This window comes from Thermoplasmata archaeon, assembly GCA_015063285.1.
Taxonomy (GTDB): Archaea; Thermoplasmatota; Thermoplasmata; order Methanomassiliicoccales; family Methanomethylophilaceae; genus Methanoprimaticola.
Genome location: SUST01000003.1, coordinates 115343 through 173013, shown reverse-complemented (window position 1 = coordinate 173013; position 57671 = coordinate 115343). Strand labels below are relative to the sequence as shown.

The 57671-nt window shown below is 49.6% G+C and carries 57 protein-coding genes, 1 tRNA gene and 1 pseudogene (2 of these 59 running past the window's edge); 25 read left to right on the top strand and 34 right to left on the bottom strand.

All coding sequences use genetic code 11. From position 1 onward, the window contains the following. The 4 genes in view from E7Z62_03445 to E7Z62_03430 are tightly spaced (at most 50 nt apart) and all read right to left on the bottom strand, a layout consistent with a single transcriptional unit that may run on beyond the window. On the bottom strand, nucleotides 1-494 hold the 5' portion of the coding sequence (locus E7Z62_03445) for a magnesium transporter CorA family protein (protein MBE6522166.1). The gene continues 457 nt to the left of window position 1, outside the view; 494 of the gene's 951 nt are visible here — the first part of the coding sequence; the start codon lies at nucleotides 492-494; its stop codon lies off the left edge, out of view. Nucleotides 495-503: 9 nt separating this feature from the next. Continuing rightward, a complete protein-coding gene (locus E7Z62_03440; protein MBE6522165.1) occupies nucleotides 504-2132 on the bottom strand; it encodes a metalloprotease in 1629 nt (542 codons plus the stop codon). 50 nt (nucleotides 2133-2182) lie between these two features. Continuing rightward, entirely contained in the window at nucleotides 2183-2824 is a 642-nt protein-coding gene (locus E7Z62_03435; GenBank protein MBE6522164.1) for a DUF115 domain-containing protein, read from the bottom strand. 4 nt (nucleotides 2825-2828) lie between these two features. Then, the gene (locus E7Z62_03430; GenBank protein MBE6522163.1) at nucleotides 2829-3935 is read right to left on the bottom strand and encodes a DUF373 family protein; all 1107 of its coding nucleotides are present in this window, start codon (nucleotides 3933-3935) and stop codon (nucleotides 2829-2831) included. 80 nt (nucleotides 3936-4015) lie between these two features. Here E7Z62_03430 and E7Z62_03425 point away from each other — a divergent pair, with 80 nt between their 5' ends. After that, nucleotides 4016-4660 carry a Zn-dependent hydrolase gene (locus E7Z62_03425; GenBank protein MBE6522162.1) on the top strand — a complete coding sequence of 215 codons (645 nt, stop codon included), beginning with the start codon at nucleotides 4016-4018 and terminating at the stop codon, nucleotides 4658-4660. A 1-nt stretch (nucleotide 4661) separates the two neighbouring features. Here E7Z62_03425 and E7Z62_03420 read toward each other — a convergent pair whose 3' ends face one another. From E7Z62_03420 to E7Z62_03400, 5 genes are read right to left on the bottom strand one after another with little or no spacing between them, the layout of a single operon-like run. After that, on the bottom strand, nucleotides 4662-5318 hold the full coding sequence (locus tag E7Z62_03420; protein MBE6522161.1) for a translation initiation factor IF-6: 657 nt from the start codon (nucleotides 5316-5318) through the stop codon (nucleotides 4662-4664). Nucleotides 5319-5331: 13 nt separating this feature from the next. Beyond that, nucleotides 5332-5595: a 50S ribosomal protein L31e gene (locus E7Z62_03415; protein ID MBE6522160.1), complete on the bottom strand. Its 264-nt coding sequence runs from the start codon at nucleotides 5593-5595 to the stop codon at nucleotides 5332-5334. Between the two features lie 5 nt (nucleotides 5596-5600). Continuing rightward, entirely contained in the window at nucleotides 5601-5756 is a 156-nt protein-coding gene (locus E7Z62_03410) for a 50S ribosomal protein L39e (GenBank protein MBE6522159.1), read from the bottom strand. A 2-nt stretch (nucleotides 5757-5758) separates the two neighbouring features. Next, the gene (locus E7Z62_03405) at nucleotides 5759-6088 is read right to left on the bottom strand and encodes a DNA-binding protein (GenBank protein MBE6522158.1); all 330 of its coding nucleotides are present in this window, start codon (nucleotides 6086-6088) and stop codon (nucleotides 5759-5761) included. Nucleotides 6089-6103: 15 nt separating this feature from the next. Then, a complete protein-coding gene (locus E7Z62_03400; protein MBE6522157.1) occupies nucleotides 6104-6532 on the bottom strand; it encodes a 30S ribosomal protein S19e in 429 nt (142 codons plus the stop codon). Between the two features lie 334 nt (nucleotides 6533-6866). On the opposite strand from E7Z62_03400, the gene E7Z62_03395 reads away from it, so the two are divergent. Genes E7Z62_03395 through E7Z62_03375 form a run of 5 tightly spaced genes read left to right on the top strand, consistent with a single transcriptional unit; the run spans nucleotide 6867 to nucleotide 11063 of the window. Then, nucleotides 6867-7478, top strand: a complete 612-nt coding sequence (locus E7Z62_03395; GenBank protein ID MBE6522156.1) for a DUF998 domain-containing protein — start codon at nucleotides 6867-6869, stop codon at nucleotides 7476-7478. Between the two features lie 54 nt (nucleotides 7479-7532). Then, a complete protein-coding gene (locus E7Z62_03390; GenBank protein MBE6522155.1) occupies nucleotides 7533-8537 on the top strand; it encodes a hypothetical protein in 1005 nt (334 codons plus the stop codon). Continuing rightward, nucleotides 8534-9859 (top strand): DUF2029 domain-containing protein, encoded by a 1326-nt coding sequence (locus E7Z62_03385; GenBank protein MBE6522154.1) that lies wholly within the window; start codon nucleotides 8534-8536, stop codon nucleotides 9857-9859. Before E7Z62_03390 ends, E7Z62_03385 begins: the two co-directional genes overlap by 4 nt. A 57-nt stretch (nucleotides 9860-9916) precedes the next feature. Continuing rightward, the gene (locus E7Z62_03380; GenBank protein MBE6522153.1) at nucleotides 9917-10516 is read left to right on the top strand and encodes a zinc-ribbon domain-containing protein; all 600 of its coding nucleotides are present in this window, start codon (nucleotides 9917-9919) and stop codon (nucleotides 10514-10516) included. A 4-nt stretch (nucleotides 10517-10520) separates the two neighbouring features. Then, nucleotides 10521-11063, top strand: coding sequence for a UbiX family flavin prenyltransferase (locus tag E7Z62_03375; protein ID MBE6522152.1), 543 nt, complete (start codon nucleotides 10521-10523; stop codon nucleotides 11061-11063). 28 nt (nucleotides 11064-11091) lie between these two features. Here the strand turns inward: E7Z62_03375 and leuS are convergent, their stop codons facing one another. After that, nucleotides 11092-13992 (bottom strand): leucine--tRNA ligase, encoded by a 2901-nt coding sequence (leuS, locus tag E7Z62_03370; GenBank protein ID MBE6522151.1) that lies wholly within the window; start codon nucleotides 13990-13992, stop codon nucleotides 11092-11094. A gap of 247 nt (nucleotides 13993-14239) precedes the next feature. On the opposite strand from leuS, the gene E7Z62_03365 reads away from it, so the two are divergent. After that, nucleotides 14240-14599 (top strand): hypothetical protein, encoded by a 360-nt coding sequence (locus E7Z62_03365; GenBank protein ID MBE6522150.1) that lies wholly within the window; start codon nucleotides 14240-14242, stop codon nucleotides 14597-14599. Between the two features lie 100 nt (nucleotides 14600-14699). Beyond that, on the top strand, nucleotides 14700-15395 hold the full coding sequence (locus tag E7Z62_03360) for a cell division protein FtsZ (GenBank protein ID MBE6522149.1): 696 nt from the start codon (nucleotides 14700-14702) through the stop codon (nucleotides 15393-15395). Nucleotides 15396-15517: 122 nt separating this feature from the next. On the opposite strand, the gene E7Z62_03355 is transcribed toward E7Z62_03360, so the two are convergent. From E7Z62_03355 to E7Z62_03335, 5 genes are all read right to left on the bottom strand, one after another. Next, the gene (locus E7Z62_03355; GenBank protein MBE6522148.1) at nucleotides 15518-16105 is read right to left on the bottom strand and encodes a 2-oxoacid:ferredoxin oxidoreductase subunit gamma; all 588 of its coding nucleotides are present in this window, start codon (nucleotides 16103-16105) and stop codon (nucleotides 15518-15520) included. Next, nucleotides 16102-17916 (bottom strand): indolepyruvate ferredoxin oxidoreductase subunit alpha, encoded by a 1815-nt coding sequence (gene iorA, locus E7Z62_03350; GenBank protein MBE6522147.1) that lies wholly within the window; start codon nucleotides 17914-17916, stop codon nucleotides 16102-16104. Before iorA ends, E7Z62_03355 begins: the two co-directional genes overlap by 4 nt. A gap of 138 nt (nucleotides 17917-18054) precedes the next feature. Beyond that, nucleotides 18055-19455 carry a hypothetical protein gene (locus tag E7Z62_03345; GenBank protein MBE6522146.1) on the bottom strand — a complete coding sequence of 467 codons (1401 nt, stop codon included), beginning with the start codon at nucleotides 19453-19455 and terminating at the stop codon, nucleotides 18055-18057. Nucleotides 19456-19463: 8 nt separating this feature from the next. Then, a complete protein-coding gene (locus tag E7Z62_03340; protein ID MBE6522145.1) occupies nucleotides 19464-20213 on the bottom strand; it encodes an ABC transporter ATP-binding protein in 750 nt (249 codons plus the stop codon). Nucleotides 20214-20299: 86 nt separating this feature from the next. After that, nucleotides 20300-21382, bottom strand: a complete 1083-nt coding sequence (locus tag E7Z62_03335; GenBank protein MBE6522144.1) for an iron ABC transporter permease — start codon at nucleotides 21380-21382, stop codon at nucleotides 20300-20302. 168 nt (nucleotides 21383-21550) lie between these two features. Between E7Z62_03335 and E7Z62_03330 the strand changes: the two genes are divergently transcribed. Both E7Z62_03330 and E7Z62_03325 read left to right on the top strand, forming a co-directional pair. Then, nucleotides 21551-21634, top strand: a tRNA-Leu gene (locus E7Z62_03330). A 34-nt stretch (nucleotides 21635-21668) separates the two neighbouring features. Then, nucleotides 21669-23288, top strand: a complete 1620-nt coding sequence (locus tag E7Z62_03325; protein ID MBE6522143.1) for a mechanosensitive ion channel — start codon at nucleotides 21669-21671, stop codon at nucleotides 23286-23288. A 69-nt stretch (nucleotides 23289-23357) separates the two neighbouring features. On the opposite strand, the gene carB is transcribed toward E7Z62_03325, so the two are convergent. Further along, nucleotides 23358-26573, bottom strand: coding sequence for a carbamoyl-phosphate synthase large subunit (gene carB, locus E7Z62_03320; protein ID MBE6522142.1), 3216 nt, complete (start codon nucleotides 26571-26573; stop codon nucleotides 23358-23360). Further along, on the bottom strand, nucleotides 26570-27646 hold the full coding sequence (locus tag E7Z62_03315; protein ID MBE6522141.1) for a carbamoyl phosphate synthase small subunit: 1077 nt from the start codon (nucleotides 27644-27646) through the stop codon (nucleotides 26570-26572). Before E7Z62_03315 ends, carB begins: the two co-directional genes overlap by 4 nt. 143 nt (nucleotides 27647-27789) lie before the next feature. Here E7Z62_03315 and E7Z62_03310 point away from each other — a divergent pair, with 143 nt between their 5' ends. Further along, nucleotides 27790-28827, top strand: a complete 1038-nt coding sequence (locus E7Z62_03310; GenBank protein MBE6522140.1) for an mRNA surveillance protein pelota — start codon at nucleotides 27790-27792, stop codon at nucleotides 28825-28827. 76 nt (nucleotides 28828-28903) lie between these two features. After that, entirely contained in the window at nucleotides 28904-29257 is a 354-nt protein-coding gene (locus E7Z62_03305; GenBank protein ID MBE6522139.1) for a hypothetical protein, read from the top strand. An 11-nt stretch (nucleotides 29258-29268) separates the two neighbouring features. Here E7Z62_03305 and E7Z62_03300 read toward each other — a convergent pair whose 3' ends face one another. The 4 genes from E7Z62_03300 to E7Z62_03285 form a co-directional block, all read right to left on the bottom strand. Further along, nucleotides 29269-30570, bottom strand: a complete 1302-nt coding sequence (locus E7Z62_03300; protein ID MBE6522138.1) for a phenylacetate--CoA ligase — start codon at nucleotides 30568-30570, stop codon at nucleotides 29269-29271. A 179-nt stretch (nucleotides 30571-30749) separates the two neighbouring features. Next, a complete protein-coding gene (locus tag E7Z62_03295; protein ID MBE6522137.1) occupies nucleotides 30750-31712 on the bottom strand; it encodes a translation elongation factor 1 alpha-related protein in 963 nt (320 codons plus the stop codon). 4 nt (nucleotides 31713-31716) lie between these two features. Then, the gene (locus tag E7Z62_03290; protein MBE6522136.1) at nucleotides 31717-32142 is read right to left on the bottom strand and encodes an amino acid-binding protein; all 426 of its coding nucleotides are present in this window, start codon (nucleotides 32140-32142) and stop codon (nucleotides 31717-31719) included. After that, nucleotides 32139-33443 carry a phenylacetate--CoA ligase gene (locus E7Z62_03285; GenBank protein ID MBE6522135.1) on the bottom strand — a complete coding sequence of 435 codons (1305 nt, stop codon included), beginning with the start codon at nucleotides 33441-33443 and terminating at the stop codon, nucleotides 32139-32141. The genes E7Z62_03290 and E7Z62_03285 overlap by 4 nt, the downstream gene beginning before the upstream one ends. Before the next feature lie 164 nt (nucleotides 33444-33607). Here E7Z62_03285 and E7Z62_03280 point away from each other — a divergent pair, with 164 nt between their 5' ends. Next, the gene (locus E7Z62_03280; protein ID MBE6522134.1) at nucleotides 33608-34993 is read left to right on the top strand and encodes a hypothetical protein; all 1386 of its coding nucleotides are present in this window, start codon (nucleotides 33608-33610) and stop codon (nucleotides 34991-34993) included. Between the two features lie 32 nt (nucleotides 34994-35025). On the opposite strand, the gene ppk1 is transcribed toward E7Z62_03280, so the two are convergent. Then, on the bottom strand, nucleotides 35026-37095 hold the full coding sequence (gene ppk1 / locus E7Z62_03275) for a polyphosphate kinase 1 (protein ID MBE6522133.1): 2070 nt from the start codon (nucleotides 37093-37095) through the stop codon (nucleotides 35026-35028). Nucleotides 37096-37215: 120 nt separating this feature from the next. Here ppk1 and E7Z62_03270 point away from each other — a divergent pair, with 120 nt between their 5' ends. Genes E7Z62_03270 through E7Z62_03255 form a run of 4 tightly spaced genes read left to right on the top strand, consistent with a single transcriptional unit; the run spans nucleotide 37216 to nucleotide 39320 of the window. Next, on the top strand, nucleotides 37216-37845 hold the full coding sequence (locus tag E7Z62_03270; GenBank protein MBE6522132.1) for a hypothetical protein: 630 nt from the start codon (nucleotides 37216-37218) through the stop codon (nucleotides 37843-37845). Next, nucleotides 37842-38408 carry a class I SAM-dependent methyltransferase gene (locus E7Z62_03265; GenBank protein ID MBE6522131.1) on the top strand — a complete coding sequence of 189 codons (567 nt, stop codon included), beginning with the start codon at nucleotides 37842-37844 and terminating at the stop codon, nucleotides 38406-38408. Before E7Z62_03270 ends, E7Z62_03265 begins: the two co-directional genes overlap by 4 nt. A 25-nt stretch (nucleotides 38409-38433) precedes the next feature. Beyond that, the gene (locus E7Z62_03260) at nucleotides 38434-38784 is read left to right on the top strand and encodes a zinc ribbon domain-containing protein (protein ID MBE6522130.1); all 351 of its coding nucleotides are present in this window, start codon (nucleotides 38434-38436) and stop codon (nucleotides 38782-38784) included. Further along, a complete protein-coding gene (locus tag E7Z62_03255) occupies nucleotides 38784-39320 on the top strand; it encodes a YkgJ family cysteine cluster protein (GenBank protein MBE6522129.1) in 537 nt (178 codons plus the stop codon). The genes E7Z62_03260 and E7Z62_03255 overlap by 1 nt, the downstream gene beginning before the upstream one ends. On the opposite strand, the gene E7Z62_03250 is transcribed toward E7Z62_03255, so the two are convergent. Genes E7Z62_03250 through E7Z62_03220 form a run of 7 tightly spaced genes read right to left on the bottom strand, consistent with a single transcriptional unit; the run spans nucleotide 39314 to nucleotide 47451 of the window. Then, nucleotides 39314-40993 (bottom strand): acetyl-CoA synthetase, encoded by a 1680-nt coding sequence (locus E7Z62_03250; protein ID MBE6522128.1) that lies wholly within the window; start codon nucleotides 40991-40993, stop codon nucleotides 39314-39316. The genes E7Z62_03255 and E7Z62_03250 overlap by 7 nt on opposite strands. After that, nucleotides 40990-41559 carry a helix-turn-helix domain-containing protein gene (locus E7Z62_03245; protein MBE6522127.1) on the bottom strand — a complete coding sequence of 190 codons (570 nt, stop codon included), beginning with the start codon at nucleotides 41557-41559 and terminating at the stop codon, nucleotides 40990-40992. The genes E7Z62_03250 and E7Z62_03245 overlap by 4 nt, the downstream gene beginning before the upstream one ends. Next, nucleotides 41560-42999, bottom strand: coding sequence for an MBL fold metallo-hydrolase (locus E7Z62_03240; protein MBE6522126.1), 1440 nt, complete (start codon nucleotides 42997-42999; stop codon nucleotides 41560-41562). It abuts the gene before it with no gap. Beyond that, on the bottom strand, nucleotides 42996-44636 hold the full coding sequence (locus tag E7Z62_03235; GenBank protein ID MBE6522125.1) for an acetyl-CoA synthetase: 1641 nt from the start codon (nucleotides 44634-44636) through the stop codon (nucleotides 42996-42998). Before E7Z62_03235 ends, E7Z62_03240 begins: the two co-directional genes overlap by 4 nt. Next, nucleotides 44633-45208, bottom strand: coding sequence for a cupin domain-containing protein (locus E7Z62_03230; protein ID MBE6522124.1), 576 nt, complete (start codon nucleotides 45206-45208; stop codon nucleotides 44633-44635). Before E7Z62_03230 ends, E7Z62_03235 begins: the two co-directional genes overlap by 4 nt. A 14-nt stretch (nucleotides 45209-45222) precedes the next feature. After that, complete coding sequence (locus E7Z62_03225; GenBank protein ID MBE6522123.1) at nucleotides 45223-46887, bottom strand: AMP-binding protein; 1665 nt, start codon at nucleotides 46885-46887, stop codon at nucleotides 45223-45225. A 9-nt stretch (nucleotides 46888-46896) separates the two neighbouring features. Continuing rightward, nucleotides 46897-47451: a helix-turn-helix transcriptional regulator gene (locus E7Z62_03220; protein ID MBE6522122.1), complete on the bottom strand. Its 555-nt coding sequence runs from the start codon at nucleotides 47449-47451 to the stop codon at nucleotides 46897-46899. 91 nt (nucleotides 47452-47542) lie between these two features. Here E7Z62_03220 and E7Z62_03215 point away from each other — a divergent pair. The 5 genes and pseudogenes from E7Z62_03215 to E7Z62_03195 all read left to right on the top strand — a co-directional run bounded on the left by E7Z62_03215 (nucleotide 47543) and on the right by E7Z62_03195 (nucleotide 50776). Then, nucleotides 47543-48217, top strand: a pseudogene (locus E7Z62_03215) (ParA family protein). A 1-nt stretch (nucleotide 48218) separates the two neighbouring features. Next, nucleotides 48219-48428: a 4Fe-4S dicluster domain-containing protein gene (locus E7Z62_03210; GenBank protein MBE6522121.1), complete on the top strand. Its 210-nt coding sequence runs from the start codon at nucleotides 48219-48221 to the stop codon at nucleotides 48426-48428. Nucleotide 48429: 1 nt separating this feature from the next. Continuing rightward, the gene (gene vorB / locus E7Z62_03205; protein ID MBE6522120.1) at nucleotides 48430-49491 is read left to right on the top strand and encodes a 3-methyl-2-oxobutanoate dehydrogenase subunit VorB; all 1062 of its coding nucleotides are present in this window, start codon (nucleotides 48430-48432) and stop codon (nucleotides 49489-49491) included. Beyond that, entirely contained in the window at nucleotides 49491-50246 is a 756-nt protein-coding gene (locus E7Z62_03200; GenBank protein ID MBE6522119.1) for a 2-oxoglutarate oxidoreductase, read from the top strand. The genes vorB and E7Z62_03200 overlap by 1 nt, the downstream gene beginning before the upstream one ends. Next, nucleotides 50243-50776 carry a 2-oxoacid:ferredoxin oxidoreductase subunit gamma gene (locus tag E7Z62_03195; protein ID MBE6522118.1) on the top strand — a complete coding sequence of 178 codons (534 nt, stop codon included), beginning with the start codon at nucleotides 50243-50245 and terminating at the stop codon, nucleotides 50774-50776. The genes E7Z62_03200 and E7Z62_03195 overlap by 4 nt, the downstream gene beginning before the upstream one ends. A gap of 48 nt (nucleotides 50777-50824) precedes the next feature. On the opposite strand, the gene E7Z62_03190 is transcribed toward E7Z62_03195, so the two are convergent. From E7Z62_03190 to E7Z62_03170, 5 genes are all read right to left on the bottom strand, one after another. After that, nucleotides 50825-51604, bottom strand: a complete 780-nt coding sequence (locus E7Z62_03190; GenBank protein ID MBE6522117.1) for an alpha/beta hydrolase — start codon at nucleotides 51602-51604, stop codon at nucleotides 50825-50827. Between the two features lie 138 nt (nucleotides 51605-51742). Further along, nucleotides 51743-52066, bottom strand: a complete 324-nt coding sequence (locus E7Z62_03185) for a hypothetical protein (protein MBE6522116.1) — start codon at nucleotides 52064-52066, stop codon at nucleotides 51743-51745. Next, nucleotides 52063-52452 (bottom strand): hypothetical protein, encoded by a 390-nt coding sequence (locus tag E7Z62_03180; GenBank protein ID MBE6522115.1) that lies wholly within the window; start codon nucleotides 52450-52452, stop codon nucleotides 52063-52065. The genes E7Z62_03185 and E7Z62_03180 overlap by 4 nt, the downstream gene beginning before the upstream one ends. Before the next feature lie 156 nt (nucleotides 52453-52608). Next, complete coding sequence (locus E7Z62_03175) at nucleotides 52609-52791, bottom strand: transcriptional regulator (GenBank protein MBE6522114.1); 183 nt, start codon at nucleotides 52789-52791, stop codon at nucleotides 52609-52611. Between the two features lie 75 nt (nucleotides 52792-52866). Then, a complete protein-coding gene (locus E7Z62_03170) occupies nucleotides 52867-54780 on the bottom strand; it encodes a peptidase (protein ID MBE6522113.1) in 1914 nt (637 codons plus the stop codon). Between the two features lie 82 nt (nucleotides 54781-54862). Between E7Z62_03170 and E7Z62_03165 the strand changes: the two genes are divergently transcribed. The 3 genes in view from E7Z62_03165 to E7Z62_03155 are tightly spaced (each overlapping or abutting the next) and all read left to right on the top strand, a layout consistent with a single transcriptional unit that may run on beyond the window. After that, the gene (locus E7Z62_03165) at nucleotides 54863-55366 is read left to right on the top strand and encodes a hypothetical protein (GenBank protein MBE6522112.1); all 504 of its coding nucleotides are present in this window, start codon (nucleotides 54863-54865) and stop codon (nucleotides 55364-55366) included. Continuing rightward, nucleotides 55279-57072, top strand: coding sequence for a type IV secretion system protein VirB11 (locus E7Z62_03160; protein MBE6522111.1), 1794 nt, complete (start codon nucleotides 55279-55281; stop codon nucleotides 57070-57072). The genes E7Z62_03165 and E7Z62_03160 overlap by 88 nt, the downstream gene beginning before the upstream one ends. After that, nucleotides 57072-57671, top strand: the beginning of a protein-coding gene (locus tag E7Z62_03155) for a hypothetical protein (GenBank protein MBE6522110.1). It continues 786 nt past the right edge of the window; the window shows 600 of its 1386 coding nt (coding positions 1-600); the start codon lies at nucleotides 57072-57074; its stop codon lies off the right edge, out of view. Before E7Z62_03160 ends, E7Z62_03155 begins: the two co-directional genes overlap by 1 nt.

Genomic DNA, 57671 nt, shown 5'->3' with positions numbered 1-57671 from the left:
ATGGATTCCTCGATCGCATTACGCTTGACCTCGATGTACTTCAGATCGGACTGATAGTTGATAGCGATCCTGAAGAGAATCTGGAGCAGGAAACGCGTCCTATTGGACACATTTACTGTGTTGATATTCTTGTTCATCGACGACAGGATGTTATTGATTGCGAAAAGAGGCTGCAGACAGACGGTAACTATTGCCTTGTCCGTCAATGTGATTGAGATAGGGAAGGTCGTGAACTCCTCATGCCCGTTCCTCCACTCCCTTGTAGGGGCATCGACTAGAACTATTGTGTACTTGTCGGAGACTTCGGTCCTGGAGCCTTCCTCGTCATCCAGTGCAGCGGTGAGGGCCTCTCTGTCGATACCGAGAGCCTTTTGCACCAAGTCTATCTCCTCGACCGTAGGATCAATCATGTTGATCCATACATCGTTCTTGATCTGGTCCGTCTTTGCGACCTTGCCGTTAAGCATCTCGTAGATATCGATCGTCTTCTTCACCCCTTCTTCTCATATTACGAACGCCAGAATGACCAGGAAGAACATCATGAGAGTTACGGCAGTGACACTGCTGGCGACACTGCCAGTCAGCTTCTTGCGCCTCTCAGCATCCTTGATTCCCAGTTTTTCCAACAACCAATTGATGCCTCCCTCAAATAAAAATCCTCCATCGAAGGGATAGGCGGGGAGAGCGTTAGAAATCGCCAGCAGGATATCCAACCAGAACAACCAGTAAAGGATCTTCACTACAACCCAAGTAATATCGCCAGCGGGCGCATCGTACCACCAGGTGATCGCGTTCGGTATGGGGTCGAGTCCGTTGATCGGCCCTGAGAGGTACCTAAGGAAACCCTCCACATAACTGAACGCATCCGTACAGTTGTAGAACGGATCGGTGGCGGTGGTCATCATGAGTTCAGGCGTCATCATCGTGAATCCTGAATTGGAAACCGAGATTCCGAGGTATCCCTGGGAACCGGATGATGTAAGAGTGACTTCCTCATGCACGACTGTTTCTATGTCGCTTCCGTCGGAAGATACCGTAACGGTGGTTACAACTGCCTTGTCCCCGCCTGAAGTCCCCTTCATGGTGTCGAGGAAATCATTGGTGTTGTGGATTATGGCCTCTCTAGTTGATCCGGACGAATCGGTGATTGTGATTGAATAAAGATATGTGAGAACCTCGAGACCAGCGCTCTTTGCTGGACTGTTGTTGGATACAGACTTTATGAGTGCGCCCATCTGCAGAGCACTTGAGGCTCTGGATTCCCCATCTTCCAGTACATATTGAAGTCTATACAAACTCGTTGGCAATAATTCAAGATCCTTACAATCCAGACAGACACTTCTGCCAGAGGTGTCAGCAGTCACAGTATGCCATTGTTCCTCCCCATAGAGCTGAATGCCTGTTATGAGGGCGGATGTCGGTACATCCGAATAGAATGCAGGAGAATCCTTGTCTATCGAATAAACACCAGGCAGGTCATCCTCATCCATATTCTGTCCAAAATCAGCGACTGTTATGGTGGAACAGATCAAAAGCATCAGGACGATAGAAATTGTTGCCACGACGGTGTTGACGGTAATTCCTGCCGCATAAACATCTAGCTGTGCCCTGCGGGAGAGCTTAGGAAGCTGTTCCTCGTTCGGCTCACAGAAAGCCCCCAGGGGGACCACTCCGTACAATAGTCCTGTGGAATCCACATCGCAATCGTTGACACGCGACTGGATCCCGTGACCCATCTCATGGACCACCATGGCGACGAAAAGCGCAAGGATTCCGTATGTCAGTGGAAGCATAGGGTTGAATCCGGGAATGGCAAGGGCGTATTGGATACCGATTCCTCCGGAACCTAACCTTGAAGGCAAGGCAATCACGGAAAGGATCAGCATATACATCATAAGGAAGAACAATACAGCGGAAGTCAGCCTAGACATGAAACCGAAGGCATACCAGAACCTGCGGTATTTGGCAATCTTGTCCATCGTTTTGATACCGAGCCTGGTCTTGATCATTATCGTAGGCCCGTATTTCACCAGATGATACTTCAGGGCCTTCTCGGGATTCCTCCAAACCCAGAACCATATCGGTACGTAAATGATGGTCAAAATTATGAGGGCCAATATTCCGGCATCCATGCTATTCCTCTTGGGCGAGTAGGCTTTCCTCCTATAATAAGAGAATCAAATCAGATGTCAAAAGATTCGATGATTCTTTTAGCCCATTGGAGCTTGCGTAACTTGATGGACGGATCTGATCCATCCTTTGCCATGGGATGATCGTAATCGAACCCTATCAGCCTTATCTCCCTGGCGTTGAAATGTTTAGCATAGCAATATGCACGGTCACCGTCTGTGAACCCGCCGTAATTGAACACCGTATACTCTGGGGCGGATTGCGTGGTGAGGACCACTGGACCAGTAAAAAGGCCGGCATATCTCATTATGAGTTCAGGGTTGTCCCCATGGGCATGTAGAAAAGATACTGCACCGCGTGAACTCGCCTCCAGCTGCGGTTCTATCTCCCCGTCGAGATCCGTGAATATCATATCGGGCAGTATCCTCCTGGCCAGCATCCTGCCGACAGCGGATCCGGAACAGAGGATCGTCCCATTGATGCCTACGGAATCCAAATCATCCTCCAAGCAGGGAGCATTTCCAACGACGGTGACTGCCCCTTCGACCAGATGGGAGAAATCATCCCCGGAATGGAGATCTGAATTGAGAGTGACTGCCTTCAGTATACGGACTGAACTCTCGTCTTCTGTACGATCGTATCCCATGTCTGCGAGGATCTGCTCATAAATAGGTTCCCACTCTTGGAAATCCATCGTATCATCCTGCGATGGCATTCTTCCTATATTGGCTCTTGAAGTAGCTGGACACCATGGAGATGATTATTCCAAGAATGATCTCGAGAACGCCCAGCATGGGGTCGTCTACCGGACCCACATAAAACAGAGCGAGATCTATTAGTCCGGTGATCATCACTCCGAAGCTGGCGACACTAAAGCAGTCGAAAATGTTGCTCAGACGTATCGCCATGGCCTCCTGATACTCATAGATGATCACCCCGAAGATGTAAATGGTGATGGCCATCATGCTGGGCCAGACGATCATGTTGATGTAGGAAAGCAATGCTATGAACCAAGAATCGTAGTATGTGTCCTTCATCTCGTAATAGCATACGATGCAGCTGATGATGAAAACACCGACAGCGAGAGTGGTCATAAGCATCATCGTGCTTCTGGCCAGGACGTTGTCCTTGAAGTAATGAGAGTATTTGTCCCACTTTTCCGAGAAATCGTATGCATAGAGCAACAACATGAGACCTACAATCATTGGGATGAGATCCCTAGAGATTGCGGTCAGCTCAGAAACATCCTGGGTGGTGAAGAATATGACCAAGTCCGGAATGAGGAAGAACAAGGAAGCTATGAAGATGATCGCTCCTATGGGTGCGATGAACCTCTTCCTCTTGTTGCGCTCAGAGAGCATCTTGGTCAGAACGTACAAAGAACCTTCGATGTTCGGAGCCTGTTTCACGAACACCTTCTTCACAGAATCCACATGGGCCCTGGAGGAGATGATGGGGTAGATGTATTCATCCTCAGCACCGTCTCCGATGAGAACGACGTTGTCCGGCTTCACCTCATTCAAAACAGCTTCGAGTTCCGAAACCAAAGCCAGATCCGATTTGTGACCAACCTTCTCATCTCCGCAGATGAGCGCGATAGTGGCATCGGATCCCTGTTCCTGCAGATCCATGCAGGTGCTGATTGCTGCATACAGAGCGTTCAGGTCAGAATCTTCCGGGTCAGCAATTCCCAGTGAATTAGCAGCGGTTATACAGTCCTGTATACCTATGACGGGGGTGGATACCTTTCCCTTGACGCCGAAATCGTCATCCCTGTCAACGGCTAAGACCAGAGTCCGCTTCATAGAGTCGTAATCAACTCACGCCTATAAATTGTCCTTGGCCATAGTTCGATTTTTTATCGGTAGTATGCAATGAGGGTTGCATGCGGATCAGATGGCACGGACATGCATGCTTCGAATTCTCCAACGGCGAGACCACAATCGTCGTAGACCCTCACGACGGAAGATCGTTAGGGATCAGACCGCCGGTCGCTTCAGCAAATACAGTCCTGATGACTCATGACCATTACGATCACAACGCATCCCGTGTAATCAAAGGCAACCACAAGGACCTAAAGTTCGCCTACGGCGACAATGTTGTTCACGGCAACATCAAGGTCACCGGCTTTCAGAGCTGGCATGACAACACCGAAGGATCTGAAAGAGGGGCCAACACCATCTACAAATTCGAAATGGAAGGCATATCGATCTGCCACTGCGGCGACCTTGGATGTATTCCGCCAAAGGATGTATTGGATGAGATCAAGGGAGTTGACTTCCTTTTCGTGCCCGTCGGCGAGGTATATACAATGGAGGTGCCTGAGATCAAGACCCTTATTGAACTCGTAAATCCGAGGATAATAGTTCCCATGCACTACATGGTCGGAGGTCTCTCATTCAGGCTCTCGCCGCTCGATAAGTTCCTAGATATTATCCCCGTCAATGCTACGGATTTCATCGGGAACGAGCTCGATATCTCCAAATCGGACCTTCCTGACGATAAGGAATGTTGGGTCTTCGACTGCTGAATCAGTAGAGAGCGAGACCCTCTTCGATCTTTCCCATCTCGATGGGGGTGGTGTCATCTCCTATGAGAGCACCTTTAGAATTGGCCAGAATGCCTGCGCCCAGCATGCGCGATCCGTGGTTGACGGTCGTCCTAATGCATTCGACTTTGAGAACGTCCTGAATCAGTTTCACATCTTCATCAGTGGCATCTGCGTGGCAGACGCATCCTATGTTGGTTGCTCTGCAAACTGACCCTACTGTATTCACGCCTGCTATGGATGACTGAACGCACTCTACTCCGAGAGCGTCAGAGATCACCTTGACAAGCGATTTTGAATACTGGGGGTTGACGATGGCACCTTTGTCGTTGGCAAGAATGTTGTTCCCAGCCGCGTTTAAGGGGTCTTCAATAGGCGTGCATTTGATGCACTTCCCGATGGTCTCGACCTCCCTCGGATCGGCAAGGCCAGAAACGACAGCGCCGTTGGAATTCATGACGACGAGTGACCCGATCACGAATGATCCGGCCACCGTCATCAATGTGGTTTCTACTTGCAATGCCTCCTCCACATCCTTAACGAACTCGGGGGCGGCATCTCCTGCGATGAATGCGAAACTCTCGTTTACAGCCGTGTATACCCCTATGTTGGGCGTTCCTGCATAACGAGAGTATCTCATCATCTTATTCACCTCACTCTGCGAGTGAGACTTCGACAAGACCGTCGTCGAACTTGACAGCTTTGACGGTGATCTTGTTTGGAGGGTTACGGATACCGTTGGCCCAGAGCTTCTCGTTGACGCTGGCGTCAATCCAGATCTGGTCCTGCTCGGCCTTCATGTGCCTGGCGATGTTCTCCCTAAGCTCCTTGACAGCACGGTTGGTCCTGCGTGTGCGGGGTGCCTGCTTTGTCTTCCTCAGGGGGACAACGATTGTTCTCTCGATTTCATCTGCCATGCGAATCACTCCTTAATCTTGCTCATGCGCCATGACCTTCTCTTAGGGTGGCGGAGGAACTGCCTGCTTGTCCTCATCATGACCCATGCGGGGACACGGCGGTTCTGCTTGACCTTCTTGTTCAGTCTTGCCTTCATTGCGGGGGCCTTTGTACTTGACATGATTATCTCCTCTCTATGGTGATCTCCCTCTTCTTGGGGGTGATCTGCCCTAGGATGTTTCTCAGCATCTCGTCATCGACGGGGACGGGAATCCTTCCGCTCTGGGCTAACTGGACCAACTGCATTTCTATCTGCTGACCCATCTGTGGGTTAGCGAGCTTTATGTTGTTGAGCCTGTCCCTGGCCTCGGGGGTCAGGATCTGCCTCATAGCGTTCTGCAACTGCATCTCGGCCTGCTGCCTCTGCTGCTCCTGCTGTTGCTGCTGCATAGCCTGCTGCTGGAGCTCCTGCATGCGCCTCTGCCTCAATGCCTCTAATTCCGGATCGTCCATTGCTGATACCTCCTTTCAGGCCTTCATCTCGTCGTAGACCTCTTTCGCAGTGTTGTCCAGAAGGGACTGACCTGCAGGGCTGATTGCGCGGCCCTCTTTGTCCTTGGATACCAGATAACCGGCGGCCTCGAGCTGCATCAGGCATTTCCTTGCGATGTTGCGGCTTCCCTTGACTGCCTGGTTAGGCATTGATCCCCTGTCAGCGTAACCACCGTACTCGGCGGCGAGCTTGGAGGATCCCATCGGTCCTTTGACGTACAACTTCCTCATGATGGAGGCGGCACGAGTGTACCACCAGTCATCCTGGGAAGGCGCTCTCTCTGTGTGCCTTCCGGTCTTCACATACTCGGCCCACTCGGGAGGAACGATCTTGTCGTTCTCCTTCAGCTTCTGGGCCGTCTTGAGTATGAGCTGCTCGGCAGGAACATCGTAGACAGTTACCATTTCATTACCTCGCTAATGTCCACATAGCGTGGACCTAACTGAGACTTTGGTATAGAGGTATTGTATATAAGCGTTGCTAAAATAATTATGTATAACAAGAGTTACTCGTACTCCGTACGTTCGGCACCTTGCCCCCGTACGGCCTGAGGATGAAACATCCTCCACGGCAGAATCCACAAACGAGATTCTGATATCCGTATTTGCCGAGATAATGCGATAGTATTTGAACTATTCTGCTAAAAATGCATCAACAGGATGGATATCGAACAACGGTGATGTCTACACTGCAGAGGTGCATGCGTTAATACTTTAATGCCAACTCGCATGTCAGAACATGTTCGATGAGATGGGTCCTTCGAGACTCTACACAATTGCTGGTTTCCTCGTCGCTATTGTTTTGGGAGCAGGATCCATCCTTTCAATCATTCTGTATCCGGAGTGGGATATCAAACTGAATTCATTCTCAGACTTAGGGGACTACATGTCGCCTTCCAAATGGATATTCAACGGCGCATGTATGCTTGCAGGTATCCTTCTGGCGATATTCGCTATGGGATACGTCAAGTACGGAAAGAAAATCTCAAAGATTGGTGGATATGCATTCATCTTGACAGGAATACTCATGTTCCTGGTGGGAGCCGTATCCAAAGAGGCTAGTTATGATGGTCACCTTTACATATCGATGACATTTGCATTCGTTTTCTTCTTCTCAGCTGCAATCATATGCATTCAGAACGTCATCGACAGAGAATGGAAATACCTGCTCCCCACCGTCGTAGCAGGCGCTGTGATCGCAGTCACATGGGTACTATATCTCAACGGCGAGGTCGTCAAATACGGCGAAGCTCAACTAATATGTTTCATCGGAGCACTTGTTTGGTTCCTTTCAGAGACCGTTAGGAACGCTAAATTGGGATTCGGTACGGAAATGGAAGATAAACAGTAACAAGGAACTTATTGAACTCCCAAAAGGATCGATGAGACCGGGAAGTGTTGGCGGATGAAACAAAGGAAATCTATTCAGCTGTATGTCATCGCCTTCGTATTATTGGCAGTGATACTGACAGGAGAGGTCGTATCATTGACCTCATCCCATGGAGATTTCTCATCATCAGCGGACATCAAAGGCGATTCCATAGAAGTCAATGTCTCTGGTAAGGGGTCATATACATACGATTTTGTAGTGATGAATGATTCTCTTCCCACCCCTACAGGCGTCTTCGTGTACTATGATGAAAAATACGAATCGGCTGTCGAGAATGTAGCCGTCTCACCAGGTGCAAGGGCATTGGATCAGGAATACTACGTTCAACAGATGGCCCCCACTTTGAAACTACGTGGCATCGACAACACCAAGATCTTGGATGCTGAAGAGCTTCAGGATTTGATGACTTCGGACGGCATCGGCAAAGCCGTCATCTTCCTTTCAGGAAGTCTTCCGGACACAGTATATGACGGGACATCCGATTCCTTGATCCTAAAATGGATCGAAACAGGAGGAAGATTGTACTGGTGCGGCAACGTCATCGGCAAATACATATCTCATACGGACAGCCTTGAATCGGTATCTGGAGGGCCTTCATTGTTCCTAGGCGCGGATTGCTCGGATTCATCGGCTCTGGGTAGCAGTACAATTGATAACGGATTCTACGATGCATTCTATTTCCAAAACACGGAACTCAGATACTCTCCGATACTGGACACTCTTCCTGAAGATATCGATTATATCGCTATGGGGTACACCGACGGCAAACAGGCCAGCATTACCCTGTTAAAACATGGCGAAGGGCTTGTAGGCATTATCGGAGGGGACTATTCAAGACGTCAAAGGATAGATTTGGGTCAAATCATTGCTTCCGGGGTATGTCCGGGCACAGAGATAATAGAAGACCTCAAAGGCACTATGAACTACAATGTGACCAAAGAGGTCCAGTCGGGAGAAAGAGTATACATTATCCTGGGAGGATTCTTCCCAGTATACTGCCAAATGCATGAGGCGGAATGATGGGATTCTTCAGAGACGATCGGTTCTTCTGCAAGGGAATGATCATTACCATCATCCTCGGAATTGCGATAAGACTAATCATAGGCGTAGTCCTGAAGTTTAACGAGGATGCATACTCGTGGGCAGTAATAATCTCAAACATCGAAGCCGGGAGCGGCTTGTACGATGTGTCCGGATACAACTATCCGCCGGTATGGGGGTATATCCTGGCCTTCTTCTCGCAGATTATGACTAGCCTGGGCGTAGCAGATATGGGGGTCATGAATCCCGAATTGCTCCACATCGAACCGGACCGCATCGCCTACGTGACCACGTTCGAATTCAATTTCGCCCTCACGGTGATGCTCACGATAGCGGATCTGATGACTGCGTATGTCGCATATTATATAGCGAAAGATCTAACCAGTGATGAGATCAAGGCGAAGATTACCTTCGCTCTGTTCTTCCTGGCCTTCCATGTCATCATAATATGCACATCATCGGCCATGTTCGATTCCATATCTGCCCTCTTGACCATGCTCTGCGTCCTGATGCTGGTCAAAGGAAAGGATATCCTGGCTGGAGGATTGCTGGCGACAGCGGTCTTCCTGAAACTGTTCCCAGGATTCATCATATTCATTCTTATCGCGTATCTCATCGTCAACGACAGAGACCAATGGAAAAAGAGGCTGTTCATGGCCGCTTCTGGAGCCATTGCTGTTTCTGCAGTCATAATGGTCCCGCATATACTCGAAGGACACCTAGTGGACAGCTTATCATTCATCTTTGCTAGAGTAACCAGCGATACGGGCATTGGAGGATGGATTATTAGCCATACTTCCACCCTGATGTATGTCATCATATTGGTTCTTGAAGTTCTCTTGGCGATACACTACTACAAAAAGAAACCAGAAGGGAATGGGCAGTTCTTCCTCTATGTGTTCATCGCAGTGATAATAGTCCTGCTGTATCCTGGAACGCCCCAATATGTGATCCTGATGACACCTTTCCTGGCGATAGCCGCATCCGTCTATAACCAAAAGTTCAGGAAGCCCCTGTTCGCCATGATGGTATTCACATCGATGTTCGCATTGAGTTCTCTGGATGTGCAATTCCTCACAGTCCAGACGTATACGGAGCTGATGTCAATGGAGCTATGGGATTCGATACACGAACTGTTCCATGACAACTACCTCTATGTGCTCATCGGAGGAATCGGCGGAGTAGGCCAGTATATCTGCATCCTCTGGACAATGGTGATAGCGCTGGAAGAGGCCGGCATCAACGTCTTGAAGACGATATCAAAGAGAATCAGATCCAAAGATGCAGAGAATTCGGCATGAGCAATCAGTCAACCATGTGCCTTTCACGTTAAATAAGGAGAGACATATGCAGATTCTATGACAGATGATGAGATACGGTTCTGTTACAAATGCGGAGCATCACTTCCGAATGGGGCTGATTTTTGCCCCGAGTGCGGCGCTTCGATAAGGAACGCAGGTACCTCCGAGCGTGTCGAATACACGGCAAGGCCTTCTTCAGGATTGAAGAAAGATCTTGGTGCGATCCCCATCCTCATCATGGTTTACGGCATTCTGGCCATAATCGGGGCATTATTGACCTTACTGGTCGGGGCATCACTCGAATCGATGATCGATACATTTCGCGAATTTGTCAAAGAAGGTGTCATCACCCAAGACGACTTCGATCAATTGATGAACATGCTGGGGCTGGTTGACGAGGCCGCCATTCAGGCAGTTAAACTCAAATTCATAACTGAAGGGGCGATTCTGGCCATCAGCGGAATTCTTGCTTTGGTATCGGCGAACTTCTGTAGCAAACTGCAGAACTTCAAGGTCGCTCTGACCTGCTGCATGGTATCATCAGGAGTCACCCTGTTCATGATGGTATTCCTTGACCCTACCGGAATCATACTGGCCGTTGTAGGTTTCATAATAAGCTACCTGATCTATCAGAAAAAGGACCTCTTCACAAGCTGATTGCATGAGATTCGTAGTAGCTATCACAGGTGCATCAGGTTCCATCTATGGTATCCGGCTCCTTCAGGAACTCAAGGGAGAGAAGATCCTGGTCATGTCTGAAACAGCGAAAGCCATTCTTACAGCTGAGACGGATTACACTGTTGAAGAGGTATATTCTTTGGCTGATCAAGTGTTCGAAGACGATCAGATGTTCGCATCGATAGCTTCAGGGAGTTACAATTATGATGCTATGGTGGTTGCACCGTGCAGCGAATCGTCTCTTGCAAAATTCGCATGCGGCATAGGAGATACTCTGATTTCGCGCTCAGTTGCCGTATGTCTGAAGGAGAATAGGAAACTGATTCTTCTTCCCAGGGAGACACCGAAAAGCGCGATTATGCTGGAGAATGAGCTCAAACTTGCGAGATTGGGGGTGCGCATCGTGGATGCCAACCCTGGATTCTACCCAAAACCGAAGACGGTCGACGATCTGGTTAACATAGTAGTCGGCAGATGTCTGGACCAGATCGGCCAGGAACACAAACTTTACAAAAGATGGGAGTGAGGGGCTAACCCCACTCCTTTAACGTTTTTCACTCTAGATAGATAGCAGGCCTTCCGGGAACTGCGACCTTTGCCTTACCCTGAGGATCGTATATTCCTTCAGCATCTGCTGAATATACTTCGACAGGGACCCCGTTCTCTTCTGAAAGGAACTTCGCGGCTGAACCGAACAGTGCAGCCTCATCAGTGGTGACCAGCGGGAGTTTCTGCTCTATTGTAGATCTGGAGAACTCCACTGCAACCTTCTGGGCAAGTGATGATACGGCCTTACCGTTCTTCCTCAGGTCCTCGCGGGCCATGCAGGCCTTGGTCAGATCGGGGATGGTGAGCTTGCCCTCCTTCATCATATCGAGGGCCATCTGCATGACGTCCCTCTTCCACTGAGATGACGTGTACAGGACGATCTTCTTCACATCGATTCCTGCGATCTTCCTGATCTCGGTGATGTCGGACATGGCCTCCCTAAGGAGGTTCTCCCCATACTCCGCAGATATGGATATCTTCGACTGGTCGGGCTCGGGCAGCTGACCTGCGGATACGAGCCCCTCGAATCCTGCCTGCTCCCAGAGTTCCTCAGCGACATGCGGGGTGACAGGCATCATGCATTGGATCCATATCCTGAGTGCATCCAGGATGGTCTCCTTGTTGTTTCCGCCGCGCCTGTTGTACCATTTCATGTCATTGAACATATCGAAGTACACGATGGTTGTCATCGCTCTGAGATCGTTCTTGTCCATGGCCTTCCTGATGTTGGCCAGATGGTTGTTGAACCTTGAGATGAGCCATGAATCGATGTCCGTCTTCGGCGAATCTGATTCGGATGCAATGAGGTCCTGGACCGCAATCATGATCCTGTCCGTCCTCTGACGGTAGGTGTTCACAGTGTCCTCATCCCACTCCACATCCACGAACATGGATGCCACATTGGCGTAGTACAGCCTCATGGCGTCTACACCGAATTTGGCCGCAGCTCCGGGAATCGGTTGGGCCCCTCCTTTGGATTTGGAGATCTTTGTAGCCTCGCCGGTCTTGTCCTTCTTTCCAGTGATATACCAATTGACCGTGATTCCCTTGGGCCACATCTCTGGCGGGAGAATGGCCACATGGTTCATCAGGAAAGCAGGGAAGTGGACGGTCATGTGCTCCTTTCCTCCGAGATTGAGGTCCAGAGGATACCAGTAGAGCACATCCTTCCTGATCTTATCGAGGAGATCCGTAGGGACGCCCGTGCTGTCAGACACCTGTCCGATGTCCCCTTTGCCAAGTATCGTATAGTCGAAGAAGGCCTCCGTCATCTGCTCGGGCTTGATCTGCCCTTCGTTAGCGTATATCGATATTATGTAATAGACTGGATAGAGGGTGGAATCAGAGATGGCCTCTATGATCCATTTCTTATCATAGGGGAACTTGGTTCCGAGCCAGTTTCCGAGCCTAACACATGCCCTCTCCCTGAACCAATCGAGGACACCATAGACATTGTCGCTCCACTCTGGAGGGTTGAGCTCCATGTCCTTGCAGTGGTCCTTCGTCATCTGAGTGTATTTGGGATCTGCGTAGTTGATGAACCATTGGTCGTCGATCCTCTTAATGTGAACGCGGGATCCGCATCTGCAGACTACCTCCTCTGTGAGATCGTGGAAGACATCGGCCTCTCCTGCTGCAATCATGGCCTGCTTCATCTTCTCCTGTGCCTCCTGGACACGAAGACCTGCGAACTCTCCACAGATGTCCTTCATCTTTCCGGTGTGGAATCCGTCCTTATAGACGATGTGCTTTGCATCCAGAAGCTTGGGGTCGCCAGGTTCCTTGATTCCCAGCTTGTCGATGATATCCTTTGCTGGGAAGTCTCCGTATCCCTTCATCTCGATGATCGAGATGGGGACAGTCTTGTCCAGAATATCCTGCGTGAGACCGTATTTGGTGATCATCTCTGGATTCTTCTTGATCGCTTCCAGAGAAATCCAATCGTCGGGCGCGTCCGACGGGACAGATGTGACCAGTCCAGTACCCACATCGGGATTGACGAATGTGGCAGGGAACACAGGAATCTCGCGATGAATCATGGGCGCTTCGCACATCCAGCCGACCATTTCCTTTCCGGGGACCTTACCGACAACTTCAACCCCATCTTTCTGTAGCTGGAGCTTCTCTGCGGCCTGATGGGATACGATCCAAGTCTCGCCGTTGTATCTGACCTTGTTGTATTCTGTCTCTGGATCGACCCAGAAACAGACCTGTCCGTAAACAGTCTCGGGTCTGAGTGTTGCCGCAATGAGGAATTCATCGCCGTGCTTGAATTTCAGAAGGGTATACTCCTGCGTCTCAGCCTTTCCTCCCTTGGATATGTCTGTCTCGGATGCGTCGACTGCCACGGGTCCACAGTTAGGGCATACTGGTGCATAGTAGGGCTTTTGGATCAGCATGCCTGCATCATGGAGCTTCATGAACTGCCATTCGATGAACTTCGCATAGTCGGGATAGAGCGTACATGTGAATCTGCGCCAGTCGGACAGGAATCCGAACCTGCGCCAGTAATCGTTCTGATATACGTTATTGAAGAACTCGATGACAGACAGAGGATCCTTCATCTTGGCGATATCCTCATCTGTGCAGCCGTTCCTCTTGAGATAATCTATGGTACCCTCGTCCCCTCTGGAGATCCTCCTGTAAAGGCTGATTCCTCCGTTACCAGTGGCGTGGGTTCCTACGGGGAAGAGAACGTTGTAGCCTGTCATACGCTTGTACCTTGCAATGGCATCAAGGTAGGTGTATCCTCTCAGGTGTCCGACATGCAGGTATCCCGTTACTCCGGGGTATGCGAAGATAGCCATGAATTTCGGCTTACTGTCGTCCCTTTCAGACTTGTCCAGACCTGCTTCTATCCAGCGGGTCTGCCATTTCTTCTCCATCGTTCCGTAATCGTATGCCATACTGTATCCCTACTAATGATGTGGCTGGGAATAAGACGACTCTTAATATACTTTCTTTATAATAGGGGAGAAACGTAATTGATACGTCTGTCGGACATTTACATTGTTGTCCGACATATTGTAAGACGTTTCGGAGGACAATGTAAGACGTTGTCCGACAATTATATATACTCTGTCTGACATAGTCTTACTTGCAGTCAAAGAAGGGATGGGACTCTACGGAAACTGCAAGCAAGGAAGGATGAAAATGTCAGACGACGGAACCAAGATCACGATCAGGATGGGACCCGAGGAAATCCAGATGATGGAGGACTTCATGGGAGATCATGACATCGGCAACAGGTCTGACTTCATCCGTGACGCGATCAAGGGTTACATAGCCTCGATGAAGGCCGGACAGCCCATGACCGCGGAGGGCGGGATCTTCGTCCGCCTTAGCGATGTACAGTTGGAAACCTTGAACGGACTCGTACAGACCGGTCTTGCCGTATCTGAGGAGGAGTTCATCAGAAAATGCCTCTTGGACAAGATCGTGCCCAAGAGCGTAGAGGATGAAACCATAGAGAACGCATTCAGGGCAGCACAGATGAAAGCCGCATACAAGTGAAGAAACACAAAAAGGGATGGGAAATAAGCATAATCCGGTGGATGGGATTGGCCTTAAGGCCAACCGGATCATGCTGTTGGAAACGCCTTAACAAAACACAATGGGGATGCACACAATGGTGTACAACACAGAGAACAAACACAAGGTCGCAATCGTCGGCGTCGGAGGAGCAGGATGCAACTTCGTAAGCGCTTTCACCGGAAGGTGTGACATGGACACTATCGCGATCAATACCGACAAGGAGGCCCTTCACGCTTCCACCGCCGACAGGAAGATCTACATCTGCAAAGGTGTCGTCCTCCACGGAGAGGGTGCTAAGGGAGATGCTAAGCTCGGTATGCAGTGTGCTGACATCCACATTGAGGAGATCAAGGAAGCTCTTGCCGGCTACGACAAGGCTTTCATCGTGGCTGGACTCGGTGGCGGAACCGGAACCGGAGCCGCACCAGTCGTGATTGAGGCCGCACAATCCCAAAATGTAATGACATTTGCAGTAGCGATCAAACCCTTCTCCTTCGAGGGATCCAGGGTTGAGGTCGCAAAGGACGGATTCGGAAAGATCAGGGCCGTTTGCCCCTACGCTGCTGCCATTGGCAACGACATCATCCTTTCCAGGATGTCCGACATGACCATGGATGAGGCATACTCGTCCATCAACTCGGTCATTATGGCCCACATCGAGGCCTGCGTCGCCGAGTACCCCCAGAACAATGACCGCGATGTAACTGAAGAGTGCGCGGCAGTGTTCGATAACTTCGTTCAGAAGTCCCCCATAGCAGACTTCATAAACGCTTGACTTTTCCTCCACTGTCGGACGGCGCTGCCGTCCGACACACTTTAATTCTTCCGGTTACGAACCGGTTTTATCAATAATAAAAGAGAAAGGCGGGAATGCCCGCCTTAAGATTTTTTGAGAGATCAGGACATCGAAGAATAGCCCATCTCGAATGCCTTGACATTAAGGTCTCTGAACTTCTCAGGAACCTGAGCGATCAAACTCTTGAGAAGGACATCCTTAGGTATGGGGAATCCCTTCATGGCCGCTACTGCACCGATCATCACCGCGTTGGCCGCTACAGCCTTTCCAGCTTCGATAGCGATCTTAGTGGCATCCAAGGTGTACAGATTCTTGTTGGCCTTCAGAACGGCATCCTTAAGGTCCTCGATGTCCGGATACTCCTCGAAACCTGCGGCAACCATTGAGGGAAGCACAGGGTCAAGATTCATAAGAACAATAGAATCCTTGTTTCCAAGAGGCAGGTTCCTACAGGTCTCCGCAGGCTCGAATCCCATTATAAGATCGGCACATCCTGCCGCCTCCAGCGGGCTGATGACATCGTCACCAAAACGAAGTGTGGAAAGAACGCTTCCGCCCCTCTGGGCCATTCCGTGAACCTCACTCATAGCGACCTTATATCCCATGTCCATGGCTGCATTACCGAGAACCATGGATGCCAAGAGGACTCCCTGTCCTCCGACTCCGACAATCTGCACAGTGTACTTCATTGTCTCACCTCGATGGCACCGGTAGGACAGACATTGGCGCACATACCGCAGCCGATACATTGGGTTGGATCGGTAGAGATGACTCCGTCCTTCTTGAATAACGCAGGACATGCTATGGTCCTGACGCAGTTGTAGCACTTCACACACTTATCCTGGTCGACGTTGACCTGCCTAATGACCAACTGCTTCTGCTTCTTGAGCTCCAGTGGACATGGGCATTTGGAAATGACCACAGCGACACCGTCGAACTCCAAAGCATCCTTCATAACCTTGGTGGCAGCCTTCACATCATAGGGATTGATCTCCTGAACAAACTTGACTCCGACACCTTCGACAAGCTTCTTGATGTCGATGGCTTCGGTGGAGACCCCTCCGAAGTCCCTTCCGGTTCCAGGGTTGGGCTGATGTCCCGTCATGGCTGTGGTACGGTTGTCCAGTACCACGATGACGACCTTATGGTTATTAAACAGGGCATTGATCATCGGAGGGATTCCTGCATGGAAGAATGTCGAATCCCCCATGAATGCAATCGCCTTCTGATCAGTGGATTGTGCAAATCCGCCTGCAGCTCCGGCTCCTCCTCCCATGCATATGATGAAATCTGCAGCCTTGAACGGAGGCTGTACGCCAAGCGTATAGCATCCGATATCAGAACAATAGATGACGTCAGATGTGCCTGCCGCCTTCTTCGCTGCTGCGAACATTCCTCTGTGAGGACATCCGGCACAAAGTGTCGGAGGCCTGTTGGGAAGGACCACATCTACCTTTGCCATAGGCTGACTGAATTCCTGGACCTCCACGAACTCTTTGATTCCCTTGAGCGTGTCAGGGGAGAACTCCCATTGTCTGGGAAGGTGACCCGACCTCTTTCCGTAGACAGGAACATTAATTGAGTTCTGAGCACAGATCCTCAGTATCTGGTCTTCCACGAAGGGTTCAAGCTCCTCTACAACGATGATTGCCTTCTTTCCCTTGATGAATTCGGCGATCTTCTTCTCCGGAAGAGGGTTGGTGAATCCCAACTTGAGAATTGAAACACCCTTTACGAACTCGCGGACATAGGTGTAAGACACACCCGATGTGATTATTCCGATATCTCCAGAGCCTTCAACAAAGTTGTATTGTGATGCTTCGGATAATTCCTGTGCCTTCTTGTATAGGTCCAGAAGCCTCACCCTGTTCTGCTTCGCATATGCAGGAATGTTGACGAATCTTGCGACATCTTTGTCAAAATGTCCGATCTTCTTTGGCTCTGCCTTCTTACCTAGGTCAACCACACCGCGTGCATGGTTGACTCTCGTAGTTGTCCTGAATATGAGGGGCAGGGTGAGCTCCTCAGAGACCCTGTATGCCTCCTTTACCATATCCTTAGCTTCCTGAGGTGTGGAAGGCTCCATCATAGGGAGCAGCGCCAGTGTAGAGTAGTAACGGTTATCCTGCTCATTCTGGGAACTGTGACATGAAGGATCGTCAGCAGACATTATGAGCATGCCTCCCCTGACACCGGCATAGGCCAAGGTCATCATCGGATCGGCCGCTACATTGAGTCCGACATGCTTCATGAACACGAATGACCTCACACCTGATGAGGCTGCCGCAGCGGATACTTCCATGGCCACCTTCTCGTTGGTGGAGAACTCGAAATATAGGCCCGCTTCGTCCGAGATCTTCTCGAGAATGTTTCCAACTTCAGACGAAGGGGTACCTGGATAGGTCGAGGCGAAACCCGTTCCAGCCTCGATGAGCCCTCTGACAATGGCCTCATTTCCGAGGAGGAGCTGTTTTCCCTCTTCAGCAAGCAAATTCGGCATTTGAACACCTTTGAATGAGACCTCTATCTATCCCTCCCTTTTTATGGTTTGGTCATACAGATAAGGCAAATCCTGCGTACAATGTCTGAAAAGATGTAAAGATAATGAAAGATGGGGGATTGACCCCCGTTTGATGCCTCAGATGAAACCGTAGGCTTTGAAGAAGTTGTCTATGTCCATCTCCTTCTTGTACTTCTCAGTCTCCAATGTGAAGTTGTCTATGAAATAGAAGAACTCCTCATCGAATTCCAAACTGACAAGATCGGGGTGCATTATGTTCATGTAGAACAGCATCTCGATGACATACAATGGACTGTTTCCTGCCTCACGGGCCATACCGAGATAGTAGTTATCAGTCTCAGCAGTCTTCAACTCCTCTGCCCATGATGCAACAGTCACATCCAGATCCCTCTGTCCGCGGAGACCGTCGTGCTCATTGTCGATCCAATATACAACCTGGTGTCCGTCGTTCTTAGCATCTTTCAGTACCTTCAGGATATCCTCGGTCCTCAGATTGTTGTAATTGTTGGGTAACCATGTGGTATGATCTGCCACAACATAGCAACCCGCCCAATCAGCATGGATCATATTGGTATTGCCCTTTCCAGTGATACTATATGTTCCTGTGGTCTGGTATGAGGGAGCGTTCCTAGACATGATAAGTGCTCCTTTATCAGACTCTTTGATAGTAGATGCCGCGTTCTCAACAGTTGTCAGAACCTTGTCGTGCCATTCGAGATAATCGTAGCATTGATCCATGTCACCCTGCAGGAGGAATCCAAACATCAGGATAGAACGGTCGATATACTCGTTAAGATATGGAACACCGCTATTATCACAGGTGTTCATGAACATCACATCGATTCCGACGGGATTCAGCTTCTCTTTGGATAGAGGGTCGGCCTTTGCATCGCAGTAACCAGGCACATATACGTTGATCTTCTGTTCCATCATCGACTCGTAGTTGGGAGTCTCGGTACTTCCGAAACTTACAGCCTTTGCTGCATAGCTGTTGAGCTTTGCCCAATATGTCGCGATGGTGTCATCGACCATTGCGAGTTTAGGTGTCAATCCTGTAGCCTCAGCGGTGTACAGTCCGCTGCAATAACTTGTTGCGAATGTCTTTACAGGCCAGGAGACCTTTGCGACGGTGAAATAATTGTCGATGTAATAGACATCCAGCTTTGTAGACTCCTTTGCATTGATGATCTTTTTGAGATAATCGACATCATCACCGTTGATCTTTCCGTCAGCATTTGCGTCGGCCAACTGAGTCCATTTCACAGAACCCTTTACCATTGCCTCCAATGCAGTGACATCGGCTTCATCCAAGACATCATCCTCATTGGCGTTTCCATACACCCAAAGTCTGGAGTCTGCGTCCGGGAAATCCTTCTCTTTGATCTCTTCACCTACTCTAGCACCGTTATTATTATCGTCGCTTCCTCCTCCGTTGGAGAACGCGATGAATGCAACGGCGGCCACAGCGACGATGACTACCGCTATGATAGCTATCATCACATTCTTGCTTATTGCCATGATATCACTCAATCATATTCGGGGATCAGGCGCACCTGAGGGACCCCGTTAAAATCACTTACTTCAGCGTTTACATTGTAAACAGTTTTGATGTTCTCAGTCGTCAGTACCTCTGCAGGCTTTCCGTCTGCGAACACCCCTTTCCCATACATGAGAACTACACGGTCTGCGTATGCTGCTGTGATATTCAGGTCATGACAGACCATCAGAACGATTATCCCTCTATCACGGGCATACGATTTCAAGAACCTCATCACGTCCATCTGATATTTCACATCAAGATTCGATGTAGGTTCATCCAGAATCAAAATGTCAGGCTCCTGGACTAATCCGCGGGCTATCAGTACCCTTTGCGTCTGTCCTGCACTCAGCTGTCTTATATCTCTGGTAGAGAATTCCTGGAGTCCAAGAAGATCTATGGCTGCATCCACCACCTTGATATCACGTTCGGATGTAGTCCAGCCAGCACGCGGATGCCTACCCATAAGGATGGCCTCGGGAACAGTCATCGAGAATACGTTGGATTGTGAATTCGGAACGAAGGCCAATATCTTAGCGATATCCAGAAGCCCCATAGTATGTACGTCGACCCCATTCACATAAACGTGACCACTCTTCGGTTTGAGGAGCTTATTGATACATTTCACAATGGTGGTCTTGCCTACACCGTTAGGCCCTAAGATACAAACCAATCCTGGTTCAGTTATCTCCAGATTTACATTCTCAAGGATATTAGTCTCATCATAACCGAACGTCATGTCCTCAATCTTGATGCTTAATGGCGTATTGTCGTCACACTGGCGGGGCTCCAAGAGGATGGATTTGCAATCGGCTGTTTCATCCGTCAAGACCACACCTCCTTGGAATTGCGAAGGATCAGGAACAGGAACAATGGACCTCCGATACAAGCAGTTATCACTCCAACAGGCAATATCGTAGGCTGAGCAATTGTCATCGCCACCAGATGAGATGCTAAAAGCAGTACCGCACCAAAGAATCCCGAAGCAGGAATCAGATACCTGTTATCAGTTCCTATGATGGCCCTTACCATATGTGGTGCCACTAATCCGATGAATCCAATGATACCAGTGAAACTGACGACAGTAGCCGCCACTAGAGTAACGACGAGAAGAAGAATCAATCTCTTTCTTTCGACATCTACACCGAGAGTCTTTGCGCTTTCATCGCCTAAACCCATCAGATTCAACTGGTTGGACATATATTGAACATAGATCGTTCCAAGAATTGTCACAATCAGAACGATTCCAGCTTCACCCATACTAGTACCGTCAACAGACCCGATCATCCATTTGTACACTGCTGAAAGATCCTCAGGATCGGCAATGAGCATGAACAATTGAGTGGCTGCATTGAAAAGGTACATCAGTGCGATACCACAAAGTATCATCATTGTAGGGGTTGCATTACGGAATTTACTCAAAAATAGGATTACCAGAGCTGGAAGCAACGAGAATATGAATGCGTTAACAACAAGGCCCGCCCCTGCCACAAGTTCGAAACCTATAATCATAGCAAGGGCTGCTCCGAATCCGGCACCAGAAGATATTCCCATCGTGTAAGGGTCTGCAAGAGGATTCTTCAGCATACTCTGCATACATACTCCGCTTATTGCAAGACCAAAACCGCACACTATAGCGGTAACAATAGCGGGCATCCTGAGATTGATCACTATGTGATAAATTGTGATATCACTCGGTTCCCTCCCCAGAATTGCATCAATAATGCTGTTGAAAACATCTGCCGGGGAGATGTCGTAAGAACCGACGGTGGCAGCAAAAAGAGACAATAAGAGACAAGCCAGAGCACATAGAACAATGAACCCGACCCTCTTTGTTGTCATCTTGCGATATTCAGTTTTGAAATCGGATTTTGCTGTTGTATCGATTTCACTCATTGTCACCGTCATATTGGTGTTACTATTTAGAAATAAGTGTTACTAATTGAATAAAAAATAATTTGCTGAACAAATCAACTTTATATATGAATAAACTCGGATAATATTGCTCCCAGATTGAATTTAATCAAATACAATTCCCGAAACTCTAATAATCAGTTAACAGATAGGGCCGAGTAGGCGAGGGTTGCCGAGCTAGGTCAAAGACGCAGGACTTAGGATCCTGTCCTTAGTGGTTCATGGGTTCGAATCCCATCCCTCGCACTCTTTCTTTATTTATCATGCACATTTACCCTCTATGAAAAGTAAGATGATGGCGGCCGTTGTGCTGTCCCTGCTCGTTGCTGGAATCATCGCACCCATTCTGCCTATGGAAGAATCCGATGGTCTTTCTCCCAACGAGTTCAGCATCTCCATACCTGGAACAGAAGCACCTGAAAAGCCAATAAGCTTGGTTCTGGGAAACGGTGAAAGTACTTCATGGAACATCAATGTTGTCAACAGGACCACTGAGAAATATCTGGAAGCCAAGTTCACTGTGGTAAGTGAATGCGAGGATGTCAAAGTAACAGAAAAACCATCCAATGGTCTCATCGTACCGATGAACGGAGTGGATCATGCCAATGTCCTCTCTGGAACGCTAAAAATTACCGTCAACGATTATGTAGATTCGAATGAAAATGCTCACTTGAAACTGATCGTCGATGTTAACGATGTTGATGAGAAGCTCAACCCCGTAAGCGTTACAGTGGATTTCGATATTGAAATCAAAACTATCTTCGATACATCGGGTTCTTACAACAAGTTCCTCGAAATCTTCGAGAACAGACTTCCGGCGCCATTCAATTCGCCTATCGTCCCTTTCCTAGTGACCATCGTCTTCTGGATGGTAGTTGCGGCCCTTGCCACCAGGCTAATTGCACCGAGACTGGCAAGAGCCCTCGACAAGCATACAACCACGGATGATGCTCTGAAATTCGAGAAGGCGATCTCCAAACTCATATTGATTTTAGTCTTCTTCTTGAGCATAGACCAGGGACTGAGTATCCTTGGCGCTGATGCTGTACTTATTTCTGACTTTGTCAGATTCTCATTCATTATCTATGTTGTAATCACCCTGCTGATAGCTTGGAAGATATACCTGGTATTAGCTCAAGGAATCCTTTCAAGATTCGAAGACAACGATGACAGCGCCATCGATATGACCTTGCTACCTTTGTTCAAGATGATTGGTAAGATCGTCTTTTGGGTTATCGGTGCCGCCGCCATCCTCGGCTCCTTAGGAGTGGATCTGCAGGGAATCCTTGTCAGTGCAGGTGTGGTATCACTCGGAATAACCATGGGTGCCCAGAACGTGCTCTCACAGTTCTTCAGCGGAATCGTCCTGCTCATGACAAGACCGTTCAAGAAGGGAGACTTCCTGAAGATCAACGATAAGGTATACATCGTTCAGAAGGTGAGACTTATGTTCACCGAGTTTACCGGATGGGATAGGGATCAGATTATAACTATGCCGAACAACGCTGTGACCGCAGCCACGATCGTCAACCTCACCAGGGAAGACGAGGCATACAGGCTGTATGTCTACTTCTCGGTGGCATACGGTGTCGATTTGAAGAAGGCCGAAGAGGTCATGCTGAAGGTCGCGAATGAGAGTCCGGTTGTCCTTCATGACAGTGAGCATGCTGCACCCAATGTGAGGATGACAAGCTTCGAGGACTCTGGTATCGAACTCAGATTAGGCGTGACTGTAAGAGACTTCAACGGAACGATTACCGACGCCTCAGCGCTGAGGATGGCAGTCTATCAGGCATTTGTAGACAATGATATCGAGATCCCCTACAACAGGTTGGAGGTAACGATGCTGAATGACTGCTTCAAGGGAGAGAAAAAGCCTGGAGATATGATCTCCGACTGATTTCTCGAACGCCCCTTTGGGGCTATCTGAAACAATAATAAAAGGCGGGGTTTCCCCGCCTAAATGTTTTCAGTTCACCAGTCTGTGGTACTCTGTGATGCTTCTAACACCAGTCTTACCGTGTCTGGCGACCTTGATGGCACCAACAGTCATCTCGGCACCCTGGATTGTTGTGATGATCGGAATCTGAAGTTCGACCGCGAGTCTCCTCATGGCCGCTCCATCCCTGATGGCTCCAGACTTCTGAGTCGGGGTGTTGATGATCATTTGGATCTTACCCTCTCTCATGGCGCTCATTGCGTTGGGGGCCATGTTCTCACTCACCTTATAGAGGGTCGCCACAGGCACACCGTTCTCGATGAGATACTTGGCGGTCCCTTTAGTGGCATAGATGGTGAATCCAAGCTCGTCCAGTGCTTTTGCAGATGGGAGAATCTTCTCCTTATCGTTGTCGTTCACGGTGATGTAGACTCCGCCTGCATCCACAGGGTAGTTGCATCCTGCAGCGACCTGTGCCTTGTAGCATGCAGCATAGAAGTCCTCGTCGATACCCATGACCTCTCCGGTGGATTTCATCTCAGGTGTTAGGATAGAATCCACTCCGGGGAGCTTTAGGAACGGGAAGACAACTTCCTTCACAGCATAATGGTCCAACTGCTTGTATCCTGTCAATCCGAAGTCCTTCAGCTTCTTTCCGAGCATGATCTTGGTGGCTATTTTGGCCATCTGGATTCCGGTGGCCTTGGAGATGAACGGTACTGTCCTGGACGCTCTGGGGTTGGCCTCGATCATGTAGATCTCCTTGCCCTTGACCGCCAGCTGGAGGTTCATCAGACCTTTGATGTGAAGTGCCAAAGCGACCTTCTTTGTGATGTCCAGGATCTCATTCACAGTATCCTGTCCGATCATCTTGGGAGGCATGACCATGGTCGCATCCCCGGAGTGGCATCCCGCATATTCGACATGCTCAAGGATTCCTCCGACATAGACATCGGTTCCGTCCGCGACACAGTCGACATCGATCTCGATTGCATCTGTGAGATACTTATCGATCAAGATGGGGTGGTTCCTAGAGACTTTGACGGCGCTCTCGACATAGGTCTTGAGGTCATCGGCAGAGTAGACGATCTCCATCGCTCTGCCTCCAAGAACATAGGAGGGCCTGACGATAACAGGGTATCCAATGTCCTCTGCGATCTGCTTAGCCTCCTCGAAGGAATATCCGGTACCTGATGCGGGCTGCTTGATCTTCAGCTCATCCATCAATTTGGAGAACCTGCGTCTGTCCTCTGCCACATCCATGTCGTCCGGAGATGTTCCCAGGACCTTCGTCTTGGTACCTGCGAGGGCCTTTTCCAAATCAACCGCAAGGTTAACGGACGTCTGTCCTCCGTACTGACAGATGACACCGTCAGCATCCTCTGCCTCAATGACGTTCAGAACATCCCCGAGGGTGAGCGGCTCGAAATACAGTCTGTCGGACATATCGAAGTCTGTAGATACAGTCTCGGGGTTGTTGTTGACGATGACCGCATCGACACCTTCCTCCTGAAGGGCCATGACTCCGTGCACACAGCAGTAATCGAACTCTATTCCCTGTCCGATCCTGATGGGACCTCCTCCGACGATGACTACTTTCTTCTTATCCTTGACCTGCACCGACTCCGATTCTCTGCAACCGTATGTGGAATAGAAATACGGGGTCTTTGCCTCGAACTCTCCGGCACATGTGTCGACCATCTTGAATACAGGGATGAGGCCCTGCTTCTTCCTCTGCTCGCGTATGTCCAAGGATGCCTTTCCGGACAGCTCTCCGATGGTCTCATCGGAGAATCCCATGAGCTTTGCCTCTTTGAGGACCTCGGGCGTGAGTCCGGCCTTGATCTTGTTCTCCATGTTGATGATGTTCTTCAATTTCCTGATGAAGAAGACATCCCAGTTGGTGAGCTCAGCGATCTTCTCGGGATTCCAGCCTCTCCTGAGTGCCTCTCCCATGACGAAGATGCGCTGGTCAGTTGCATGTCTAAGCAGATCGTCTATGTCCTTGTCCAGGACATCGAACCTGTCCAGACCGTTCACACCGATCTCCAAGGACCTGAGGCCTTTCAAAAGACACTCCTCGAAGGTCCTGCCGATGGCCATCGTCTCTCCGGTGGATTTCATCTGCGTACCGAGATGTCTGTCCACTGTACGGAACTTGTCGAAAGGCCATCTCGCTATCTTCAGCACGACGTAGTCGACCGAAGGCTCAAAAGCGGACATCGTTGTTCCCGTGACCTTGTTGGGAATCTCATCGAGAGTGTATCCGAGACCTATCTTCATGGATACTCTTGCAATAGGGTATCCGGTAGCCTTGGAAGCCAAGGCAGATGAACGGGACACACGAGGGTTGACTTCGATCAGCCTGTAGTCCCCGTTCCTCGGGTTGAATGCGAATTGAACATTGCATCCTCCCTCGATGTTCAACTCTCTCATCACCTTGATTGCGGAGTTCCTGAGCTTGTCCACATCCTTCTCCGAAAGGGTCAGGATAGGTGCGCAGACTATGCTCTCACCGGTATGGATTCCCATCGGATCGATGTTCTCCATATTACAGATGATGATACAACTGTCATTCGAGTCCCTCATCACCTCGAACTCTATCTCTTTCCATCCGAGGACCGATTCTTCGATCAGAACCTGGTGGATACGACTGTATGCGAGACCGTGGGCTGTAATCTCCCTAAGTTCAGCCTCGTTGTAAGCGATACCTCCGCCTGTTCCTCCCAATGTGAATGCAGGTCTGACCAGTACAGGGTACCTTCCGATCTTGTTGGCAGCGGCGATTGCCTCATCGATCGTGTTGACGCTCTCAGACATGGGGATCGGCTCACCGATCTTCATCATCGCCTCCTTGAACAGCTCTCTGTCCTCCGATTTGGCAATGGCGTCGGGCTGAGTTCCGATGAGTTCGCAGTGGAGTCTTTCCAATGTTCCGTTCTCTGCCAATTCCGAACAGATGTTCAGACCGGTCTGTCCACCCATACCAGAGACTACACCATCAACACCTTCTTTCTCGATGATCTTGGCTACCGTTTCGGCATTCAGAGGCTCGATGTAGACTGCATCTGCAGTCTCCGTATCTGTTTGGATCGTAGCGGGGTTGGAATTCACAAGGACGGTCTTGTAGCCTTCCTCCCTCAGAGAACGACAGGCCTGGGTTCCTGAGAAGTCGAACTCTGCTGCCTGACCGATGACTATAGGTCCAGAACCTATGACCAGGACCTTCTTGTAATCCTTCTTCATTGCAATCCCCCCTTGATGACAGCAAGGAAATCGTCATAGAGGAACACCGTGTCCCCCTGACCTGTGCCTCCCTCCGGATGGTATTCGTATCCGTAGATCGGCAGTTTGGAGTGCTTGAAACCTTCGATGACGTTGTCATTGAGGTTTGTCTGCGTTACTGTGAGTTCGGTAGCACCTATGCTCTCGGGATCGATGGCCAGATCCTGCGACTGTGAGGTCATGCATATGCGTCCGTTGATCTTGACAGGCTGATTGCATCCATGGTGCCCACACTTCATCATCTTGAGCTTTGCACCGAATGCGAGGGCGATCAGTTCGGAACCGGCAGCGATTCCCATAATCGGCAGCTTTCCAGAGAGTCCCTTTATGGTCTCCACGGTGACCGCCATCTCCTTGGAGCAGGGACATCCCGGTCCGCTGGAGATTATTACACCCTTGACACCTGATTTGATGATCTCATCGGCTTTGGCATCATAAGGGAATCTTATGACATTGAACCTCTCGCCCAGAGACTTGTATAGACCGCACCTGGTACCGCAGTCTATGACAGCGACGGTGACGTCCTTGCCGTTGTCGAACTTCTTGACATCTTTGTGGGAAACATCCTTCACGGACCTGTCGATCTTTATCGATTTGAGTTCTTCCACGACTTTGTTTATATCGGCCCCTTCCTTGACGATCTTTCCTTTCATCGATCCGTCCTTACGGATCTTAAGTGTGAGTTCACGGGTGTCGACACCTGTCAGCCCAACTGCGCCTTTCTCGGCCATGAAATCGCCAAGCAATGTTCCGTTATAGAACTCGGAGGGTTCCGTACAAAGTTCCCTGACCACAATTCCATTCACATGAACCTTACCGGATTCATTGAATTCGTTCGAAACGCCATAATTTCCGATCAGAGGGTAGGTGAAGACAATTATCTTTCCTTTGTTGGCCGGGTCGGTTATCAATTCCTGATATCCGTCGACCCCTCCGGTCAAAAACACTACTTCTCCAGCTTTCTCGATGTCTGCACCGAAAAGCTGACCATCAAATACAGTCCCGTCTTGCAGGACCAGGTAGCCTCCTGTCATCGAGATTCAAGTGATTTACGTAGCGTATATAATTCCTTGTCTCTCGATTTTACATACGATTTTTTGAGTTGTCGGTTTTCAGACATTTTTCGATTTGACGACAAAAACGATACAATTCTATAACTCCACTCCATCCCCCTTCTATGCGCATTCTGGCAGAGGATCCATCTAACGAGAGCATCAAGCTGCAGGTGGAAAGCGACGAGGACCTTTGGCATCTATACAACATCATAGAGGTTGAGGATCTGGTCATCGCTTCGACAACAAGACGCGAAGAGAAGTCTGCCGACAAGATCAGAGCAGAGAAGATGGAAAAGAAGCGCATGACCCTGGGCATCAGAATAAAGAAGATAGAATTCTCCGAGGACGACCTCCGCCTCAAGCTTCTGGGAACGATCGAGACAGGGCCTCAGGACATCGGACAGCACCACACCCTGATATTCGAGAACGGTGACAACCTTACCATCCAGAAGAAGAAATGGAGGGCAACTCAGCTTGAGAGAGTCAAACGTGCTGTGAGCGAATCCAAGAAACCTCGCATCGTATTCGTCTCCTTGGATCAAGATGAGGCCACCATAGCTGTGCTGAGGCAGTTCGGACTTAAGGAGGTGGCGACCGTTCGTTCGGGGAGATCCGGAAAACAGTATGAAGAGAAACCGTCAATCGACGGTTACCACGGAGAGATCCATTCAAAATTGAAGACTCTGCTCGAGCCCAACATGCCCTTAGTCCTGCTTGGTCCCGGATTCGAGAAGGAGACACTTGCAGAAGATCTCAAGAAGATAGATTCTGAACTGTACAAGAAGATTCACGTCTACCACACCGGTCAGTCGGGAATGGTAGGGATCAACGAACTCATGAAGGCAGGAATGGGTGCCGACGTGCTGAGAGAATCGTCTGTAGGCGTAGAATTGGAAGCGGTCGAACAGCTGATGACTGCTATCGCCAAAGACGGTTTGGGGACCTACGGGCCCAATGAGGTCATGAATGCAGCCATGGCAGGTGCAGTTGATAAACTGCTGATCCTTGACAGCAAGGTACGTGAACAGGACCTGGATGACATAGTCCGTGCGGTAGAGAATCAGAAGGGATCGGTCATCATCGTATCATCCCAGCATGACGGGGGAAAGGAACTGGCGGCCCTTGGCGGCATGGGTGCAATCCTTCGTTACAAGATGTGAGGTGTTAACGGCGTTAGTCGATAGAACCGTTGTAACTCCTCGTCCCAATATAATCTGATGATGATATGATGTGTTCATGTTCGATAATCTCAAGATCAACGAAATCTTCACTGAGAGGAATGTTCCTGCGATCATAATGTATCTCTATCTTTTCGGCCCTAAGACCAGGACAGAGATCTATGACAATATATCGAAGAACCCGCGCATGCCCATAAAACTGGACAAGCTGATAGAGAGCAAGGTTATTACGACGATTCCCGGCAGATCCCAAAAATGGCCTGTACTGAAACTTACAGAGACTGGAATGCAGTTTGGCCGTATGCTGTGCACAATGGAGGATCTGGCCGGAGGGGATGCGTGTAAGAGCAAATGGCTAGGTCTAAAGAAGACCCTTGAGCAGTTCGGATACGTAGAGACCAAGGAGGATTAACCCCCTCGAGGTCACTCGTAGCTGCGCTTATCCGTAACGTGGACTGACTTGCCCTCGAATCTCGGAAGTGTACCGGGAAGACAGAGCTTGACTTCAGCTTTGATGTTGAGTACATCCTTGAGCCTTCTCGATAGCTCAATGGACATTTTGTTCAGCTTCACCATATCTTCGGTGAGTGATTCCTCCGTCAGTTCTACCTCGACAAGAAGGTTGTCCATGTAGTTCTCGTTGGTAAGAGTCAGGTGGTAGAATGGCGACAGCCAGCTAAGCTCACCTATGACACTCTCGATCTGGCTTGGGAAGACATTGACACCGCGGACCACGAGCATGTCATCGGTCCTTCCTGATATCCTCATGAGTCTCGGATGGGTCCTTCCGCATTTACATGGCGTCCAATCGATGGCAGAGATATCCCCGATTCTGTATCTGATAAGCGGGAATGCTTCCTTCTGAAGCATGGTGATCACGATGGCCCCCCTCTGCCCTTCTTTGCACGGCTGATCATTCTCGTCAAGGATCTCGACGTATGCTAGGTCCGCCCATAGGTGCAATCCGTTCTGCTCTTCGCATTCGAGGAACATAGGCCCGTAGAACTCGCTTGCCCCGTAACAGTTGTATGTCTTGATACCGGTACGCTGTTCGAGTTTCTTCCTCATGCTCTCGGACCAAGGCTCGCCTCCGGCGATTCCCTTCCTGACCTTGGTGTCCTTTCTGATGTCGACCCCCATCTGGTCACAGACGTCTGCGATGTGGAAGTAATACGACGGAGTTCCTGCCAATGCAGTCACTGGGAGGTCCTGCATCAATTGAATCTGCCTGTTGGTGTTTCCGGTACTGATGGGGAGGACGGTTGCCCCTATCCTCTCAGCACCGTAATGAACTCCTAGACCTCCGGTGAACAGACCGTATCCGTGCATGTTCTGGACGACATCCTTCTTCGTCATACCGAAGGAAGTCATGCCCCTAGCCAATGCCTCGGTCCAATTATCAAGGTCTTTTTTGGTGTATCCTACAACGGTCGGCTTTCCGGTGGTTCCTGAAGATACGTGAATCCTCACAAGATCGTCATAGGGGACAACAAAGAGCTTGTCTGGATAGTTATCGCGGAGGTCTGTTTTCTTCATGAAAGGCACCCTCCTGAAATCCTCGAAACTGTTGATATCCTCGGGTTTGACACCTGCTTCATCCATCCTCTTGCGGAAGAACTCGGACTTCCCGTACATCTCCGTTACCTTCTCTTTCAGCAGGCGGAGCTGCATCTTCTGAAGTTCCTCGCGAGGCATAGTTTCGATATCTTCGTTCCAGAAAGCCATTTTGAACACCAATGATGTGTGCTATCACATAGCACGGTAACGATGTATTATTGATGCATCTATTTAACAACTGGCAAGAGGTTAGAATTGATATGGGCAATAGCTTGCCCGACCAAAAGAAAATATGAAGATAGGGTATGACGCGAGATTGTAATCGCGCCTATACCTGGATTGTTGTTTCAAGGAAGCACTATCGACCCAGCGACCCTGAGCTTTCCACCTTCAAGATACATGATGATGGCCTTGTCTCCAGGTTTGTGGATCATATCGTCATCCATCTCGAACGTGACCTGGGCGGACCTGAAGTCATCACCGTTGTCCACTGCCGTTATCCTGCAGGGAAGCATCTGCATCCAGTGGCCGATATGGACGACCATCCCCTCTTTGAGAGGAGTTGCCCAGAATTTCACCAACGAGACCTTTCCGCTGACCGAACGGCTCATCTTAACAGAAGGATCGGTAGTTACCACGAATCCCCTGTCCAGCTCCTCGGATTCGATCCCTCTAAGAGCAAGACCGACATGGTCGCCCTTGATACCGTCCTGAGCATCGATATCATGCTTCTGGATGGATTTGAGGATGACCTCCTTCTTTGTTGGGAATACAGTCATCTTGTCATGGACCTTGAAGTATCCGTCTATGACGGAACCTAGGACGACGGTGCCTACTCCCTTGACATTGAAATGACTGTCGACTGGACAGGATCCGCATGTTCCGTCACCTGTAGTCTTTGCCTGGGCCTTTGCCATTCCGATTAGCTCTTCCCTCAGCTTGATAGGATCGTCCTCACGGGGCTCATAATGCTCCAGGGACGTTCCCGCCAAGAGGGGGGCCAGCTGTTCCGGCTGAATGTAGTTCTGGAGAACGACGAAACCTTTGTCGATGCCGAGGGAATCGACCATAACGATAGTCTCCCCCAGGAATGAGTCAATCTTATCCACTACCAGTATGACAAACTCTGACATCGCCACCGAATAGAACAGTGAAGAAAGCTTTTCCGGGAACTTCGACGGCTCTATGAGAGTGAACGAGTCATGCCCGTCCTTGTACTCATAGAAGGTCATGTCCGTGACAGTACCCTTCTTCCCTATCTTCCCAGCGTAGTCTTTTGCGCCCAGTACGGCGATGTTCAGGTTTCCCATTAGATCAAATCTCCGATTCAGACACCAGTTTGATGCCCTCTTTTCCAATGACCTCGACCGCCTTCTCAGGATCGTCGACCCTGATGAAGAAGATGGCCTTGTCCTTGTAGGAGTAGGCGTATCCGTACTCAATGTTTATATTTGCCTTTCCAAGAGCGTCAGCGGCATCAAACAAAGCACCGGGAGTATCGACAAGGTACACTCCGATGACATCCGTCTTTTTGACGATGATTCCCTTTGCTTTCAGGGCATCATAGGCCTCATCGGGATTCTCAACGATAGTCCTCAGGATTCCGAACTCTGTAGATTCGGCCAGATTGAAAGCCCTCATGTTGATTTTGCATTCCTTCAGCACAGACGTGATGTGCGCCAGGCGTCCAGGCTCGTTGTTCACGAAGATCGATAGCTGCTTGATTATGTTGGACATCAGATCACCCTGTTGTCAATTACCCTCTTGGCCTTACCCTCGAACCTTGGAAGTTCTCCGGGAGCCTTGAGCTCTACAGTGACTGCGATATTGAGGTATTTCTTTAAAGCGGATTCGATGTTATGCCTCAGCTTCAGCATCTGTTCCATATTATCGCTGAACGCCTCAGGCTTGATTTCCACCTGGATTTTCATATTATCCAATGCGCCCTCTCTGGTGACGTAGATCATATACTGGTCTCCGACCTGGGGTATCTGCATCAGAGTGTACTCGATCTGTGAGGGGAAGACATTGATTCCGCGGATAATCAGCATATCGTCCGCCCTTCCAGTAATCCTAGCAATCCTGGGCGAAGTTCTTCCGCACGGACAGGGCTCAGTAATGATCTGTGTCATATCCTTGATACGGTATCTCACCAGAGGGAATGCTTCCTTCTTGAGCATGGTTACGACCAGTTCTCCCTTTTCTCCCGGTCCAAGGACCTCTTCTGTCTCCGGATCGATGACTTCCACATACATGATGTCGGCAGGGATGTGTATTCCGTTATGGCATTCGCATTCTGTGAACATTGGTCCAGCCTGCTCCGAGGTTCCGTAGATATCGAACGTCTCTACTCCAGTCTCTTCCTCAATCTTCTTTTTCATGGATTCCGACCACGGCTCGGCTCCGAGGAATGCGACCCTGAGCTTCGTATCTTTCCTAATGTCGACACCCATCTTCCTGGCCACATCCATCAGGTGGATGAAATATGAAGGAGTACAGGCAATTGCGGTTACATCCAGATCCATCATGAGCTCGATCTGTCTTTCAGAGTTTCCAGTACTTGCGGGAAGAACTGTAGCACCTACTTTCTCTCCTCCGTAGTGAAGTCCGAGTCCTCCGGTGAACAAACCGTATCCATAACAGACCTGGAGGGTATCTTCGGGACCAACACCGGCCGAGGTCAGTGATCTTGCCAAAGCCTCCGTCCAATATCCGAGATCGTTCTCCGTATACCCTACCAATGTGGGTTTTCCGGTGGTACCTGACGAAACGTGGTACCTGACGATCTGGTTGTTGGGGACTGTGAACATCTTGGTTGGATAGTTGTCACGAAGATCCTGTTTGTACATGAACGGGAGCTTCGAAATATCTTCGATACACTTGATATCCTCGGGCTTGACGCCTTTTGAATCCATCCTCTCGCGATAGAACTGATTGGATTCGTACAGCTTCGCAACGAGCGTTTTCAGTTCTTCATACTGGAGCTTTTTAAGCTCCTCTTGAGGCATGCATTCGATCTTCGGGTTCCAGAACATGTTCACCGCTTCTCCTAAACATCTCCTAATAGATTAGGTTAGTCCAAGTATTACGGGATAATATATAAAGAAGGAAAAGTTAATCACATGATTTGTACCGATTACGAAATTCGTAAACAGCCATTTCTTCCATTGAATACGTTTTAATCCGTCAATAGGAATCCGACACCATGGACCTTTTGATCTCAAAGGATAAAGCAGAGACGCTTGCCAGGCTGGAATTGAAGCTCAGCGAGCGCCAAATGAGTACTGTGATTCTATTCGAGGGCGTCGGCGGAATGGCGATGTCACATATCGTCAACCAGATCATAGCCGTTTTCGAACCTAGGAACATCAGATACCATTCAATCAGTACTTCAAACATGCCTTGGATCAAATACTGCCTCGTCAACGTAGCACCCAAAGGCCAGATAGCGATATTCGACAGAGGGTGGTACAGCGGAATACTGTCCGAAGGAGATGAAAAACTAGCTGATAACATAAGTCTGGCCAATGCCTTTGAGAGATACCTATACAACAACGGCGTTAATGTCATCAAATTCTATCTAGACATAGATGAGGACACCCTGAAAAAGAACAAGAAGTCCTATCCTGTTGATATCGACGGTGAAAGCGAAGTCTTCAACAACATAGGAAAACTCAAGGATTTCTCCATTACCAAATCAAAGATCAGAAACCTTTTGGAAAAGACAAACTCTACCTACTCCGAATGGGATGTTATCGAGGTAGGAGACTTCAAGGATACCGTGCGTAAGATAGCATCAATATTAGAGGCCAGATTATCCAGTCTGCTCACTATGCCCAGAGAACCTGAGACCTATGAGATAATGGAAATCTATCCCAACCCCAGAGAAGATGTCAAATTCGACCAGGAAATGAGCAAGAGCGACTATTCGAAGAAGCTCACCAAACTTCAAAATAAACTGGCTGAACTCCAAGTAAAACTGGCCAACAGCGATAGGGCACTGTGTCTGGTGTTCGAGGGCTGGGATGCGGCAGGCAAAGGAGGATGCATCAAGAGAGTAACTCAGGCTCTGAATCCCCGTGGATACAAGACGTTCCCGACACCTGCACCGACTGCCGAAGAAAAAGCGCATACTCATCTGTGGAGATTCTCCAAAAACATGCCGGACCCGGGCCAGATCACCATATTTGACAGGAGTTGGTACGGGAGGATGCTTGTGGAACCAATCGAGGGATTCTGCACAGAGAAGGAATACTCTCGTGCGGCAGCGGAGATCAATCTCTTTGAGTCATCACTCCATAAGGACCACGTCATATTCATCAAATTCTGGATTGACATTACCAAAGAGGAACAACTCAAGCGTTTCAAAGACCGTGAAGCGGACCCGCTCAAGAGCTGGAAACTCACGGACGAGGATTGGCGTAACAGAAAGAAGTGGAATACTTACGAGAAATACGTCAACAGCATGATAAAACAGACAAACACGGACTATGCTCCCTGGATCGATGTGGAATGCGTCGATAAAAGGTATGGCAGGATCAAGGTCCTCCAAACGATAGTCGACACCTTGAAAGAGGCTCTGGATGATTGAATCGGGAGGTGTTCCTCCCGATTCAAACCCTTTCAATTCTTCTGCGACCTGTACTGCCAGCATCCGTTGTGATCTATGAACCACTGTTGGGAACGCAGAGGCTTTCCATCCTTTTTGACGGGGACGTAAGTTCCATCTTCTCTGAGCTCTTTCGCTTTGACGTTGTCAGCAAAATGAATGTCCAGAATATTCTCCTTGATGGATTTCATCAGATCCTTGTCGAGTACAGGGAAAAGCACCTCTATCCTGGCCAGGAGGTTCCTCGGCATCATATCGGACGATCCCATGTACATCTCAGGCTTTCCGTTGTTGTAGAAATAGTAGATTCTGGAGTGCTCCAAGAACCTATCGACGATACTTATCACACGGATGTTCTTTGATACTTCCGGATTGCCCGGGCGGAGACAGCAGAGACCCCTTATGTTCAGGTCGACCTTGACGCCTGCGATGGATGCTTTGTACAGCGCGGCTATGATGTCCTGATCGACCAGCCCGTTTGCCTTCATGATTATGTGGCCGTTTCCGCTGGTCTCATGATTCTTGATTTCGTTGTCGATCTTCTTGAGCAAAGAGGATTTGAGCGTAACCGGAGCTACAAGAAGGTGCTTGTATTTCCTCTGGCCGTAATAACCCGTGAGAGCGTTGAAGAGTTCGGAGACGTCCTCTCCGATCTCCTTGTTGACAGTGAAGAACGAGATGTCGCCGTACTGCTTTGCTGTACTCACGTTGTAGTTTCCAGAGCTCATGTGTGTATATGTGACAAGATGGCCGCCTTCAAGTCTGACCACCTGCAAGAGCTTGGAATGGACTTTGAGATTGACTGGTCCGTACACAACATGAACACCTATTGCCTCCAGATCCTTGGCCCATCTGATGTTACGGTCCTCATCGAACTTTGCACGTAGCTCCATCAGAACGGAAACGCTCTTTCCGTTCATCCTGGCCGCCTTTAATGTTTCGAATATGGAAGGATCGGAACCCAGCCTATAGAGACATATCTTGATGCTCTGAACGTTTGGATCCATCGCGGACTGCCTCATGAACATCACAACGTTCCCGAAGGATTCGTAGGGATGGTAGAGGATCCTGTCCCTCTTCTTTATCCACTCGAAGACATCGCCGTCCTCCTGCAGATCGATGGGGGTGGACTGTATGAGCGGCTTCTCCTTCAGGGACGGACGGTCCAAGGAATAGAGCTGCCAAAGGTCGGAGAGGGCAAGGGCATCCTTCGTCGTAATCACCTGCTGCTCCGAAAGGTTGAGATTCTTGAGGAACTTCAGCATCATGTTCCTTGGCATTGATGATTCTGCTATCATCGCCACAGGGTATCCCATATCCCTTCCGTTGATGCTCTCCTCGACGGCGTCCATGAGGTCGCATGCCTCATCTATAGTGATCTTAACATCAGCATTCCTGATGATGCAGAAAGAGTATGCTCCCAGGATATTCATCCCTGGGAACAGAAGGTGTGCTGAATCCTTGATTACATCCTCGATGAGAACGTACTCGGTCTTGCTCTTTCCAGCATTCACACGGACGAACCTGTCGACAGTGTCCGGAACCTTCACTCTGGCGTAAACGACTCCGTTCTCCTCCCCTCTGAGCCTGAATGCTACATTCAATGAGTTATTGGAGATGAATGGGAACGGGTGTGAGATATCCAGGGCCAGAGGGGTCAGCATCATATGGACCCTTTCCTTGTAGTATGTCCTAACACAGGCGAGCTGTTCCTTTGTGAGCTCCTCCACCTTTTTGATCTTGATCTTCTCCTTGGCAAGAGCTTTCCTGAGATTCTTCCAGCATACCTCGTAATCCGAATAGAGCTTGTTCATCCTGTCCGAGACCATCGTTATGATCTTGTCGTTGTTGATATAATCCGGGGCGCTCTGGGCTATCGATGGGATGTTGCTCAAAAGTCCGGGCATGCGTATCATTAGGAACTCATTGAGATTGTTGTAACAAATCGCAAGGAATTTGACCCTTTCCAACAAAGGATTCTCAGCATTGTTGGCCTCATCCAGACACCTCTGGTTGAACTCAAGCCAAGACATCTCCCTGTTGATGTAGTACTTCTTGTCGTATAGATCGACCTTTGATGACATCCCGAACCATCCTTATAATGGGGTTCAAAATGACCTTTGATATTAATAAAGGTGATGTCTTAATTTTAAGGGAATAATCCTGTGTGAAAGATTAATAACCGATAGGCCTCTGAACAAGGCGTGAACACCCTCATCGAAGAGCTGAATACCTTCATAGACGGCGTTTCTGCCATGATAAAAGATGTGGAGACTCATTTTGCTAAGAGGCAGAACGATTTCCGTTCCATGTGTTTCTACAACATTTACAATCGCGGAGTCCTGACCAGAGAGATCGTCACACTGCTCGAAAGGTCCGTCAGGCCGTTCCAAGAAGAGGATAAGGAAGCCCAGGAAATGGAAAGGATGATGATTGTCACCAGAGGGCTTTTCATTGACGTCATGTCGTCCATAGAGAAAGCGGCAAAGGACTGCATACCTGCATACTGGATGAATGATATCAAAGAGAAAGCACTGAAAAAAAACAGCTACCTCTATCTGAGATACATAATCTACGCATCAGCAGAGAAGGGGCTGGTCTCCGAGAAACAGCTAAAGGAGTGGGATTCTGTTTTCCTCATGAGGAATCTGGTCATCCACAACAATTCTGAATCCGATAGGTCCATGATATTCGAATTGGACAGTCTGAAGATCTCTATGCGCCCTGACAGGATGATGAAGGGGCCCAGCAACACATTCGTCATATTGTCCGAGAAAGCCGTGGAGCTGTTCTATGAATGGCTTAAGAATGTCAATGAGGTCTACAAAAGATGAAGCAGGAAGAACTCTGGGATGCCTTATACTCAGGCAATCCTGCGACATGGAGAGGCAACACGGTGATACCTGTGCCCAACAGCGGAAAAGCACTGGATCTCGGTTGTGGCAACGGGAAGACCGTCTCTACGCTACTGGATGCGGGGTATGCTGTCACTGGAATCGATTTCTCTTCGGTGGCCATAGAGCAGTGCAAAGATCGTTTCATAGGCTCTGAATTCTACATAGGGACCATTTGCGACATGCCTTTCGACGATTCAAGTTTCGATTACATTACAGCAGTCCATGTCCTTGAACATCTGGATGATGAATCACTAGAGAGAGCTGTGTCGGAGATCAGACGCATACTGAAACCTTCAGGCTTCGTATTCGTCAGATGCTTCACCGAGAGGGACATGCGTTCGGACAAGAGAAAGGAATCAGAGATCTTCTACCGTTTCTATGATGTTGATTCCATCAGAGATGCCTTCGATGGTTTCCAGATTATGTCGTCTGAGATAAAAGAGGACAAAACCCGCTTCGGTACCCTCCGCTCTAGAGTGGAGGTTCTGCTAAAGCTATAATACGGGTTCAGTGAATCCTCAGACCATGAAATGCTCAAAGTGCGGTTTCGATAACCCCGAAGACGCTCTGTTCTGCGAGAAATGCGACTGGAAACTCGGAGAGACCTACATCCCTGAGGTAAAGATCAACCGTTCGGTCTTCTCCTATGTCGCACTCATCGTCGGAATCATTGCTATAATTCCTGCTCTAATGAAGACAGCGGTGATCGCTTCGGTGATCCTCGGAGGAGTCGGGTTGGTCCTCGGCGGATACTCCTTTAACATCCCTAGGCTCACAGGCGCGTCCAACAAGAACATTCTGATGGCATTCAGCGGAATTGGTTTGATCCTCAGCGTCACTGCCTTCATCTACGGAATATACCTCTTGGTGAACTGATGGCCGTCTATCGCGGGAAGTACATACTCGAAGGGCTGGACGAGATAACTCCGGATATGGAGCACAATCTCGACATCGCCTATGACATCTGCATGTCTTACAGAGATAACTTCCCGTGCGAGATGTGCGGCAGATGCTGTCATCAGCCAAACATAATCATTCGCCCAGAGGAGATCGACAGGGTTGCCTCCGCGGCGAATCTTACCCCTTTTATGTTCAAACGCAATTATGTGGTGGAGATGCCCGACGGCAGATTCCTTATCAATAAACAGAATGACGGCCCCTGTCCTTTCCTTGGAGAGGATAAGAGGTGCACCATATGGAAGAACCGCCCTCAGATCTGCGACGATTTCCCATATGCGGTATCGATGTTTATGAGCAGAGTATATCTGGCCCTCACGAACCCTGATGCAGACATCATGAAATTGACATCGTACATGGACATGAAATGGCCATGTACGAAAGTCATCAGGCGTTCTATCAAGAAGAAAATAGACGAAAGAAGGGAGGATGTCATCCTCCCTGATTCTCACTGACCGTTCTTAGCAGCCAGTTCCTTGTCCTTGTTGCGGATGTCAACGCGCTTGATCTTACCGCTGATGGATTTGGGGAGCTCCTTCACGAACTCGACTGCCCTTGGATACTTGTAAGGTGCAGTCTCGTGTTTAACATAGTTCTGCAGCTCCTTCTTGAGTTCCTCAGTACCCTCATATCCATCCCTAAGGACGATTGTGGCCTTGACTATCTGACCCCTTACAGGATCGGGGACTCCGGTGATTGCGCATTCGAGACAGCAGGGATGCTTCAACAAGACAGACTCTATCTCGAAGGGACTTATCCTGTAACCGGATGACTTAATAACATCATCGTTGCGTCCCACATACCAGAAGTATCCGTCCTCGTCCTTCCAGGCAAGGTCTCCCGTATGATGGAATCCACCGAACAACGTGGCCCTGGTCTTCTGCCTGTCATGGAGGTATCCGACGAATATCCCTGCAGGGTGCGGATCGATACCGACCACGATCTGACCAACGACACTGGGAGGACATGGTTTGCCATTCTCATCCACGATATCGACCTTGTACTGGGGCGAGGGCTTTCCCATGGAACCTGGTTTGGGAACCATTCCTCTGAGATTTCCGACAAGAACCGTGGTCTCCGACTGTCCGAATCCCTCCATGAGCTTCAGACCTGTCGCCGCGTACCACTTCTCGAAGGTATCCGAGTTAAGAGCCTCACCTGCAATGTTCGTATGGGTGAGTGAGGAGAGGTCATGACCCTCCAGACCTGCGTTGCAATACATCCTGAACATGGTGGGAGGACAACAGAAAGTAGTGATCCTGTACTTCTCGATAAGGTTCAGCACTGCAACGGGGTCGAACTTGTTGTGCTCATAGACGAACAGTCCAGCCTCCATGATCCACTGACCGTAGAGCTTTCCCCATGCGTTCTTGGCCCATCCGGTCTCTGCAACGGTCCAATGAAGACCGTCAGGCACCACACAATGCCAATGTTTGGCGGTAAGGATATGTCCTATGGGGTACGAATGGTCATGGACCGCCATCTTAGGGTTACCTGATGTTCCGGATGTGAAATAGATGAGCATCATATCCCTTACATGTGTGGGGACGCGCTTCCATTCCTCAGACGCAGCCTCCACACCTGCATCGAAGTCATCCCATCCGGGAGGACAGGGGCCGTTGTACTGGGAGTTGGTCATGCACTTGAATTTGAGCGTGGGGATGTTCTCCGCTATATCGAACTCCTGCCAGACAGGGGCATCGGATGTCACTATGGCGGCCTTGATCGATGCCGAGTTGATACGGTACTCGATGTCATGCTTCTTAAGCATGAAAGTAGCAGGGATCAGAACTGCTCCCATCTTGTGGAGCGCTATGGAGACATACCAGAACTGGTAGTTATGCTTCAGGACCACTAGGACCATGTCTCCCTTCCTGACGCCATGTTGCGTCAGATAGTTGGCAGTCTTATCGGACATCCTTTTGATGTCCGCGAAGGTGAAAACCTTCTCATGACCTCTATCGTCGCACCAGACAAGCGCTCTCCTGGTAGGATCGTTGATTGCGATATCATCCACGATATCGTATGCGAAGTTGAAATCGTCGGGATAGTGGACGCTGTAGGTCTTCAGCAGACCGTTCTCATCGTAGGTCTCATCGACATAGCGCAGATTGATATCCCTTGTCATGCGCGTCCCCCCTTCATCGAGATAATGAGGAATTCGCAACCGTCCTTGCTGGTGGTGATCTCCCCATGGGGTTTGGATGCGTCGTAGTAGACCGAATCTCCGGCGATCAGATTCTCCTCGTGACCATCATACGCGAACCTTAGGCTTCCGGAAATGACATAGATCATCTCCTGACCCTCATAAGTCGATGTAGGGATCTCCGAATCCTGCTCGGATTCGATATACGGTGCCCTGACGTAGTAGGGTTCTGCAATCTTGTCCTTGAAGTATGCTGCCAGATGATAGTACTCATGTCCTTCGCGCCTGTTGATGGGCAAACCCATTCCATCCTGGACAACTATGTAATCAGTTAGGCGTGGGTTCTCTCCGGTGATGAGTTCCACCATATCGATCTGGAATTTGTCTGCACATCTGCTCAGGAATGTGAAGGTGAAGTCCTGCTGCCCGGTCTCGCATTTGATATACTCCTCTTCAGAGACGCCGGTTGCCTCAGCCATCTCTGCAGTTGACAATCCGCAGAGGTCACGCATTGCATGTATACGTTCAGATATTGCCGTGTTGTACATTCATTCACCTCCCAGTTTCTTTATGTTACCTTGGCCGCCACATACGATCATTCCATCCCTTCCGATGGAATCCATGATCTTGCCCAGCTTGTCGCGGGTAAGCTCCTTGAGATCCTCTTCGGAATCTTTGGGAAGGTAGGGTGCGATCTGGTTGTATTCCGCCCTCTCGTATGTGACATCCTTCAGGTTCGAGTAGAGGTCGCCTGTGAACAGCAGTTTGGGGTTTCTGCAGATGATTACGGTCTGACCCTTGGTGTGGACTCCTGGGCCTTCATAAACCTCAAGCTCGATATCTCCGAATTTTATCTTGTCCAGAAGGACGAACTCATCATGCGATTCGGGAGCGTTTCCTATTATGCGGATGATCTCCTTGTCAGGCGCTACATAGTCCGTGATTATCCTGCACAGACGTCCATAGCAGTAGTTGTAGGCATCTTGGTCACCAGTCGGCCTGGCCATATCAAACAGACCGTCAGCTGTACGCTTGTCAACGACGATCGTAGCATTATCCACAACGGAAAGCAATCCGCAGTGGTCGGCATCAGCATGGGTGACCAGCATCGTCTTGTTCATGCTGAAGAAAGCTGGATAGGTCTCCCTAAGCTCGGTGATCATCTCATCTGAGAATATTCCCATACCAGAATCGACGAACAGAAGGTCGTCCCCGTTCCTGAGTACGTACGTGTTGCTTCCGCACGGAGGTTCGATGACGGTGAGACTGGTCTCCTCGGTGAGCTGATGCGTGGTAATCCTGGGATTGAAGTTGAGATCCCTGTGATATGCGATGAAATCGGAGAGCTGACGTATCTTGTCAAAGACCACTGCAGGATCCTGACCCCTTTCCAGCAACAGCTCCGTTACCCCTCTGCACTCTTTGACGAATTCTTTGACCTTGTCGTCATCCAGGCTGAACAGTTTCTGGATCTTGCTGGCCAGACGGATATATCCTACCGTTATGTCAAGGGCATCGTAATTCCCGTTGTATGAGACCACATTCAAGAGATATATCTCGGAGACCTCGTCCAGGATCTTCTTGGATACCTCGGGGTCGCTGACCTCCATACCAATCTTGAAGTTCTGAAATCCTCTGTTCTCCTCTCTGGAGTTGAGGTAGGATATGTTGACATCGTATCTGTCGATGATCTCCAATACCGGAAAGAGCATTCCCGGAGTGTTGGGGATCTTGATGTCCATCACGAGGACGACAGGGACCTTGACCTCAGCATCAACATAGGCGATCTCACTGAGACCGTTCTCTATGGCTTCGAGAGCCTCTTTGGTTGCCTCGACCTCGATGAACAGATTGAGGGCTCCGCTCTTGTAACTCACACGGGTGATGTTTCCGCCGTGGTCCATGATCACCTTGCACGCACGCATGAAGGCACCGGGTTTGTCCGGAGTCCTTGTTGTAAAGGTGCGCTTCAGCAGTTCCTCTGTCATTGTTTATCCTTCTTCCTAATCTCAGCGCGCTGGATTTTACCATTCACTGTTTTCGGAAGCTCCTTGACGAAGTCCATTGCTCTAGGATATTTATATGGGGCGGTCTCGTGCTTGACGAAATTCTGCAATTCCTTCATCAGTTCATCTGATGGTTCGTAACCTTCGCGGAGAACCACCGTGGCCTTGACCAACTGTCCTCTAACCGGATCAGGGACTCCGGTGACTGCGCATTCCAAGACGGCAGGATGGGTGACCAGCACCGATTCGATCTCGAAGGGACTGATCTTGTATCCGGATGATTTAATGACATCATCATTACGTCCTACATACCATAGGTACCCGTCCTCATCCCTCCATGCGACATCACCGGTATGGAACCAACCGTCATGCATAGCCTGGTTGGTCTTCTCCTCATTGCGGTAATAGCACATCATAAGTCCTGGAGGCTTGGGGTCACAACGGATGACAATCTCACCAGTCTGTCCATTGGGGCACTCATTACCGTCCGGGTCAACAATCCTGACCTCATACTGGGGAGAGGGCTTTCCCATCGAGCTGGGCTTTGGCTCCATCCCCACGATGTTGCATATCGTACAGGTTGTCTCGGTCTGACCGAATCCTTCCATCAGCTTGATACCTGTTGCCTTCTGCCAGCTGTAGAACACATCCGGGTTCAGAGCCTCTCCTGCGATACAGCAGTACTTCAGGGAAGACAGGTCATGGCCTTCAAGACCCGCGTTGATGAACATCCTGAACATGGTAGGAGGACAGCACAGGGTTGTTATCCTGTATTTCTCGATGATGTTCATGATCTCATGGGGGTCGAACTTATCGTAATCATATACGAAAACGGCAGCTTCCATATGCCACTGGCCATAGAGTTTACCCCAGACGGCCTTTCCCCAACCGGTATCTGCGATGGTCAGGTGCACACCTTCGGGATCCACGTTCTGCCAGTATTTGGCAGTGGATAGATGGCCGAGGCTGTACAGGTGGTCATGCAGCACCATCTTGGGGTATCCTGAGGTGCCTGATGAGAAGTACATGAGCATGGGCTCGTGCACTTCAGTCTCTATCCTGTCCAGCTTATCTGAGGCTTTCTCGATCCCCTCATCCAATTGGAGCCATCCGTCCCTTGACGAGTTGGCCACGATTTTGATCTGAAGGGTTGGGATATCCTCTGCAGAATCGACTGCATCGCATACTCCGTTCATATCGGTACAGATGGCAGCTTTTATGGAAGCGGACCTGACCCTGTACTCCACATCACCCTTAGTGAGCATGAATGTCGCAGGTACGATCACTGCGCCTATCTTATGCAGTGCGACGATGACATACCAGAACTGATAGTGACGTTTCAGTATGACCATCACCATGTCGCCCTTCTTGATTCCGAGAGAAAGCAGATAGTTGGCCGTCTTGTCGGACATCCTCTTCATATCACCGAATGTAAACCTCCTTTCCTCACCCTTGGGGTTGGTCCAGATCATGGCCAGACGATCGGGCTCGTTCTCGGCGATCTCGTCGACCACATCGTATCCGAAGTTATAGTTGTCAGGATAGTGGTAGCTTACGTGCTTCAGGATTCCGTCCTCGCCGTACTCCTCATCGACGTATCTGAGATTGATATTCCTCATTGCTCTCCACCTTTCATCACAGATGCTATGAATTTGCATCCATCTTTCGATGTTGCATACATTCCGTGGGGCTTTCCGCTGTCATAATACACTGAATCCCCAGGCTCCAGATCGTAGAAGTGACCGTCGTGTACGAACCTCATCGTACCTTCGAGTACGTAGTCGAACTCGTTACCCTCGTGCGTAGACTTGTGGACATTATCGTCGTTATCGCCTTCGATGTAGGGTGCGAACACCACGAATGTTTCGGAGAGTCTTTTGGTCAAGGTGTATCCGAGATGCTGGTATTCGAAGCCTAGGCGCCTCTTGATAGGAAGTCCCTGGCCATTCTTGACAAAGGTGCAGGATGACAGATGGGGTTTCTCTCCGGTCAGCAATTCGACCATATCGATACCGCATCTCTCCGCGATCTTGTAAAGGAAAGTAAAAGAGAAATCCATCTCACCGGATTCATAGACCTTGTATTCTTCGGGAGTCTTCCCTACGATGGCAGCCATCTCCTCTACCGAGATGTCGCACATCTCACGCATTGCTTTCACACGCTCCGCTACTTCAGCTATTATTGGTTCCATTCCCAACACCCTCCTTATGCATCTGGCCACATCTCATGGGCCATTTTCCTCAATTCGTATTTCAAAATCTTTCCGGCCGCATTCATGGGGAAATCGTCCACGAATGCGATGTACTTAGGCGTCTTGTACCAAGCGATCTTATTACGACAGAAGTCCAAAACATCCTGTTCCGTCATATCGTCGTATCCCTGATGCTTGACTATGAATGCTCCAGGCTGCTCACCGTATTTCTTACTGGGCACTCCGACCACCTGGACATCTTTGACTCCGGGACACTTGTACAGGAAGTCCTCGACTTCCTTAGGGTAGATATTCTCTCCTCCACGGATGATCATATCCTTGATCCTTCCTGTCACATAGAAGTAACCGTCAGAATCTCTGTATCCAAGGTCTCCTGAGTGGAGATATCCGTTCTTATCGATGACTTTTGCTGTCTCCTCGGGCATCTTGTAGTACCCTTTCATGACATTGTATCCCTTACAGCAGAATTCACCTACCACGCCGTCGGGACAGGGCTCATAAGTTTCGGGATCAAGGATGACAGTGTCCACTCCCTGCAACTTCTTTCCTACCGATGAGCATTTCTTCTCCAAGGAAGGTTCGTCATATGTCGTCTGCGTCATACCGGGCGACGCCTCTGTAAGTCCGTAGACGATGGTGATCTCCTTCATGTTCATCTTTTCGACCACTTCTTTCATTGCCGATATAGGACATGGAGAACCCGCCATTATTCCGGTCCTGAGGGAAGAGAAATCGAATTTACTGAACAGCTTGTGGTTCAGGATGTTGATGAACATCGTGGGCACACCGTATACGGATGTACATTTCTCCTCCTCGATGGTCGTCATTACCTTGATAGGGTCAAAGACCTCACAGAAGCACATAGTAACGCAATGGTTGATACATGCCATCACACCTAGTACACAGCCGAAACAATGGAACAGGGGTACATTTATGCAGAGACGATCGGTGGGGCCATAGTTCATATTAGCTCCGAGCCAGTATCCGTCGTTTGCGATGTTGAAATGAGTGAGCATGACTCCTTTGGGGAATCCGGTCGTACCTGATGTGTACTGCATCATGGTGACATCATGCACATCGACCGAATCCTTCCTTTTGCGGTAATCTTCCTCACTTACGGTAACGGCAAGGGACTTGACCTCGCTCATCGAGTACATTCCGCGGTGCTTTACCGGACCAAGGAATATTACCTTCTTCAGATACGGGTATGTCCTGCTATGGAAGTTCTCCCTGGGCTGAGTTTTCAATTCCGGAATGAGATCATATACTGTCTGGACGTAGTCTGTGTCCCTAACTCCGTCGATGAGGAACAGGACGTCCATGTCGGACTGCTTGAGGACGTAATCCAGTTCATCCTTCTGATAGTTCGTATTGATTGTAAGCAGGATGGCCCCGATCTTTGCCGTAGCGAACATGAGTGTGATCCAATCGGGAACGTTGGTTGCCCATACAGCTACCTTCATTCCTTTCTCGACACCCATTGCCATGAGTCCTTTGGCGACACGGTCGACCTCTATGCCCCACTGAGTCCATGACAAACGGAGTTCCCTGTCGACATAGACGATTGCGTCATTGTCAGGATGCTCCCTTATGCATTTGTCCAGAAGGTCCCCTAACCTTTCATCGCTGGTGATGTTCTTCCTTGGTACGCATACCATGATATCACCTCAGAGGGGAGTGTACAGGACCGCGTATATCTCCGCAGGTCCGTCTATCGCACCCACATAATGGGGCACGACTGAGTTGTAATAAGCGCTGTCCCCGGGCTCGAGGATCTTCTTCTCCTTTCCATAGATGAAAAGGATCTTTCCAGAGACCACTACGATGAACTCTTCGCCCTCGTGCGTGCTGAGCTCTGGCGTATCCTCGATTCCGACACGGATGAACATAGGCTCCATATGCCTGTCCGTCTTACCCTTACCAAGAGGGAAGTACTGGTAGTCACCCTTGTCACCGTGAGATGATGCCTCTGGCTGCCTCTCCGAATATCTGACAACGATTGGGTCTGGATTGAACTGATCGTCCGTAAAAGTTCCGACCCTCTGACCGAGCGAACGGGAAAGCCTGATTAGGGATCCGATCGGTGGGTATGCGATACCTTCCTCGTACTCCTTAATGGACTGCAAGCTAATACCAGAGTTAATGGACAACTCTTCCTGAGTGAGTCCCAATTGTTCTCTGTACTTGCAGATTCTCTTTCCTACTTTGTTCATGTCGGCCATATTTTTGCCTCATTCCACCGTATAAAGCGTATATAATAAATATTTCGCACCTACGCACTAATTATAAAGAGAATACGAATATGCCAGAAGCATGAGATGTCTAGAAAGGAGAGTCACGGTTGTATGCGGCCACTATGGAACCGGGAAGACCAATCTCTCCATCAATCTGGCCAGAGATGCTGCAGCATAGGGGAAGAAAGTCACCCTTATCGACATGGATGTGGTCAACCCTTACTTCAGATCGTCCGACTACGCGGATATTCTGACAGACGCGGGAGTACGTGTGCTTGGCCCTAATTTTGCCAACTCAAATCTGGACACCCCGTCCCTCCCGGCGGCCATAGGGGATGCGATCACTGATGATGAGTGTGTGATCATAGACGTGGGAGGAGATAATGCAGGGGCTACAGCCCTCGGCGTGTACAGCAGACAGCTTTCAAAGACCGACCCCGACGTGATGTACGTGGTGAACAAATACAGATCCCAGACCACTACGCCGGATGAAGCGTTCGAGATCCTCCGCGAAATAGAGAATGCCGCACACATCAAGGCCACCTGCATCGCCAATAATTCACATCTCAAACAGCTCACGACAGAAGAAACGGTGACATATTCCATACCGTTCGCAAAGAGCGTTTCCGAACTAACGGGACTGCCCATCAGATTCCACACGTCACCTGTCGGAGTTGTCCCATTAAATAAAATACCATTATTATACCAAGTGAGCGTCTTCGTAAGGACGCCCTGGGAAAAGGCAGGTAATTGAATTGCCAAAGGTAATCGTTGACAATGACAGATGTAAGGGTTGCGAGATGTGTGTCATCGCATGCCCAAAGGAGATTCTAGCTCTGGACCACGCAGTGACGAACAGCAAGGGATATCATCCCGCACATGTGACTGATGTGTCCAAATGTATCGGATGCGGATCGTGCACCGTGATGTGCCCTGACTGCGCCATCAGAGTGGAGGTCGAGTGAGATGGCAGACAAGGTCCTGATGAAAGGAAACGAGGCCATCGCAGAAGCGGCAATTGCAGCAGGATGCAGGCACTTCTTCGGTTACCCCATCACACCTCAGACCGAGGTAGCTGCATACATGTCAAAGAGGATGCCCAAGATCGGCGGAGTCTATCTTCAGGCTGAATCAGAGGTCGCATCCATCAACATGGTCCTGGGAGCAGGAGCTGCTGGAGTCAGGGTAATGACTTCCACATCATCTCCAGGAATCAGCCTGATGTCCGAGGGGATATCATACATAGCAGGATCCGACGTTCCCTGTCTTATTGTCAACGTTGAGAGAGGAGGACCCGGTCTCGGAGGTATTCAGCCCTCGCAGTCCGATTATTTCCAAGCGACAAAGGCTACCGGTCACGGTGACTTCCACATGCTCGTATTCGCCCCCTCCACAGTCCAGGAGACGGTCGATCTCATCTCAGACGCCTTCGATCTCGGAGACAAATACAGGATGCCTACCATGATCCTGTCCGACGGATTGCTCGGACAGATGATGGAACCCGTAGTACTGCCCGAACCCAAGGACCCTACAGACAACAAGGATTGGGCAGTCAAGGGACACCAGGGACAGAGGGCACACAATGTTGTAAACTCTCTGTACATCGACCCCAAGGAACTAGAGGAACTGAACTTCAAGAGATTCGAAAAATACAAGACCATCAAGGAGACCGAGCAGAGGGCGGAAGAGTATCTGGCGGATGATGCGGACGTCATCATCGTAGCGTTCGGAGCCTCATCCAGGATAGCTCATTCAGCAGTTGATATGGCAAGGAAACAGGGCATCAAGGCAGGACTCATCAGGCCTATCACGCTCTGGCCGTTCCCCGAGAAGTTCATCAAGAAGCATGTGGACCACGCAAAGGCGTTCCTCTCTGTTGAGATGAACATGGGACAGATGGTGGAGGATGTCAGGATGACTGTCGAGCATAAGAAGCCTGTCTACTTCTTCGGACGCACAGGCGGAATGGTGCCCACACCCAAAGAGGTACTTGAACAGATCGTCAAGATCAATGGAGGTAGATGCTGATGTCAAAGGTTATGGGAGAGAGGCCCAAAGCGTTGCTTGATGTGCCTCTGCACTACTGCCCGGGATGTACTCACGGAATCGTCCACAGGCTTGTCGCTGAGGTAATCGATGAACTCGGTATTGAGGGAAAGACAGTCGGAGTCGCTTCGGTCGGATGCTCGGTATTCACTTACAACTACTTCGGATGCGACATGGTCCAGGCACCTCACGGACGTGCACCTGCAGTCGCTACCGGTGTCAAGAGGGCCAGACCCGAGAATGTTGTATTCACCTATCAGGGGGACGGAGATCTCGCTGCCATAGGTATGGGAGAGACGGTCCATGCCGCGGCCAGGGGAGAGAACATCGTTGCCATATTCATCAACAATGCGATCTACGGTATGACCGGAGGTCAGATGGCACCCACAACCCTGCCTGGACAGGTCACTCAGACCACCCCGTATGGAAGGGACACCAGCGTCGCAGGAAACCCCATAAGGGTCTGTGAGCTGCTCTCATCGGTAAAGGGAGTCGCACTTGCCCAGCGTGTCACCGTTGACAGCGTCAAGAACGTCAAGGCTGCCAAGAAAGCGATCAAGAAGGCCTTCGAATATCAGATGGCCGGAAAGGGTTACTGCATCATAGAGGTCGTTTCGACATGCCCCACAAACTGGGGAATGTCCCCCGCTGATGCACTCCAGTGGCTCAGGGACAATATGCTCCCATACTATCCGCTCGGAGTCTACAAGGACGTCGGAGAGGAGGGAGAGCAATGACCGACATGAACATCCTTCTCGCTGGTTTCGGAGGACAGGGTATCCTGTTCACAGGTAAGGTCATCGCATACGCTGGACTGATGGAAGGAAAGGAAGTCTCATGGCTTCCCTCATACGGTCCCGAGATGCGCGGAGGTACCGCCAACTGCAGTGTCTGTCTTTCGGACGCGAAGATCGGTTCACCTCTGGTCACCAATCCCGATGTACTCGTCGCAATGAACCTTCCCTCCCTGGAGAAATTCGAAAATGATGTCGTTCCCGGCGGAATCATCATCGTCGACAGTTCGATCATTAAGAAACAGGTACATCGCGAAGATGTCAAGACCATCTACATCCCCGCTTCAGAGATTGCTGAGAACGCCGGGATCAAAGGTGCGGCCAACATGGTCATCCTTGGAAAACTGTTCAAGGAAACCTCATTCTGTACACCCAATAATCTCGACAAGGGACTCCAGAAGACCATACCCGCCAAGAAGATGGATCTCCTGGACAAGAACAGGCTCTGCATCAAACTGGGAACAGAAAACTGATTATCATAAGGCGGTCGGGAATCCGACCGCCATTTAATTGTTTTAGAATCACATCTTGTTGTCTGAGAGATGCTTCCTCAGCGCATCGGCATAGAGCTCTGGTGCAATGGTATGACCTTCTCCGGGCAACTCTATGTATCTGCAGTTCGGAATCGAATTGCCTATTGCCCTTCCTTTGATGGGCTCCACCATGATGTCCATACCGCCGTGGATGACGAGGGAGGGGACTTTGATATCCTTGGTCTTCTCAGTCGTATCGAACTTGTCCATGGAGATCATCTGTTTGAAGACCTCCTCCGGTTTCTCAGGGTGCTTAGGCACGGGCATTATGATGCCTTTCTTCTCCAACGTCTCGAAGGTGCTCTCTGGGAAACAGAATGCGTTGAGAACCATGTTGACCTCGTCCATGGAGCATCTACCTTCCTTTGCAGCCTTTGCAATTAGGTACATGAAATATGCAGACCTGTGAGGTCTGAACTGATAGGATGATACCAATGTCAATGACTGGAGCCTGTCACCGTATCTGATCGCAAGTGATTGGGCAATCTGAGAACCCATGGACCAGCCGACGATGTGCGCCTTGTAGATGTGGAGATAATCCATCAGATGTATCACATCATCCGCCATAATGTCGATTTGGACATCGCCTTTGTATTCTGTCTGTCCTACCCCTCTGTTGTCGAGTGTGATAACTCTGTATCCCTTCAGGAGCGGGATCATTCCCTTCCAGAAACGGTGGTTCGCACCGATTCCTGCGATGAGAATTACGGGCTCTCCCGTGCCCTCTTCCTCGTAATACATTTTCACATCCTGAAGTTCAGCGAACATAATCAGTCAATTCTCGCATCAGATAAAAAGCATTCAGAGGATACCTAAATCGATGTAGATGCTGCCTCCTGTCGATACAGGTATCGTCCTCGAATACTGAGCAGTGAAAAACTTGTGTTCTGAACCTATGATGCCAGTCTACCCTTCATACATCAAGACTAGACGATACCTACCTGAACCGAATGTTGAATCCAATAAGGCTTCCAGATACCCCTCGACATCGGTATCTGTGGTCAAGGACAGCGCCATCAGGTCCGGCAGGTAGACCAAGGAATCATCCCCTATATCCGTCAGATCGGAAAGCCTAACCTCGGTATCCCCGACATAAGATAGGAACACATCGGGACCTACATCCATGAATTCGTTGGTGTGATTCAATGAAACCGTTACTGATATGGCCATCATTATCACGACCATGAAGATCATGGCATCCGCGAAAGCGGTCATTCCCTTCATATTCATACGGATGCTCTCACCTCCAGTATCATGGGGACCACCCTACCGTTGGAAAGATCAGTCATCAGGACGTACCTCTTCTCAAACACTGCTTCGGTGAGATCCCCGAAGGCTGATACCTCCGTATCAGTATACCACGGGACCGTCAGTGATACTTCCAACCCTTTCAGATCCTTTTTCATCATGAACATGTAGGCATACGAATTTGACACCGCCGGACCTTCCTGCGAATCTACAACCATCGCCTCTGGATCCAATTCCTCCAAGGGAGAATAAGCAGTAACTACAGTTGAAGATACGAATACAAGATACAGTCCGATCACGATCATAACAGCCATCATGGAAACCATAGATTCCATGAAGCCCATTTCCCCATGCCCATCCTTTATCATGAGCAGGGTCTCGTTTTCTGCAGAATATAATACCGCAGTACTGCGGTCAACAATCGGAAATATAGATCTGAAGAATGGTTGATTCCGTTATCGGCTGCAGTTAATGAATGGGCTTAAGGTAAGAGAAGGGGTTTGTGCCTTTTCGGCACAGCAGGATCATTTCTTGGCAGGTTCCCACTTACAGCGGACGGGGGATACAATCGTTCCGTCCTTCTTCATCTCTGCGAACGCCTTGTCTACGACTTTGCGGTCAAGGCCGGTGAGTTCTGCGACCTTTCCTGCATTCAAAGGCTCTCCTGCTTTCTTCATTGCTTCCAGAATCTGCTGTTTCTCATCCATTCTGATATCACCGTGGCATGAATATTCTTCAGATAATTTATTCTTTACAGGGAGGCGCCTGCCATCATTGTTTGATCATACCTTGCGGGCATAGAGTCCGCGTGTGGTCATCCCGCCGCACATCTCCTTGAGCTTTGCCTTCAACTTGTCTGAAGGATTCCTGCAGACCTCTCCGACGGTCTTGACTATGGCTGATGGCCTCTTCCTTACATCGATACCTATTGACGAAACCCCGGAACGTGCAAGCTCCGGAACCAGATCCAGAAGATCAAGGTCGACCGAATTAAGCAGATGTGAGAATCCTCTGTTATCTTTATACATGGGAAATGCCGCGCCAGTCTCATCCGTCAGTGTTCCCGTCTGTGCTCCGGGATCCCTGGTATACATAAGCTCGGTCCTTCCGAAGGCCATGACCTCTGTCCTGCCCGGATAATATGACATAAGGTTGGAAACCTCGTTCCTCGAGAGCTCAACGGACAGCGTGGTCTGATATAGGTTCAAGGGGAAGGACGAATTGAACATGTTCAGCAGATTGCTTCCGTATATCCTGGGTGCCCCCTTGCATGCCCTGTACTGACCTGGATTGTTGACCATCACTGGACGGTCTTTGAATTTGAATTCATCAAGTGAATCGAATCTCGGCAGAAGTGCGACCAATTCCTTATCCCCGGAGACCTCTGAGGCCTCTTCGAGTTTTTCCATGTTGTCAAAATAGATCCTGTCCGCATAAGGCAGTGCGGCCTCCAACCCCTTTATCGTGTTGACATAGAAAGAGAATTCAGGGACTGGATTCCTATTAGGCTGCTTTTCCAGTTTCAGATGGACAGGAACACGGTCGGTCTGGCCTCTGAATTTCGGAGTGTTCCCGATCTCGTTCTTTATCACATCGATGCGGGGATCGTATGTACGGTAGATCTGATATTTCCCGTCTGGGATCTTGAATGGGATGTGGATGGGGTCTAGATCCATAACTTTGAATCCGCCTATCTTCTCATCACCTTTGAAGATAGAAAGACCGTCCTTCAGCCCAACGGGTTCCTCAATTTCGGAAACGATTGCCCTGTCCCTGATCTTCACATCTGCAATGTAGAATCCCCTGTTGTCCGGATACAGCGACTGAACGGGAGAGACCACCCCGCCCAGATATCCGGAGCAGGTACCTCTGTTGAATACGGTTCTCAGAAGCTCCAAGGTCTCATCCAGCTCCTCTCCGCTCTCTCCCTTAATGGCCATCGAATATGCTTTGGATGCGAGGAAAGTGTACGGGGGCGATCTCATACGGCCCTCTATCTTCAGAGATGTTACGCCCATATCGGAGAGGTCCTTCAGGTAATCCATACCGTATATGTCCGCACAGCTCATGAAATAGCCCTGTTCTCCGTCACGCTCATAGCGTTTCCTGCAAGGCTGAGCGCATGAACCTCTGTTGCCACTGCGACCGCCGATGAAACTCGACAACAGACATCCTCCAGACATGCAGTAACATAGAGCTCCTTGGATGAACACCTCGGTCTCTATAGGGGATTGGGGAATGATCTGCTTCAGTTCGTCCATGGTGATTTCTCTGGCCAAAACAACCCTGTCCAATCCGTTCTCTGCACACCATTCAATTCCCTCAAGAGAATGGATCTGCATCTGTGTCGAGGCATGCTTGGCGATATCGATATTAGTGAGGTGTTTCAGAAGACCGAGATCCTGGATGATGATCGCATCAGCATCGATATCCTTCAGGAATCTGACGAACGATACTGCTTCCTCCATCTCTGAATTCTTAATCAGAGTGTTGACGGTTACGTGTACTTTGACACCGTGATCGTGTGCATACGCTATCGCACCTTCAAGTTCCCCGTCCGAGAAGTTTCCGGCAAAGGCACGGGCACCAAAACTCTTTCCGGCCAAATACACGGCGTCGCATCCACCCTTGATGGCTGCCACCAGACTGTCAGGCGATCCTGCGGGCGATAGTATCTCCATATTCGAACAATCGATGTATGGGATAAAGACTTTGGCCCGTTTCCGATTGTTGACCGCAGTATATCGGATTATAATATCTGTAAACAGAAACACATCCATGGACCTAGATTTCAAACAAATCCTGAAAGGATCGATGAAGGATAAAAATGCAGTAGAACACCGTTTCGAAGGAGATGCACTGGTAATCGGTTGCTTGGATTGCGATTACGCCCCTGAGCCTGCAAGCAAAGAATGTCTGAAGTGTATAGTGGACAGGATGTCAAAAACCGGAGGGGCGAAGAGGATTGTACTCAGGACTGGAAAGGATATTGAGATCTCGGGGCTATCGGGCCAGATCATCAGGAGCATCTCCTCGATGAAAAGATGCAGCAGTTCGGTAGTCAGGAACAAAGGGAGATGTAAGAGATGCCCATCGTCTAGAGACAAGGCGATGGAAGCCCTTTGGAATGATTTCCCATATCCCAACTATTCTGCGGCCAGAGGGTGCCTTGAAGAGAGCGGCCCTTATGATGTATGCGAAAGATGCATCGCATCAACTCAAAGGACGATAATGCAGATAGAATCGGATCTAGAGGAAATCAGGAAAGGGAGGTATCGATGATGGCGGAGAGGATCTCCTCGTTCAAGATATCTGAGACCAAACCGATCCCTATACCGATTCCCGAGGCAGATAAAGAATGCCGCGACCTGCCTGAGTTGTTCTCCAGAATGATCAAGAACGACATCAGGACGAAACCATCCTATACCGACTTCTGGCTGATGAACGCGTCGGATGACCTCAAGGTCCTGGCAGAATACCAGACCCAATATTGCTGTATTACGGTGGGCGATGCTCCGGACGGAGAGATGGAATATGACATCCAACCTTTGGAATTCTCCTATTCTGATGGATTGAACTCAATCGTCCTAGGGATCATGGAAAGATTCCGTTCCGAATACCGCCAGAACGGGGGCAGGTTGGACAGGGACTCGGTGATTGGTATCGCCAGAGGATTGGTATTGGACGAGATTCAGTCGATAGAGGAGATGTGTCCCGATACAGACATCGGCATGCTCGTGGATGACCTATGCAACATCATCTACAGATACACGGTCGGTGCAGGCGTTTTCGAGATACTGCTCACAGACCCTCGCATTGAAGATGTTTTTCTGGATGCTCCGTGCGACTCGAACAGGGTTTACGTCACTCTTAACGGAATAGAAGGGGTCAATTCGCACATAAGATGCAGGACTAACATAATGGTTGAGAACAGAGAGGTGGACAATCTCATAAACATCCTGAAGAGGGAAAGCGGACTAAGGTTCTCACAATCAAACCCAGTCTTAGAGACTGATTTCCCCGATTTCGAAGCCAGGGCAACCGTCGTCGGATTTCCGATGAGCCCGAACGGAAATGCTGTAGCGATAAGGAAACACTCGATCAGGCCTTGGACGCTGAGCAGGCTCGTATATAACGGGACAATCGATCCCAGATCGGCAGGCATCCTTTCATTCCTTGTTGAGAACCGCTGCACATTCCTCATCTGCGGGCCCAGAGGTGCTGGAAAGAGTTCGTTGCTCTCCGCATTGATGTTCGAATTCCCGAAAGAACAGAGGATACTGACGATCGAGGACACGATGGAACTCCCAGGAGATTCGATGAGGAGACTGGGTTACAAGATCCAAAGCATATTAGTGGATGATAGACTCGGCGGAGACCAGCAATCAAGGTCCGATGAAGCACTAAGAGTATCACTCAGAATGGGGGAGTCCGCAATAGTGCTGGGAGAGGTTCGTGGTGAAGAAGCAAGGACACTTTACCAAAGCATGAGGGCAGGACGTGCCGGCAGCTCGATTATGGGTACCATTCACGGAGATTCTGCAGAATCGGTGTACAAAAGGGTGGTCGGCGACATGGGTGTATCTCCGGACGCTTTCATGGCCACAGACATAGTCATAACGTTGGGAACAGTAAAGGATAGAAGAACTGGGCGTCTGATAAGAAGAGTGAATGAGATGAAATCCACAGGCTCAGAACCCGGAGAATTCATGGATATCGTCGATACTGAGAGCCTTCTAAAATCTGTAGTTCTAAAACGTGCGATGAGGACCTCTCAGCTCGGCAGAAAGGACATCTCCAAGGATATCAAGGTCAGAGCCCTTATGAGGTCGATACTGGCTGAAGCAGGAAGGATCGACGAGAGGTATCTGGGGCCGGAATGGATACTTATCGCCAACGACATATTATCAAAGAGCACCCCGGAACAGACAGCAGAGTCAGTTGCAGAACAATTGCGCAATCGCCTAGAAATAAAGGGGGCTGCCTGATGGATTACAGAAAGCTTGTCAACGAATCGCCAGCAGTGATAGGGATGATCACTTCCACTCTGCAATCGGGCGGTTCTGTGGATACTGCAATCAGATCGATAGCTGAGTCGGGACCAAAACTATCCAGAATCATATTCGCGCAGGCTGTGAGAACGACAGATACAAAAGGAAATCCTTCACTGAAAGGTGCCCTGACAGAAATACTGTCCGATTTACCCAAGGATTCATCAGGATACTGCCGCGCGGTCATGATGATCCTGTCGGCATCTGAATCCTCCGACAGCGAGACCAGAGAACGCATGCTGAGAGACTCTGCAGACATATCGCTGGATTCGGTAAGAGAAATGGGTGAATCGTATGGGGCATCTCTGACGGTCCCCTGCATGACTGTGTTCGGTATCGGGATAATGGTCCCGATGATTCTTATGAGCATCCTACCGATGCTGAATGTGGGAGGGATGTTCGGTTCAAAGTCTTTGGATCAGGGAACGATAGTGATGGTCACACTGGCCATTGTCCCTTCCTTCATCATGATGGTCGCATTATACCTTCGCAATAAGAATCCATTTCTCAATGGGGATATATTGCTGACCGACATG

Excerpts from the sequence above, each read along its gene's own strand:
- E7Z62_03440 (MBE6522165.1), bottom strand. The coding sequence starts at position 2,132 with ATGGATGCCGGAATATTGGCCCTCATAATTTTGACCATCATTTACGTA.
- E7Z62_03435 (MBE6522164.1), bottom strand. The coding sequence starts at position 2,824 with ATGGATTTCCAAGAGTGGGAACCTATTTATGAGCAGATCCTCGCAGAC.
- E7Z62_03430 (MBE6522163.1), bottom strand. The coding sequence starts at position 3,935 with ATGAAGCGGACTCTGGTCTTAGCCGTTGACAGGGATGACGATTTCGGC.
- E7Z62_03425 (MBE6522162.1), top strand. The coding sequence starts at position 4,016 with ATGCGGATCAGATGGCACGGACATGCATGCTTCGAATTCTCCAACGGC.
- E7Z62_03420 (MBE6522161.1), bottom strand. The coding sequence starts at position 5,318 with ATGAGATACTCTCGTTATGCAGGAACGCCCAACATAGGGGTATACACG.
- E7Z62_03415 (MBE6522160.1), bottom strand. The coding sequence starts at position 5,595 with ATGGCAGATGAAATCGAGAGAACAATCGTTGTCCCCCTGAGGAAGACA.
- E7Z62_03410 (MBE6522159.1), bottom strand. The coding sequence starts at position 5,756 with ATGTCAAGTACAAAGGCCCCCGCAATGAAGGCAAGACTGAACAAGAAG.
- E7Z62_03405 (MBE6522158.1), bottom strand. The coding sequence starts at position 6,088 with ATGGACGATCCGGAATTAGAGGCATTGAGGCAGAGGCGCATGCAGGAG.
- E7Z62_03400 (MBE6522157.1), bottom strand. The coding sequence starts at position 6,532 with ATGGTAACTGTCTACGATGTTCCTGCCGAGCAGCTCATACTCAAGACG.
- E7Z62_03395 (MBE6522156.1), top strand. The coding sequence starts at position 6,867 with ATGTTCGATGAGATGGGTCCTTCGAGACTCTACACAATTGCTGGTTTC.
- E7Z62_03390 (MBE6522155.1), top strand. The coding sequence starts at position 7,533 with ATGAAACAAAGGAAATCTATTCAGCTGTATGTCATCGCCTTCGTATTA.
- E7Z62_03385 (MBE6522154.1), top strand. The coding sequence starts at position 8,534 with ATGATGGGATTCTTCAGAGACGATCGGTTCTTCTGCAAGGGAATGATC.
- E7Z62_03380 (MBE6522153.1), top strand. The coding sequence starts at position 9,917 with ATGACAGATGATGAGATACGGTTCTGTTACAAATGCGGAGCATCACTT.
- E7Z62_03375 (MBE6522152.1), top strand. The coding sequence starts at position 10,521 with ATGAGATTCGTAGTAGCTATCACAGGTGCATCAGGTTCCATCTATGGT.
- leuS (MBE6522151.1), bottom strand. The coding sequence starts at position 13,992 with ATGGCATACGATTACGGAACGATGGAGAAGAAATGGCAGACCCGCTGG.
- E7Z62_03365 (MBE6522150.1), top strand. The coding sequence starts at position 14,240 with ATGTCAGACGACGGAACCAAGATCACGATCAGGATGGGACCCGAGGAA.
- E7Z62_03360 (MBE6522149.1), top strand. The coding sequence starts at position 14,700 with ATGGGGATGCACACAATGGTGTACAACACAGAGAACAAACACAAGGTC.
- E7Z62_03355 (MBE6522148.1), bottom strand. The coding sequence starts at position 16,105 with ATGAAGTACACTGTGCAGATTGTCGGAGTCGGAGGACAGGGAGTCCTC.
- iorA (MBE6522147.1), bottom strand. The coding sequence starts at position 17,916 with ATGCCGAATTTGCTTGCTGAAGAGGGAAAACAGCTCCTCCTCGGAAAT.
- E7Z62_03345 (MBE6522146.1), bottom strand. The coding sequence starts at position 19,455 with ATGGCAATAAGCAAGAATGTGATGATAGCTATCATAGCGGTAGTCATC.
- E7Z62_03340 (MBE6522145.1), bottom strand. The coding sequence starts at position 20,213 with ATGACGTTCGGTTATGATGAGACTAATATCCTTGAGAATGTAAATCTG.
- E7Z62_03335 (MBE6522144.1), bottom strand. The coding sequence starts at position 21,382 with ATGACGGTGACAATGAGTGAAATCGATACAACAGCAAAATCCGATTTC.
- E7Z62_03325 (MBE6522143.1), top strand. The coding sequence starts at position 21,669 with ATGAAAAGTAAGATGATGGCGGCCGTTGTGCTGTCCCTGCTCGTTGCT.
- carB (MBE6522142.1), bottom strand. The coding sequence starts at position 26,573 with ATGAAGAAGGATTACAAGAAGGTCCTGGTCATAGGTTCTGGACCTATA.
- E7Z62_03315 (MBE6522141.1), bottom strand. The coding sequence starts at position 27,646 with ATGACAGGAGGCTACCTGGTCCTGCAAGACGGGACTGTATTTGATGGT.
- E7Z62_03310 (MBE6522140.1), top strand. The coding sequence starts at position 27,790 with ATGCGCATTCTGGCAGAGGATCCATCTAACGAGAGCATCAAGCTGCAG.
- E7Z62_03305 (MBE6522139.1), top strand. The coding sequence starts at position 28,904 with ATGTTCGATAATCTCAAGATCAACGAAATCTTCACTGAGAGGAATGTT.
- E7Z62_03300 (MBE6522138.1), bottom strand. The coding sequence starts at position 30,570 with ATGGCTTTCTGGAACGAAGATATCGAAACTATGCCTCGCGAGGAACTT.
- E7Z62_03295 (MBE6522137.1), bottom strand. The coding sequence starts at position 31,712 with ATGGGAAACCTGAACATCGCCGTACTGGGCGCAAAAGACTACGCTGGG.
- E7Z62_03280 (MBE6522134.1), top strand. The coding sequence starts at position 33,608 with ATGGACCTTTTGATCTCAAAGGATAAAGCAGAGACGCTTGCCAGGCTG.
- ppk1 (MBE6522133.1), bottom strand. The coding sequence starts at position 37,095 with ATGTCATCAAAGGTCGATCTATACGACAAGAAGTACTACATCAACAGG.
- E7Z62_03265 (MBE6522131.1), top strand. The coding sequence starts at position 37,842 with ATGAAGCAGGAAGAACTCTGGGATGCCTTATACTCAGGCAATCCTGCG.
- E7Z62_03260 (MBE6522130.1), top strand. The coding sequence starts at position 38,434 with ATGAAATGCTCAAAGTGCGGTTTCGATAACCCCGAAGACGCTCTGTTC.
- E7Z62_03255 (MBE6522129.1), top strand. The coding sequence starts at position 38,784 with ATGGCCGTCTATCGCGGGAAGTACATACTCGAAGGGCTGGACGAGATA.
- E7Z62_03250 (MBE6522128.1), bottom strand. The coding sequence starts at position 40,993 with ATGACAAGGGATATCAATCTGCGCTATGTCGATGAGACCTACGATGAG.
- E7Z62_03245 (MBE6522127.1), bottom strand. The coding sequence starts at position 41,559 with ATGTACAACACGGCAATATCTGAACGTATACATGCAATGCGTGACCTC.
- E7Z62_03240 (MBE6522126.1), bottom strand. The coding sequence starts at position 42,999 with ATGACAGAGGAACTGCTGAAGCGCACCTTTACAACAAGGACTCCGGAC.
- E7Z62_03235 (MBE6522125.1), bottom strand. The coding sequence starts at position 44,636 with ATGAGGAATATCAATCTCAGATACGTCGATGAGGAGTACGGCGAGGAC.
- E7Z62_03230 (MBE6522124.1), bottom strand. The coding sequence starts at position 45,208 with ATGGAACCAATAATAGCTGAAGTAGCGGAGCGTGTGAAAGCAATGCGT.
- E7Z62_03225 (MBE6522123.1), bottom strand. The coding sequence starts at position 46,887 with ATGGTATGCGTACCAAGGAAGAACATCACCAGCGATGAAAGGTTAGGG.
- E7Z62_03220 (MBE6522122.1), bottom strand. The coding sequence starts at position 47,451 with ATGGCCGACATGAACAAAGTAGGAAAGAGAATCTGCAAGTACAGAGAA.
- vorB (MBE6522120.1), top strand. The coding sequence starts at position 48,430 with ATGGCAGACAAGGTCCTGATGAAAGGAAACGAGGCCATCGCAGAAGCG.
- E7Z62_03200 (MBE6522119.1), top strand. The coding sequence starts at position 49,491 with ATGTCAAAGGTTATGGGAGAGAGGCCCAAAGCGTTGCTTGATGTGCCT.
- E7Z62_03195 (MBE6522118.1), top strand. The coding sequence starts at position 50,243 with ATGACCGACATGAACATCCTTCTCGCTGGTTTCGGAGGACAGGGTATC.
- E7Z62_03190 (MBE6522117.1), bottom strand. The coding sequence starts at position 51,604 with ATGTTCGCTGAACTTCAGGATGTGAAAATGTATTACGAGGAAGAGGGC.
- E7Z62_03185 (MBE6522116.1), bottom strand. The coding sequence starts at position 52,066 with ATGAATATGAAGGGAATGACCGCTTTCGCGGATGCCATGATCTTCATG.
- E7Z62_03180 (MBE6522115.1), bottom strand. The coding sequence starts at position 52,452 with ATGATAAAGGATGGGCATGGGGAAATGGGCTTCATGGAATCTATGGTT.
- E7Z62_03175 (MBE6522114.1), bottom strand. The coding sequence starts at position 52,791 with ATGGATGAGAAACAGCAGATTCTGGAAGCAATGAAGAAAGCAGGAGAG.
- E7Z62_03165 (MBE6522112.1), top strand. The coding sequence starts at position 54,863 with ATGGACCTAGATTTCAAACAAATCCTGAAAGGATCGATGAAGGATAAA.
- E7Z62_03160 (MBE6522111.1), top strand. The coding sequence starts at position 55,279 with ATGCGAAAGATGCATCGCATCAACTCAAAGGACGATAATGCAGATAGA.